The sequence below is a fragment of the Natronosalvus vescus genome (assembly GCF_023973145.1).
In the GTDB taxonomy this organism is placed as follows: Archaea; Halobacteriota; Halobacteria; order Halobacteriales; family Natrialbaceae; genus Natronosalvus; species Natronosalvus vescus.
In genome coordinates, this window is sequence record NZ_CP099546.1 from 3,241,559 (window position 1) to 3,297,631 (window position 56,073).

At 61.5% G+C, this 56,073-nt stretch carries 56 protein-coding genes, 1 tRNA gene and 1 pseudogene (2 of these 58 only partly in view); 28 read left to right on the top strand and 30 right to left on the bottom strand.

The genetic code is table 11. The features are described from left to right. A protein-coding gene (locus NGM68_RS15450; RefSeq protein ID WP_252699126.1) for a histidine kinase N-terminal 7TM domain-containing protein crosses the window boundary here: on the bottom strand, positions 1–1,108 show its 5' portion. The gene continues 950 nt to the left of window position 1, outside the view; the window shows 1,108 of its 2,058 coding nt (coding positions 1–1,108); the start codon lies at positions 1,106–1,108; the stop codon falls past the left edge of the window. A gap of 654 nt (positions 1,109–1,762) precedes the next feature. Continuing rightward, positions 1,763–3,073, bottom strand: a complete 1,311-nt coding sequence (locus tag NGM68_RS15455; protein WP_252699127.1) for an RNA-guided endonuclease InsQ/TnpB family protein — start codon at positions 3,071–3,073, stop codon at positions 1,763–1,765. Between the two features lie 172 nt (positions 3,074–3,245). Between NGM68_RS15455 and NGM68_RS15460 the strand changes: the two genes are divergently transcribed. The 5 genes and pseudogenes from NGM68_RS15460 to NGM68_RS15480 all read left to right on the top strand — a co-directional run bounded on the left by NGM68_RS15460 (position 3,246) and on the right by NGM68_RS15480 (position 6,965). Then, complete coding sequence (locus NGM68_RS15460) at positions 3,246–3,557, top strand: MTH1187 family thiamine-binding protein (protein WP_252699128.1); 312 nt, start codon at positions 3,246–3,248, stop codon at positions 3,555–3,557. A 102-nt stretch (positions 3,558–3,659) separates the two neighbouring features. Further along, entirely contained in the window at positions 3,660–4,595 is a 936-nt protein-coding gene (gene mch, locus NGM68_RS15465; protein WP_252699129.1) for a methenyltetrahydromethanopterin cyclohydrolase, read from the top strand. A gap of 4 nt (positions 4,596–4,599) precedes the next feature. Then, entirely contained in the window at positions 4,600–5,082 is a 483-nt protein-coding gene (locus NGM68_RS15470) for a double winged helix-containing putative transcriptional regulator (protein ID WP_252699130.1), read from the top strand. Positions 5,083–5,312: 230 nt separating this feature from the next. Then, the gene (locus NGM68_RS15475; protein WP_252699131.1) at positions 5,313–5,456 is read left to right on the top strand and encodes a DUF7557 family protein; all 144 of its coding nucleotides are present in this window, start codon (positions 5,313–5,315) and stop codon (positions 5,454–5,456) included. A gap of 262 nt (positions 5,457–5,718) precedes the next feature. After that, a pseudogene (locus NGM68_RS15480) lies at positions 5,719–6,965 on the top strand (RNA-guided endonuclease InsQ/TnpB family protein). A gap of 171 nt (positions 6,966–7,136) precedes the next feature. Here NGM68_RS15480 and NGM68_RS15485 read toward each other — a convergent pair. The 7 genes from NGM68_RS15485 to NGM68_RS15515 form a co-directional block, all read right to left on the bottom strand. Further along, on the bottom strand, positions 7,137–7,850 hold the full coding sequence (locus tag NGM68_RS15485; protein WP_252699132.1) for a hypothetical protein: 714 nt from the start codon (positions 7,848–7,850) through the stop codon (positions 7,137–7,139). 161 nt (positions 7,851–8,011) lie between these two features. Then, positions 8,012–9,763, bottom strand: a complete 1,752-nt coding sequence (locus NGM68_RS15490) for a cytochrome c oxidase subunit I (protein ID WP_252699133.1) — start codon at positions 9,761–9,763, stop codon at positions 8,012–8,014. After that, positions 9,763–10,308 (bottom strand): cupredoxin domain-containing protein, encoded by a 546-nt coding sequence (locus tag NGM68_RS15495; protein ID WP_252699134.1) that lies wholly within the window; start codon positions 10,306–10,308, stop codon positions 9,763–9,765. Before NGM68_RS15495 ends, NGM68_RS15490 begins: the two co-directional genes overlap by 1 nt. A 3-nt stretch (positions 10,309–10,311) precedes the next feature. Then, a complete protein-coding gene (locus tag NGM68_RS15500; RefSeq protein WP_252699135.1) occupies positions 10,312–10,458 on the bottom strand; it encodes a hypothetical protein in 147 nt (48 codons plus the stop codon). A 318-nt stretch (positions 10,459–10,776) separates the two neighbouring features. Further along, a complete protein-coding gene (locus tag NGM68_RS15505) occupies positions 10,777–13,293 on the bottom strand; it encodes a heavy metal translocating P-type ATPase (RefSeq protein ID WP_252699136.1) in 2,517 nt (838 codons plus the stop codon). 88 nt (positions 13,294–13,381) lie between these two features. Continuing rightward, positions 13,382–14,044, bottom strand: a complete 663-nt coding sequence (locus NGM68_RS15510) for a helix-turn-helix domain-containing protein (protein WP_252699137.1) — start codon at positions 14,042–14,044, stop codon at positions 13,382–13,384. A 60-nt stretch (positions 14,045–14,104) separates the two neighbouring features. Beyond that, positions 14,105–15,259, bottom strand: coding sequence for a TIGR04053 family radical SAM/SPASM domain-containing protein (locus NGM68_RS15515; RefSeq protein WP_252699138.1), 1,155 nt, complete (start codon positions 15,257–15,259; stop codon positions 14,105–14,107). 129 nt (positions 15,260–15,388) lie between these two features. On the opposite strand from NGM68_RS15515, the gene NGM68_RS15520 reads away from it, so the two are divergent. Together NGM68_RS15520 and NGM68_RS15525 are read left to right on the top strand one after the other, a co-directional pair. Then, complete coding sequence (locus NGM68_RS15520; RefSeq protein WP_252699139.1) at positions 15,389–15,805, top strand: Htur_1727 family rSAM-partnered candidate RiPP; 417 nt, start codon at positions 15,389–15,391, stop codon at positions 15,803–15,805. Beyond that, a complete protein-coding gene (locus NGM68_RS15525) occupies positions 15,802–17,010 on the top strand; it encodes a TIGR04347 family pseudo-SAM/SPASM protein (protein ID WP_252699140.1) in 1,209 nt (402 codons plus the stop codon). The genes NGM68_RS15520 and NGM68_RS15525 overlap by 4 nt, the downstream gene beginning before the upstream one ends. Before the next feature lie 142 nt (positions 17,011–17,152). Here the strand turns inward: NGM68_RS15525 and NGM68_RS15530 are convergent, their stop codons facing one another. Both NGM68_RS15530 and NGM68_RS15535 read right to left on the bottom strand, forming a co-directional pair. Then, positions 17,153–17,443 (bottom strand): hypothetical protein, encoded by a 291-nt coding sequence (locus tag NGM68_RS15530; protein ID WP_311136041.1) that lies wholly within the window; start codon positions 17,441–17,443, stop codon positions 17,153–17,155. Positions 17,444–17,512: 69 nt separating this feature from the next. Continuing rightward, positions 17,513–18,277: an enoyl-CoA hydratase/isomerase family protein gene (locus tag NGM68_RS15535; protein WP_252699141.1), complete on the bottom strand. Its 765-nt coding sequence runs from the start codon at positions 18,275–18,277 to the stop codon at positions 17,513–17,515. 328 nt (positions 18,278–18,605) lie between these two features. On the opposite strand from NGM68_RS15535, the gene NGM68_RS15540 reads away from it, so the two are divergent. Then, entirely contained in the window at positions 18,606–19,184 is a 579-nt protein-coding gene (locus NGM68_RS15540) for a hypothetical protein (protein WP_252699142.1), read from the top strand. 56 nt (positions 19,185–19,240) lie between these two features. Here the strand turns inward: NGM68_RS15540 and NGM68_RS15545 are convergent, their stop codons facing one another. From NGM68_RS15545 to NGM68_RS15555, 3 genes are all read right to left on the bottom strand, one after another. Continuing rightward, positions 19,241–20,053, bottom strand: coding sequence for an AAC(3) family N-acetyltransferase (locus NGM68_RS15545; RefSeq protein WP_252699143.1), 813 nt, complete (start codon positions 20,051–20,053; stop codon positions 19,241–19,243). Between the two features lie 98 nt (positions 20,054–20,151). Next, entirely contained in the window at positions 20,152–20,733 is a 582-nt protein-coding gene (locus NGM68_RS15550) for a flavin reductase family protein (RefSeq protein WP_252701437.1), read from the bottom strand. 74 nt (positions 20,734–20,807) lie between these two features. Continuing rightward, positions 20,808–21,329: a VOC family protein gene (locus tag NGM68_RS15555; RefSeq protein WP_252699144.1), complete on the bottom strand. Its 522-nt coding sequence runs from the start codon at positions 21,327–21,329 to the stop codon at positions 20,808–20,810. A gap of 81 nt (positions 21,330–21,410) precedes the next feature. Here NGM68_RS15555 and NGM68_RS15560 point away from each other — a divergent pair, with 81 nt between their 5' ends. Then, complete coding sequence (locus tag NGM68_RS15560) at positions 21,411–21,791, top strand: winged helix-turn-helix transcriptional regulator (RefSeq protein WP_252699145.1); 381 nt, start codon at positions 21,411–21,413, stop codon at positions 21,789–21,791. 36 nt (positions 21,792–21,827) lie between these two features. Here NGM68_RS15560 and NGM68_RS15565 read toward each other — a convergent pair whose 3' ends face one another. The 3 genes from NGM68_RS15565 to NGM68_RS15575 form a co-directional block, all read right to left on the bottom strand. Next, a complete protein-coding gene (locus NGM68_RS15565) occupies positions 21,828–22,973 on the bottom strand; it encodes a hypothetical protein (RefSeq protein ID WP_252699146.1) in 1,146 nt (381 codons plus the stop codon). A gap of 100 nt (positions 22,974–23,073) precedes the next feature. Continuing rightward, positions 23,074–23,520 (bottom strand): UPF0179 family protein, encoded by a 447-nt coding sequence (locus NGM68_RS15570; RefSeq protein ID WP_252699147.1) that lies wholly within the window; start codon positions 23,518–23,520, stop codon positions 23,074–23,076. Positions 23,521–23,638: 118 nt separating this feature from the next. Then, positions 23,639–25,582 carry a beta-CASP ribonuclease aCPSF1 gene (locus tag NGM68_RS15575; RefSeq protein WP_252699148.1) on the bottom strand — a complete coding sequence of 648 codons (1,944 nt, stop codon included), beginning with the start codon at positions 25,580–25,582 and terminating at the stop codon, positions 23,639–23,641. Positions 25,583–25,975: 393 nt separating this feature from the next. Between NGM68_RS15575 and NGM68_RS15580 the strand changes: the two genes are divergently transcribed. Further along, the gene (locus NGM68_RS15580; protein ID WP_252701438.1) at positions 25,976–26,458 is read left to right on the top strand and encodes a DUF7984 family protein; all 483 of its coding nucleotides are present in this window, start codon (positions 25,976–25,978) and stop codon (positions 26,456–26,458) included. Between the two features lie 356 nt (positions 26,459–26,814). After that, a complete protein-coding gene (locus NGM68_RS15585; protein ID WP_252699149.1) occupies positions 26,815–27,624 on the top strand; it encodes a class I SAM-dependent methyltransferase in 810 nt (269 codons plus the stop codon). 73 nt (positions 27,625–27,697) lie between these two features. Here NGM68_RS15585 and NGM68_RS15590 read toward each other — a convergent pair whose 3' ends face one another. Beyond that, positions 27,698–28,240 carry a hypothetical protein gene (locus NGM68_RS15590; protein WP_252699150.1) on the bottom strand — a complete coding sequence of 181 codons (543 nt, stop codon included), beginning with the start codon at positions 28,238–28,240 and terminating at the stop codon, positions 27,698–27,700. Between the two features lie 180 nt (positions 28,241–28,420). Here NGM68_RS15590 and nucS point away from each other — a divergent pair, with 180 nt between their 5' ends. Further along, on the top strand, positions 28,421–29,269 hold the full coding sequence (nucS, locus tag NGM68_RS15595) for an endonuclease NucS (protein ID WP_256469895.1): 849 nt from the start codon (positions 28,421–28,423) through the stop codon (positions 29,267–29,269). A 93-nt stretch (positions 29,270–29,362) separates the two neighbouring features. Here the strand turns inward: nucS and NGM68_RS15600 are convergent, their stop codons facing one another. Next, on the bottom strand, positions 29,363–29,560 hold the full coding sequence (locus NGM68_RS15600) for a DUF5800 family protein (protein ID WP_252699151.1): 198 nt from the start codon (positions 29,558–29,560) through the stop codon (positions 29,363–29,365). A gap of 214 nt (positions 29,561–29,774) precedes the next feature. Here NGM68_RS15600 and NGM68_RS15605 point away from each other — a divergent pair, with 214 nt between their 5' ends. The 5 genes from NGM68_RS15605 (at position 29,775) to NGM68_RS15625 (ending at position 35,309) form a co-directional block, all read left to right on the top strand. Beyond that, positions 29,775–30,629, top strand: a complete 855-nt coding sequence (locus NGM68_RS15605; RefSeq protein WP_252699152.1) for a polymer-forming cytoskeletal protein — start codon at positions 29,775–29,777, stop codon at positions 30,627–30,629. A 180-nt stretch (positions 30,630–30,809) separates the two neighbouring features. After that, positions 30,810–31,673: an electron transfer flavoprotein subunit beta/FixA family protein gene (locus tag NGM68_RS15610; protein ID WP_252699153.1), complete on the top strand. Its 864-nt coding sequence runs from the start codon at positions 30,810–30,812 to the stop codon at positions 31,671–31,673. A 2-nt stretch (positions 31,674–31,675) separates the two neighbouring features. Continuing rightward, on the top strand, positions 31,676–33,235 hold the full coding sequence (locus NGM68_RS15615) for an electron transfer flavoprotein subunit alpha/FixB family protein (protein WP_252699154.1): 1,560 nt from the start codon (positions 31,676–31,678) through the stop codon (positions 33,233–33,235). A 1-nt stretch (position 33,236) separates the two neighbouring features. Then, positions 33,237–34,937 (top strand): FAD-dependent oxidoreductase, encoded by a 1,701-nt coding sequence (locus NGM68_RS15620; protein ID WP_252699155.1) that lies wholly within the window; start codon positions 33,237–33,239, stop codon positions 34,935–34,937. Continuing rightward, positions 34,938–35,309 carry a DUF8055 family protein gene (locus tag NGM68_RS15625; protein ID WP_252699156.1) on the top strand — a complete coding sequence of 124 codons (372 nt, stop codon included), beginning with the start codon at positions 34,938–34,940 and terminating at the stop codon, positions 35,307–35,309. A 101-nt stretch (positions 35,310–35,410) separates the two neighbouring features. Here NGM68_RS15625 and NGM68_RS15630 read toward each other — a convergent pair whose 3' ends face one another. Both NGM68_RS15630 and NGM68_RS15635 read right to left on the bottom strand, forming a co-directional pair. Next, positions 35,411–37,087, bottom strand: coding sequence for a PKD domain-containing protein (locus NGM68_RS15630; protein ID WP_252699157.1), 1,677 nt, complete (start codon positions 37,085–37,087; stop codon positions 35,411–35,413). Positions 37,088–37,439: 352 nt separating this feature from the next. After that, positions 37,440–37,874 (bottom strand): hypothetical protein, encoded by a 435-nt coding sequence (locus tag NGM68_RS15635; RefSeq protein WP_252699158.1) that lies wholly within the window; start codon positions 37,872–37,874, stop codon positions 37,440–37,442. 245 nt (positions 37,875–38,119) lie between these two features. Between NGM68_RS15635 and NGM68_RS15640 the strand changes: the two genes are divergently transcribed. The 5 genes from NGM68_RS15640 to NGM68_RS15660 all read left to right on the top strand — a co-directional run bounded on the left by NGM68_RS15640 (position 38,120) and on the right by NGM68_RS15660 (position 45,733). Further along, positions 38,120–38,851, top strand: coding sequence for a GNAT family N-acetyltransferase (locus NGM68_RS15640; protein ID WP_252699159.1), 732 nt, complete (start codon positions 38,120–38,122; stop codon positions 38,849–38,851). Positions 38,852–39,082: 231 nt separating this feature from the next. Continuing rightward, a complete protein-coding gene (locus NGM68_RS15645; protein WP_252699160.1) occupies positions 39,083–40,261 on the top strand; it encodes a redox-regulated ATPase YchF in 1,179 nt (392 codons plus the stop codon). 380 nt (positions 40,262–40,641) lie between these two features. Continuing rightward, positions 40,642–41,247, top strand: coding sequence for a helix-turn-helix domain-containing protein (locus NGM68_RS15650; protein ID WP_252699161.1), 606 nt, complete (start codon positions 40,642–40,644; stop codon positions 41,245–41,247). Positions 41,248–41,462: 215 nt separating this feature from the next. Next, positions 41,463–42,992: a ribonuclease H-like domain-containing protein gene (locus tag NGM68_RS15655; RefSeq protein ID WP_252699162.1), complete on the top strand. Its 1,530-nt coding sequence runs from the start codon at positions 41,463–41,465 to the stop codon at positions 42,990–42,992. Continuing rightward, on the top strand, positions 42,989–45,733 hold the full coding sequence (locus NGM68_RS15660) for a DEAD/DEAH box helicase (RefSeq protein WP_252699163.1): 2,745 nt from the start codon (positions 42,989–42,991) through the stop codon (positions 45,731–45,733). Before NGM68_RS15655 ends, NGM68_RS15660 begins: the two co-directional genes overlap by 4 nt. A gap of 70 nt (positions 45,734–45,803) precedes the next feature. Here the strand turns inward: NGM68_RS15660 and NGM68_RS15665 are convergent. Together NGM68_RS15665 and NGM68_RS15670 are read right to left on the bottom strand one after the other, a co-directional pair. After that, positions 45,804–45,878, bottom strand: a tRNA-Glu gene (locus NGM68_RS15665). Positions 45,879–45,967: 89 nt separating this feature from the next. Further along, the gene (locus NGM68_RS15670; protein WP_252699164.1) at positions 45,968–47,182 is read right to left on the bottom strand and encodes a helix-turn-helix transcriptional regulator; all 1,215 of its coding nucleotides are present in this window, start codon (positions 47,180–47,182) and stop codon (positions 45,968–45,970) included. Between the two features lie 301 nt (positions 47,183–47,483). Between NGM68_RS15670 and NGM68_RS15675 the strand changes: the two genes are divergently transcribed. After that, a complete protein-coding gene (locus tag NGM68_RS15675) occupies positions 47,484–48,062 on the top strand; it encodes an MBL fold metallo-hydrolase (protein ID WP_252699165.1) in 579 nt (192 codons plus the stop codon). Positions 48,063–48,093: 31 nt separating this feature from the next. Here NGM68_RS15675 and NGM68_RS15680 read toward each other — a convergent pair whose 3' ends face one another. From NGM68_RS15680 to NGM68_RS15690, 4 genes are all read right to left on the bottom strand, one after another. Continuing rightward, a complete protein-coding gene (locus tag NGM68_RS15680) occupies positions 48,094–48,360 on the bottom strand; it encodes a DUF5827 family protein (RefSeq protein WP_252699166.1) in 267 nt (88 codons plus the stop codon). Between the two features lie 125 nt (positions 48,361–48,485). Continuing rightward, positions 48,486–49,088: a superoxide dismutase gene (gene sod, locus NGM68_RS15685; protein WP_252699167.1), complete on the bottom strand. Its 603-nt coding sequence runs from the start codon at positions 49,086–49,088 to the stop codon at positions 48,486–48,488. 111 nt (positions 49,089–49,199) lie between these two features. Further along, positions 49,200–49,307 (bottom strand): DUF7333 family protein, encoded by a 108-nt coding sequence (locus NGM68_RS18385; RefSeq protein ID WP_425493580.1) that lies wholly within the window; start codon positions 49,305–49,307, stop codon positions 49,200–49,202. Positions 49,308–49,576: 269 nt separating this feature from the next. After that, positions 49,577–50,353 (bottom strand): hypothetical protein, encoded by a 777-nt coding sequence (locus NGM68_RS15690; RefSeq protein WP_252699168.1) that lies wholly within the window; start codon positions 50,351–50,353, stop codon positions 49,577–49,579. Positions 50,354–50,591: 238 nt separating this feature from the next. On the opposite strand from NGM68_RS15690, the gene NGM68_RS15695 reads away from it, so the two are divergent. After that, positions 50,592–50,975: a PaaI family thioesterase gene (locus NGM68_RS15695; protein ID WP_252699169.1), complete on the top strand. Its 384-nt coding sequence runs from the start codon at positions 50,592–50,594 to the stop codon at positions 50,973–50,975. Positions 50,976–51,031: 56 nt separating this feature from the next. Here the strand turns inward: NGM68_RS15695 and NGM68_RS15700 are convergent, their stop codons facing one another. Then, positions 51,032–52,459, bottom strand: a complete 1,428-nt coding sequence (locus NGM68_RS15700; RefSeq protein ID WP_252699170.1) for a cytochrome P450 — start codon at positions 52,457–52,459, stop codon at positions 51,032–51,034. An 85-nt stretch (positions 52,460–52,544) separates the two neighbouring features. Between NGM68_RS15700 and NGM68_RS15705 the strand changes: the two genes are divergently transcribed. Beyond that, positions 52,545–53,225, top strand: coding sequence for a helix-turn-helix domain-containing protein (locus NGM68_RS15705; RefSeq protein ID WP_252699171.1), 681 nt, complete (start codon positions 52,545–52,547; stop codon positions 53,223–53,225). 171 nt (positions 53,226–53,396) lie between these two features. Here the strand turns inward: NGM68_RS15705 and NGM68_RS15710 are convergent, their stop codons facing one another. Beyond that, positions 53,397–53,855, bottom strand: coding sequence for a response regulator (locus tag NGM68_RS15710; RefSeq protein WP_252699172.1), 459 nt, complete (start codon positions 53,853–53,855; stop codon positions 53,397–53,399). Between the two features lie 117 nt (positions 53,856–53,972). Further along, the gene (locus tag NGM68_RS15715; protein ID WP_252699173.1) at positions 53,973–54,611 is read right to left on the bottom strand and encodes a helix-turn-helix domain-containing protein; all 639 of its coding nucleotides are present in this window, start codon (positions 54,609–54,611) and stop codon (positions 53,973–53,975) included. A gap of 83 nt (positions 54,612–54,694) precedes the next feature. On the opposite strand from NGM68_RS15715, the gene paaA reads away from it, so the two are divergent. The 3 genes in view from paaA to paaC are tightly spaced (at most 2 nt apart) and all read left to right on the top strand, a layout consistent with a single transcriptional unit that may run on beyond the window. Continuing rightward, positions 54,695–55,636 (top strand): 1,2-phenylacetyl-CoA epoxidase subunit PaaA, encoded by a 942-nt coding sequence (paaA, locus tag NGM68_RS15720; protein ID WP_252699174.1) that lies wholly within the window; start codon positions 54,695–54,697, stop codon positions 55,634–55,636. Between the two features lie 2 nt (positions 55,637–55,638). Beyond that, positions 55,639–55,977, top strand: a complete 339-nt coding sequence (paaB, locus tag NGM68_RS15725; RefSeq protein WP_252699175.1) for a 1,2-phenylacetyl-CoA epoxidase subunit PaaB — start codon at positions 55,639–55,641, stop codon at positions 55,975–55,977. Continuing rightward, positions 55,974–56,073, top strand: the 5' portion of a protein-coding gene (gene paaC / locus NGM68_RS15730) for a 1,2-phenylacetyl-CoA epoxidase subunit PaaC (RefSeq protein ID WP_252699176.1). 758 nt of this gene lie beyond the right edge of the window; only the first 100 of its 858 coding nucleotides appear in the window; its start codon is at positions 55,974–55,976; the stop codon falls past the right edge of the window. Before paaB ends, paaC begins: the two co-directional genes overlap by 4 nt.

Here is a 56,073-nt window from a genome sequence, read left to right on the forward strand (position 1 = left end):
TCCACTCGTCGTCGACGGTCGCAACGACGTTTCTGGACTTTTCGATCATGGACTGATAGCGTCGCTGGAGCGCTTCCTCGTCGGTCACGTCTTTGAACAGGAGCACCGTCGCTTCTCGTCCCCGGTGGCTCACGCCCAGCGTGGAGACCTCGAGTCGGATCCGGGTGGCGCCCTCGTCCGGGTTGACGGTTACTCGTTGTCGATCCGATCGGTCGGCATCTACGACGAGGGAGATGACGTCTGGATACCGATCGAACGCCGCAGAGAGGGGACGGCCGATGATGTCGTCGCTAAACAGCGAGCGGGCGGCGTTGTTCGCGTCGACGATATCGCGTTCGGCCGAGAGGACGACGATACCCTCGTTCAGGTTTTCGATCACCGCATCCCGTGCGATCGGTGTGAGTTCGAGCAATCGGTGGTTGAATATCGCCCAGGCGATGATGGGCGTCGTTACCAGGAAGGCAATCGGCGTCAGATCCAGAAAGACGGGCGCAAGCATGCCGATGTTTCCGAGCTGCCCGAGCGCGAGGGGAAACGACCCGGCGATCAGTAGCAGGATGGACTGTCTACGTACTGGGCCAACTCGTCGTCTGATCTGTTGGACGAGTAAACCGTAGGTCACCAGATTGAGCACCAGCGAATAGCCCAGGACGAACAGGAAGAACGACCCCGGCGTGAACGTCAACAGTGGAACGCCATCTGCGGTTTCGACCGTCGGGTCGAGATAGACGTACGTCGTCCCGTGGCCGCTCCAGACGAGGGCGACCATCGCCATCGGAACGGCTGCCAGCAGGGCGAGGCGACCGCCTCGAGCCCAGCGGTCTCGCCCAGTGTAGATGCAGACGAACGCCGGCCAGGCGACCATCATCGCCCCGGCCCCAATCCAGACGAACCGAAGCCAGAACAGCTTCGCCGTCAGTGTCGTCGCCGCCACCTGGACGGCGTAGGCCACAGCCCACCAGGACGCCGCGAGACTGATGCCGATAAACGACAGGACGAGGGGGTCGTTTCTGATTGTATGCTTGCGAAGCACGTAGACTGCGAGCCCGAACGACACGACAGTCGTTGCAGCGAGCAGACCAGTCCACACCGATACGTGCCATTCCATACTGTATTTTGGGTACTCTCGTTCGACCCAACCGCTTCTAACATATCTGGACGGTCATGGAATATGGGCGTTTTGGCTGCCACGTTCTGTTGTCGTTCAGACAGGAATGCCGTGTAGTAGTGACCATCGAACACGATACCCATCAAGAGCGCCGATTAGCTATGGTCTCCACTAACCGCCGTAATGTCTCGAACCTGTTATTTCCCCATACATTACCGACCCGGATCCACACCAACGCCCCACACTCGAGTGGACAGCATCCAGTCACGACGTCTCCGACCTCGAGTGCTTTCCACACCGACGCCTCCCTCGAGCACTGTGACGGGTACAGTTCAAACTACATACTGACCGACCTGAAATCGATTCGAGCCACCACGAAAGCCCCCATCCCTTTCGTTCCCACCTGTATCGACTGGCCGAACAGCCACTGCGGTGGGAATGAAAGGGGCTGGCACGGTCGACCGCTCGGGCGACGAAAGCACGCGAGCGAAGCAAGCGCGCAGCGAGCCCCCGAGTCGAGCGGGTCAAGGGCTTTCGTGGTGGTTGAACTGCGTTCCGAGTACTCGCAGTAGTATCTGAACACGCCCCACTCGACGGATGGGTGACATCCTCCTCGCCGTTTACGGCGAGGCTTCCCTACCGCAGTTGGGATATTTATGGTTTGCAGCTGCTCGCCTGTTCAGCGAACGTCCCCTGTCCACAGCTCGGGTCGCGTTCTCCACGACGGAACAGGTTGACCACTGGACGTGCCACACGCCCGCTACTCCTATCCTCGGAAGACCGGGGATTCAGAGTTACCTTCTCTGCTTGATCTAACCGACGACGAATGTTCTCCGCGCCATTCGAGTCGGCGTTCATCACGGTTCCACAGTTGTGGCAGACGTACAAGCCCCGCTCTACGCGATTCGCCTTCCGCTTTTGCCCACAACACGAACACGTCTTCGACGTTTCCCGCTCGCTCACTGTGACCACGGTGATGCCTTCGGCTTTCGCCTTGTACGTGAGCAGATTCGTGAAGCGGTCGAACGCCCACCCGTGCAAGCCTTCGTTGCCACGGTCGCCCCAATCGCGAGACTCACCAGTTTCGTCATCGTCACGGATGCCTTCGAGGTTGCCGACAGCAATCGTCCGAACACCTCGTTCGACGCACTCTGCTACAATGTGTTTAGTAACTGCGTGTAGGTAATGTGACCGCCGCTCAGAACGCTTCCGTCGAAGCCGAAGTGCTTTGTTCGACCGATAGGAGGTGCACTTCGCGATCTCCTTGGCGAAGTATCGTTCGTCGGTCTTGAGCGCGTTCCCCGGATACAGCTCGTGATCGCCTGTGGAATACGAGACGGCGGCGAAATTCGAAATGCCGAGGTCAATACCGACGGTTTCGTCACCGGGAGACTCGACTTCGATCTCGTGTTTGCACACGATGTGCAGTTCCCATTCGTCTTTTGAGCCGTTCCAGACAGCTCGTACGTGACGGACGTTCTCGACAACAACGTCGGGTCGGGTTTCGATTTTACAGAGGATGAAATCCGACCAGTGGTCTTTCAGATTTCGGCCTTTGGAGAGGCGAATCCTGTTGTTCTTCGCGTCGTGTTTGAAGCCGTCTTCTTTGAACGTGACCGTGGAACGCGGGTGTTCATCGCCGTTCTTTCTATACTTCGGTGGGTTTGCGCGGTCGTCCCCGTTTCGGCGCTTGGCGTACCAACCGTTGAACGCTTCAGCGAGTTCTTCTATGACTCGCTGACTCGACTGAGAATTGAGGTCGGCGTAGCGTTCGTGGTTCTTCAGGTATGCCTTGAGCGGGCCATCCTCGGGGATTGTCCCTGTCTCACTCCAGATACGATCGCACGTCCACCGGGCGATGTTCCAGAGTTTCGAGGCGGCAAACCCGAGCGAGTCCAAGTCACTCTTGACCTGTTGCTGGTTCCGTATGGACGCAACGTAGGTGCGAGTGACCTGAATCGCCATATATAGACTATGTAAGCAAACCTACTTAATGGTGTAGATTCGCGTGGAATATCCGGTTCGCTATTGACGGTGGTTAGTGTAGCTTTTGTCGGATTCACGCCCGGCGTGAACGCCGGGGATTCTCTCCTCGAAAAAGATAGCTATTTTTCACTGCTCGAGGTGACACTTATCTATGACGGTTATCGGATTTCTGAGCACGGCACCGGTCACCGAGGATAGCATGGCGCCAGCAGTGGCAAACGCAATTGAGGCCCTCGAGAGCCACGACGTCACCTACGAGACAGGCCCCATGGGGACGACGATCGAGGCCGATGAGATCGACGAACTGTTCGCCGCGGTACAGGCCGCCCACGAGGCCATCGACGGCGACCGCGTCAGCACGTTCCTCAAGATCGACGACAAGCGAACGAGCGACGACGACGCCGCCTCGAAAGTCGACGCGGTCGAGGAACACCTGGGTCGGTCGGCGAAATCCGACGAGTAGCGTTCGGAATCCAACCAGGATCCCACAGCCACCGTCCCGATCCGACGCCCACCGCAATCGTGACTAACAAACTGTTTGAATGCGGAGGGAGTAGCCACGCCCATGGAAAGTCTCAATCGGATGGCGATCGAGTTGGTCGACGAGGCCCTCGAGTTCGCCGAGGAGCTCAACGTCGGTGCCTACGAACTCGAGAACGAGGCGACGGTACTCGACTTCGGCCTCGAGTTCGACGGCGGGATCGAGGCCGGACTGCTCTGTACGGAGATCCAGACCGCGGGACTGGCGACGCCGAATCGCGACCTGGGAACGGTCGGCGACGCCTCCCTCCCCTACGTCGAGTTGTCGACCGACCAGCCGGCGCTCTCGTTGCTGTGCTCCCAGAAAGCCAGCTGGGAACTCGCGACGGCGGACTTCGAGGCACTCGGGAGCGGCCCTGCTCGAGCACTCGTCGCCGAGGAGACGGAGTTCCACAGCGTCGGCTACACGGACGCGTTCGATCTCACGGCACTGGCCCTCGAGACCAGCGAACAGCCCACCGAGGCCGCCGCCGAACAGGTGGCCGACCTCGCTGAGGTCGAACCCAGCGGCGTCTTCTTGCTCGCCTACCCCACCGCGAGCATCGTCGGCAGCGTCACGAACGCCGCCCGCGTCGCCGAACTGGCGACGTTCAATCTCGCCGAACTCGGCTACGATCCGCTGGACATCGTCTCGGCGACCGGACGCGCACCAGTTCCCCCAGTCCCCGGGGACGAGGAGACGGCCATCGGCCGAACGAACGACGCCATCGCCTACGGGGGATCGGCCCACCTCGTCGTCCGCGAGGACTTCGACGGCTTCGATCACATCGTCTCGAGTGCGGGCGAGGCACACGGCACCCCGTTCGTCGAGATCTTCGACGACCGCGACTGGTCGTTCGAGGAGACCGAAGCCGACCTCTTCGGCCCGGCGACGGTGACCGTCGACGTGATCGGTGGCCCGACGTACGTCCACGGGGAGACGAACGAATCGGTGCTCGTCGACTCCTTCGACCTCAGCTAGGCCGATGCGATTCAAACTCGTCCCCGAGGCACCCGACTCCCTGGCGTACGTCGAAACCGTCCAGCAGGCGGTGCCACTCGTCCCTGGCACCGAGGACGACTGCTGTGCACGGATCATGCGCCGCACCGACATCGAGCCGCGGGACGAAGCCCGCACCTGGCTGACGTTCCTGCGCGCGCTCGAGCTGGCCGAGGAAGGATCGTCCGGCTACCACCGCGTCCGAACCGAACCCGAGCCAGCGACGATGCGTGCGGCCTTCCAGGAGCGCGTCTACGGCGTCGACCGCATCCTCGCGCTGCTCGACGACGAACCGCAGACGGCCGACGAGGTGTTCGAGTCGTTCCGTGAGGACATCCCCGAGTACGAACGCAACAAACACCACACCCGGCTGCGGGAGGTCTGGGGCGAGCGAGTGCGTCGCATCCTCGAGTGGGCCGTGCGCTTCGACCTCGCCGAGCGAACGTCGGATGGATACGTACGGCGGTGATGCGTCGACGACTGACCCGTCCGACTTTCAACTAAACGGTAGCGCGGAGTCCCCTTCCTCAAGCGTGAGCGAAGCGAGCGGTAGGGAGGGGAGGAGCGCGTTCGTATAGTTGAAATGAACTGTGAATCTGATTCGGGTGAGTCAGGGACAAGATGCTGGATACATGTGGTGAGGTAGTTCGGTATGTGCCTGCGTTGTATTTATTGACGTGGCTGACCTACCATCGAATGATGACACGAACCATCGAACTCGATGACGAACTCGCCACACGGATGGAAGGGCATCTCGAGGAAGACGAGACGCTCGAAGAGTTCATCGAGGAGTTGGTCGCGATATACGAACAGGAGGGGCGATTCCTCCAGGAAGGGATCTGACGGCATCCACGACGGAAGTCTGCGACCACCCACCTGATCCTGTGAGTGGACTCTACGGGACGACCCATCGATGGTTACTCGAGCGGCCCGTTACCCGATTGAGCGACGGTGTAACCATGTACGTTTTACCAGTAAATAGGCGAGAATGCCCCTTCCTCAAGGAGCGAACGGAGCATCGCGGAGAGAGTGAGTAGGGAGGGGATGAATCGCCAGTCGAAATGTGAACAATTAACTAACAACGGTCCATAACCACCAGACAGCGATGGATTACAGTCACCGCTACGTTGCCTATCCAACACAACCCGTAGCGGAGCGACTGGAACATCACATCGATATTAATCGCCAAGTGTACAACTACACCCGATACGAATACGAGAACGTGGACGCCGACAACATCGGCTCCGCGTACAAACACCACTACAGACTCCCCGACTGGAAAACTGAGTTCCCCATCTTCTCCGAGGTCAACTCGAAGGCGCTACACCGAACCGTCACGCGGTTCTATCAGAACCTCTCAAACCTCTCCAAGAAGAAACAAAACGGGAACAACGTCGGGCGGCTCAAGTGGAAGTCCCCAAAGGAGTTTCAGAGTATGACGTACTCGCAGTCTGGCTTCGAACTCAAAAACACGAGTGGCCGCACTGCAACACTCTCACCCACCAAAATCGGTGACGTTCGTATTCGCTATCACCGCGAAATCCCTGACGAAGCTACAATCAAAGAAGTCACGGTGAAAAAGGAGACAACAGGCGAGTGGTTCGTCTCGTTTGCTCTCGAAACCGACGACGAAGACCTGCCCGAGAAACCCGACGTGGACTCGCTCGAGACGAGCAATAGTCTCGGCATCGACCTCGGCATCCTCAACTACATCCACACGTCTGATGGACTCAGCGTGAACCGGCTCGACCTTGACGAAGAGTACGAGCGACTCCGCAGAGAGCAACGAAACCTCTCTCGGAAAGAGGAAGGGTCGAACAACTGGGAGAAGCAACGAGTTGAGGTTGCAAAGGTGAAGCGTCGGATTCGTCGGAAAGTCCTTGACTTCCAGCAGAAGCTGACGACGTGGCTCGTCCGTGAGTATGATGCCGTGTTTGTCGAGGATTTAGACGTGAAACCGATGCTTGAGGAGTCGCACAACGCTCGGAACAAGCAGGATGCCGCGTGGCGGCAGTTCATCACTCTGCTCGAATACAAGGCAGAGTTGTATGGAGTCCACGTTGTGCAAGTTGAACCTCACGGGACGACGAAGGAATGTGCGTCGTGTGGCGTTGAAACCAAGAAACCGATTTGGTACGAGAGCATTCGTGTCCGTCGTGCGGGTTTGAGTGTGACCGTGACGCGAATGCGGCGTTGAACGTCTTGCAACGAGGCTTTTCTGAACTAGGGCTGGGATGGCCCGAATCTACGCCTGTGGAGACTGCGCTCCCTACGGACACCCGTGTGGTGTCTGCAAAGCGCGTCATCGAAACAGGAAGCCCCACCCTCAACGAAGCGAAGGCGTTAGCCTGAGCGAAGTAGGGTGGGGTAGTTCACTGCCACAGACGACCCTCGACCTCGGGAACGGTGCCACGATCGAGGAGTTTGGAGACGAGTTCGAGGAACACATTATTGCCCAGACACAGTTGACGGGGACATTCTCGCCCTGATCGCCGTATCGTTGACGACTCATCGGAGCGCAGTCTACGCCTCGTCGATCATCGCCAGCGAACGGGTGTACCGACGGATCGTGTCGCCGTCCTCATCGCGCAACTCGACGACGAACTGCTGTTGGCCGACGACCACCTCGAGGTCGTCGACGTGAATCGCGAACGCGAAGGGCGGGTCGGTAACCGTCTCGAGCGTGCGATCGCCGGAGGTAACTACGACGTGATCGATCGCGGTCGGGTCGGACAGCGAACACTCAACGAGGTCGTCGACGACGACGCAGTCGAGATCCGGATTAACGTCCGGCTGACGATCGTCGTCTTCGAGCAGCGTCCCGAAGTCGAGCAACATCGGCGAGATCGGCGCAGTACCCAGGATCAGGACGATCGTGATGAACACGGTCAGGTTGATCTTCGAGGCCTTTTTGGCGAACGTTCGGGTAACTGGATGCCTCGCCGTGCGCCGGAGCCTGATCGCGACCGGCAGGATGACGAAGTGCGTCAGCGGCCCCCACAGAATGAGGGCGAACCCGTAGGCCATCACGTAGTAGAGGAAGGTCCAGTCGGGCCGGTACGAGTATAATAGGCCAGCAGCTGACCAGCAGAAAAAGCCGAAAAATAGCAAGCCGAAGCTCTTGAGCACTCGCCAGATCGGCGTGTTGGCGTAGTAGATACTCAGGAGGTCGTTCCAGTAGCGCCTGCACGTCGCGCGAACCAGTGGGGCGAACGACGAGGAGTGGCGATCGGTCATGTGGTGAGTGGATCAGTGCGAATCACAGCGGGTGGGCGTGGGCGGTTCGCGTCTCGAGGCGAGACGGGGTGTGATAGCGATTGGTGGAAATCCTGAGCCACTCGAGCGGAGACGGTACCGCGTGCGTGTCTCGAATGTTCCACGAATCACTATACGTGACCTCAGGCACCGATCTGCCAGAGCTGGCTCAGCAGGTACCAGTTCAGGACGTACGTGATGACGAACGCCCCGAGGAAGATCAGACAGAGGACGAACGTTCCACGCATGTCGTAGGTGTGGACGGGGTTGCCTTCCTCCTCTACGTCCGCAGTCTCGACGTCGCCGCCGTCGGGGTACACGAGTCCATCGGGGGTGAGGTCGGCGTTGTCACCCGGCTCGAGTTTCTTCCCGAAGAGTACCGAACCGACGGCGATCACGAGGAAGAGGACGCCCCCGGCGATCGCGAGCAGGGCAAAGATCCCGAATACGTTGAACAGCGGCCCTGCTGCGGCGAGGCTGAAGTCGGTGCCGGGGATGTTCTCGACGACCTCGGACGTTCGCCGGGGAACGCCGTAGAGGATGCCGACGTACATCAACATCAGCGTCGCGATGCTCATCGCACCGGCATAGAAGTACGGCTGGATCGACGCCAGTTTAGGTGAGATGAACGCCCGCATGAACATGGTTCGGATGACGAAGTAGCTCAATCCCATGAACGCCACCGTCGTCCCGAGGACAACCGTCGCGTGGAAGTGACCGACCGTCGCGAGCGTGTTGTGCCAGGTCATGTTGAGCTGGAGTTGTCCCATCAACACGCCCGTGATCCCGCCGAGGAATCCGAACAGGATGATCGAGAAGATGGTCGACGAAAAGATGGGGTTCTTCCACGGTGCGCCCGTGAGCCAGCCGAACAGCCCGCCGCCGAGTCCGCGTTTTCGTCGACCAGCTTCGATGCCGGCCGGGATGGCGAAGGCGTGGATCAGGCTCGCGAACGTCGCGCCGTAGAACGCGTACGACGTGTTGAAGATCCGCCAGCCGGTCGAGACGGCCGGATCGGAGAGCAGGTGGTGGGCCGCTCCGAGGTTGATGAAGAACAGATAGAGGATGAACGCCGTCCGGGAGACCTTCTCGCTGACGATTTCGGCCCCGCCGACGACGTGGGTCAGGAAGTACCAGACGACGATCATTGCCACGAGGTTGATCTGTTGGGAGCCGTGACCGACGATCCAGTAGAGCTGCCGGTACAGCGCGGCGTCGATCGACCCGATGAGTTCGATCCGCCAGGCCAGCGCGTAGCTGAACGCCGCGAGCCCGCCGAGGATCGCCTCGACAGCGATGATTGCGGTGATGAATGCCCCGAACGTGACGAGCGGGAGCGTTTGACCAGGGTTCTCGCGCTTTTCGAACCAGAGCGCGGTGAAAAACGGCAATGCCGAAATCGTCGCGCCGAGCAGGAAGACGATCGCGCCCGTGTAGAAGAGCGGATCCGACGGGAGCGGCGCGTACGAGGTCAGCAGTGGTGCCTGATCGGGCGCGCTCGTCGTCCAGATGGCGTAATTAACCAGCAGCGCGCCGGCCACCATCGTTAGCCATCCCAACTGGGCCACCCGCTCGAGGGGTAGTTTCCGGCCCAGAACCATCGGGCCGCCGACGTAGAGGATGGCGATTTCCATGAAAATCATCCAGAAGATGAGCAGGTTCCAGGCGTGGAGGCTCAGGTGCGTGTAGAAGTCACCGGCGTCGAGCAACCCGACGACCTCCCACCGGGTCATCGCGACGGTGAGTGCGAAGATGCCACCGTACAGGAGCGCGACGATGGCCGTCAGCGCGAAGAGTTTGACGTACTTCTCGACGGACTGGTGGATCTGGAGCCCCGTCACCGAGCACTGCCGGAAGCCGTCGGATCCGTAATCGTTGTCGAACAATCCAAGCATCAGGCCGCCTCCGTGACGATGATCGTATCGTGCATCGAACGGTGGCCTTCGCCACAGAACTCGTTACAGATGATGTGGTAGGTACCGGGTTCGTCGAATGTCATCGGAACCACCCACTCGTAGCCGGGGAGGATCTGCAGGTTGATCTGCTTGCTCAGGGTTGCCTCCGGTCGGAGCGAGAAGCCGTGTTGGACGTCGTAGGAACTGAGGTGGAAGTCGTACTGAGTGTCCGCCTCGAGCACGACTGGCGCGCCGTCCCAGGCGAACCGGACGCCGGCCATGTAGACGCTCGTGTCGTCTGGAACGAGCCCTTGCTCTGTCTCCTCGGCAGCGTCCTTGTAGGCGGCCATCTTCTCCTGGAACTCCGCCTCGGTGACGCGGTAGGTTTCACCGATCGGGTTCTGGTCACCAGTGCGTGTCCAGATGCTCATCCACCCAAAGAGGACGAGCGACCAGATGACACCCAGGCCGAGCCAGATTGATTCGCGTCGGTTGACGGCCTGATCCCACCAGTTTCCTTCAGGGGGCTTGAGTGGCGAAGACATGGTTCACCCCAGTGGAACGCTAAAGATGTCGACGACTCCCCAGACGACGTAGACGAAAAGAAAGAACGCCAGCGCTACCGTCGCCAGGAGCCATACGCGGTTGTACAGTCGTTGCATGAACGGAACCTCATCGGGTGTGTGTGTGGTCATTCGTGGTTCCCTGCAGGGGATTTCGAATAACCACTCCATGGGGATTGTCACGCACATGTTCGCTGGATCGGACACCTGAGAGGGGACGACACTCGAGTGAGCACGAGACGCAAAAACGCACGCCAGTCACGACTCAGATACCGCTACCCAGGGTACGCACCTTCCTGGAGGGACGTCCGGAAAATCATCGATTCGAAAACAGGCATCAGGATCAGCAGCGGCCGTTGGCCGGATTTGCATTCGCCACCTCGAGTGACGCGAGCCAGTTGCGAAGTGTGTCTTCCAGCAAGCAGTGGTGAATCACACCCTCTCTCGCGTTCACACGTCGTCACTGAGCACCGATCGACTCGAGTTCGTCACGACGATGATGCTACTCAGAGCCATCGCGACGGCTGCAAAGAGAGGGTTGATCATCCCGGCTGCGGCGAGAGGGATCGCGATCGCGTTGTACAGCAGCGCCCAGCCGACGTTCTCTCTGATTCGACGCCGGGTTCCCTCGGCGAGGCCAAACACCCGGCCCACGTCCCGGAGATCTGAGCGCGTGACGACCGCGTCCGCGGCGTCGGTCGCTCGAGCGGTGCCGTTCCCCATCGCGATGCCGAGATCGGCGGCTGCGAGCGCTGGCGCGTCGTTCGTCCCGTCGCCGACCATCGCGGTACGCCGATCGCGAGTGAACCGTCGAATCGTCTCGACTTTGCCATGAGGTGGGACGCCGGCGAACACCTGGTCGACAGCAGGGTGGTCGGTAAACTGGCTCGTCGCCGCGGCGTTGTCGCCAGTGAGGACGACGATTTCGTGGTTATCGACGGCCCCGAGAACGTCGTCCCACTCGTCTCGAGCCCGGTCGCCGGCGACGATGACGGTACAGATGTGACCTTCGTGGCCGACGACGACCGGCAGCAGTCCCGCCGAACGTGCCTCGTCGATGGTTCTCTCGAGTGCGTCCGGAATCGGGCCGACGCAGCGCTCGAGTAGTTCCGGAGTGCCGACGGTCACGGGTTTACCATCAACCAGCGCGCTGATGCCGGCTCCGGGGTGACGTTCGAATTCGGTGACGAGCGGGCCGTCATCCGTCCCTGGTATCGCTTCAGTTGGTACCGCCTCCGCTAGTGACGCTTCCTCTGGTGTCGCTTCCCCAGGTTCCGCTCCCCTCTCGATCTCGGCACCAGCACCTTCGTCACCGTCGTCGAGCACTGTAACGCCGCCGTCGGCTCGAGCACTCGCGTTTCCGACCTCCGCGTACGCGCAAATTGCCTCGGCGACGGGATGTTCGGAGTAGCGTTCGACTGAGGCTGCAGCGTCGAGCCCGGTCTCGTCGCCGTGAACCTCGAGGACGGTCATCTCGCCGGACGTCAGCGTCCCGGTCTTGTCGAAGACGAGCGTCTCGATGCGCGGGGCCGATTCGAACACCGACGCGTTGGTGACGACGATGCCGCGCTCGAGGGCATCTCGAAGTCCGGAGGCGACGGCCAGCGGGGTGGCGAGTCCCATCGCACACGGACAGGAGACGACGAGGACGGTGAGACCGGTCAGGAGCGCCTCCGAAGGCGGGACGCCGGCGAGCAGTCGCCAGGCGGTGACGACGGTCGCGAGCGTGAGCACGAATGGGACGAAGATCGTCGCCAGTTTGTCCGCGAATCGCTGGACGCCCGGTGAGCTGCTCTGTATCTCCCACAACAGCGTGGCGATCCGATCGATCGTACTCGTCGCCTCCGGCCCGACCTCGACGACGAGCGCGCTGTCGGTGACGATTGCGCCGCCGATCGCCTCCTCGCCCGGCCCTTTCGTCACCGGAAGCGATTCCCCGGTGAGGATAGACTCGTCGACAGCCGCCGTCCCCTCCCGGATCGTCCCGTCGATCGGGATCCGTTCACCTGGTCGGACGACGACCGAATCGCCCGGCTCGAGTGCGTCGATCGACACTGTCTCGGTGCCGTCAGCCGTTCGGCGAGTGGCCTCGCTGCTCTGGCCGGCGGTGACGCTCGAGAGTAGCGACGTCGCGCGGCGTTTGATCGTCCGCTCGTAATAGGTTCCCAGACTAACGACCATGATCACGGCAACGGTGACGTCGTAGTAGAGGTGGGTACTCCCCATCGCGAGTGCGACCGTACTGTAGGCGTACGCCGAGAGGGCGGCGATCGACACCAGTAGATCCATGTTCGGACGGCCGACGCGGACGCTGACGTACGCGCCGCGAAGCACCGGATAGCCGGTGTAGACCAGAACGATGGTCGTGAGCACGCCGACGAACCCCATCGGGAGGTAGATGCCTACGGGGGTCGTCGCGTCGACGGTCAGAATCCCCGTCTCGATGCCGACGTAGCTGGGGTAGAGAAAGAAGAGGTACCAGGGCATGATGAGCATCGAGAGAAAGCCACCGACCAGCAATCGTGCCACGAGGTCGCTGTCTCGCTCCCGATCGGTTCCTTCTGTGTCGGGTTCGCGAGCCTCGTAACCGTAGCCGGAGACGAGTGCAGGAAGTTCGGCCCGCGTGACCTGCACGGGATCGTAGACCACGCGGATCGTATCCGTCGCGTAGCTCGCCTCGACGGTGAGAATCCCGTCGTTGCCCTCGCCCAAGAGGGAGACGAACCCTTCACAGGTTGAACAGTGCATCCCGTCGATGGACAGGAAGGCTTCTTCGGCACCATCCGGAACCTCCCGCGACGATGAGTGTTCACCCCGCTGGCGGACGGCTGCCGCGTCGACGTCCTCGAGATCACCCAGCGCGCTCGACACCTCGAGACACCCTTGACAGCAGAACGTGCCGTCGACGCCGTCCCTGGTGACCGGCGGGTCAGGGACTGGAAGGTCACAGAGCGAACACGCAGTCATTCTTGTCTCGAGGTTGGGCAGGTTTCGGGGTAGCCATACTGGCGAAGATGTTCACCTCGCCGTCGACGACGCTGGGAGCGGGGTATCATCACTCGAGCAACGAGGTCAACAGCTTCCGCTGTGCGGATGCGAGGTGTTCGGTGAACGTCGAGCGCGTGATCCCGAGTTCGTCCGCCACGGCTCCCGCGTTGGCCGTTCGTGGATACTCGAAGTAGCCCATCTCGTAGGCCGTCTCGAGGACGTCTCGCTGTCGGTCGGTGAGCTGGGCGACGTCGATCCGTTCGTAAGCCACACAGCCGTCGCCACCGGTGCGTCGCAATCCACGGATGTTGACCTCGCCGAACGCCTCGCGTAGCTCTCCGAGAAGCGTTTTGAGGGAGTCAGTATCGGAGATGTAACACGTCACGTGGAGCGCACCATCGACCGCTCGAACGTCGGAGACCGGCCAGCCGAACGCCTCGATGCGCTCACAGGCACACTTGATACCGGAATCCCGATCGAATCGGTAGACAGAGCCTTTGTCGTACGCGAAAATCCGTGTACTCTCGCCGATCGAATCGGGCGGAGACGTCGACCCCTTTTCGGCCGATTCCGTTCGGACGGTGAACTCTTCGACGACTCGTCCTGCATCATCCCGTCCGGACGACCGGGTGACGTCACCCACCGCCGAGTCGGTTGCTGCCGACGCGCTGGCGACCGGACACGCCCCCGGCGTCCCGATCTCGATGTCGGCTCTGATCGTCAGTCCCATTGGTCTCGCTCGAAAGGTGTAGACGGCGCAGTTGGACGCGATACAGTCTCGAGGCAATCGTTAATCAGCATTCGACACCTCCGACGGTGGTTCCGGTGCAGTGGCGGTCTCCTCCCAGGGAAGCGGGCCGTCGTACCCCGCCGGCACGTGTGGACAGAGCGGGTCGCTCGAGAGCGGATCACCGGTGTAGGCGTACGCTCGAGAGCGGCTTCCGCCACAGACGGTGCGGTACTCGCAGGCCCCGCACTTCCCAGTAAGTTGCTCACGATCGCGAAGCGACCGAAAGAGCGGCGCGTTTCGATAGATCGCTGTAACCGGCCGTTCGCGCACGTTACCTGCCGACTTCGGCAGGAATCCGGACGGATACACCTCTCCCGTGTGGCTGACGAACGCGAACCCGTCGCCCGCGACGATGCCGCTTCGTCGACGAAGGCCGGCAGCGTGATCGCCGTCTCGAGTCTCGCCCCTAGCGTCACGTTGCTGGTGCTCGAGACACACCCGCCGATACTGGGGTGCTTCAGTGGTTTTCACCCCGAACGGTTCGGTCTCGCTGACTCCCCCCAACCACGCCATGACGTCGTCTGCCTCGTCGGGCGACAGGGGCTCGAGAATCCGTCCTCGGCCGACTGGAACGAGGAAGAAAACGCTCCACATGACGACGCCGAGGTTACCGATCAACGACGCGATGGCGGGGAGTTCGTCGACCGTTTCTCGACAGACCGTGGTGTTTATCTGGACGGGTACCCCGGCGGCCTTGGCGTCCTCGATGGCCCGGATCGTCTCCTCGAAACTGCCTGATTCGCCACGGAACGCGTCGTGGTGTTCCGCGCTCGCCCCGTCGAGGCTGAGTGCCATCCGACGAAGGCCGGCGTCGGCCATCTCCTCGATCCGATCGAGGGTCACCGACTGCGTGCCGCTGGGGGTGATCGTCATTCGAAGCCCCAGCGAGGTACCGTACTCGATCAACTCGACGACGTCGTCGCGGACGAGCGGATCACCACCCGACAGGACGACGAGTTGACCGTCCCCGAAGTCGCTCGCGCTCTCGAGCAGGCGTTTTCCCTCCACCGTCGTCAGCTCTTCGGGGTGGCGGTGAGGCTGGGCGTCCGCCCGGCAGTGGTCGCAGGCGAGGCCGCAAGCCTGGGTTAGCTCCCAGATGAGGACGAACGGTCGCTGTGACGTGTCGAGCTGTCGAGCGCCGGGTGGTGCTGGCATGCGTATTCGCCTCCCCATCGAAACCCTGCATTGATAACCGTTCGCCTCGTTCTCGAATACCAGTAAGACGGCCGAATACGTTCGCCACGAGTGTTATCTCACCGGATTAAAGAGCCTCCCACGAGACCAATGGACGAACGCACACGCTGGTCGAAGGTAGCGGGTGACCGACGGGGAACGCCGATACCCCAGTGGGAAGTGTTTCAGCGAGAACAGCGGACGTCACCGTTGCAGCACGTCGGCAGCGTGACTGCCTACGATGCCGACAGGGCTGTCGACCACGCGACGAGTCTCTTCGGGGCGACCGCCGAAGATCTCTGGCTCTGTCCAGCCGACGCCATCGAACGGTACTCGACGCGGCCGCTGTCCGCTGTGGATGAAGAATTCAGTGACGACGGTCAGACTTTCAGTGACGAGGTTCGGACGGGCTGCACCTCGAGCGACAGTGACGCAGAGACGACCGAATCGACAGCTTCGGAGACCACAGAACCGACAGCTTTCGAGACGAGCGAAACGATGGATTCATCGGAGGATGAGGACGCGTGATCTCGATCAGCAAACTCCTCTGTGATCTCGACGCCGAGGGGGACGGCCTTCGATACGACGCCGCCGCCGCCTCGAGCAAACCCCAGATCACGACCGAAAAACAGCGTCGGCCGGTGGTCGTCTGGAACACGACCCGTCGCTGTAACCTCTACTGCGCTCACTGTTACGCGGCCGCCGAGACACGACCCGCGGCAGGCGAGTTCTCCACGGCGGAAGCACGACGCTTCCTCGAGCAACTCGCCGACTACGACGTCCCGGTGGTACTCTTTTCGGGCGGCGAACCACTGGTTCGCCAGGATCTGATCGAACTCGTGGCGTACGCCGCCGACCTGGGCCTCCGACCCGTGCTCTCGACCAACGGCACGCTGCTCACGCGCGAGCGAGCTGTGTCCCTGAAAGAGGCCGGATTGCAATACGCGGGCATCTCAGTCGACGGCCTGCCCGACCGCAACGACGAGTTCAGGGGTCAGGAGGGCGCGTTCGACGCCGCCGTCCGCGGCATCGAGGCCTGCCTGGACGTCGGGCTCAAGACCGGGCTCCGGTACACGATCACCGAAGCGAACGCACCTGACCTCGAGGGCGTCGTCGACCTGCTCGCCGACGTCGGCGTCGACCGGTTCTGTTTTTACCACCTCGATTACGGCGGCCGCGGGGCCGAGATCACCGACATCGACCTGTCCCCGCAAGCCAAACGCGAAGCCGTCGAACGACTTTGTGATCTCACGCTCGAGTACCACGATCGGGGCGAGGAGATCGAAACTTTGCTCGTTGGTAACTACGCCGACGCGGGCTTTCTCGTCGAGTACGCCGCCGATCGGTTCGGCCCCGAGAAAGCCGCCGCGGTCTATCGACACCTCGAGCGAAACGGCGGCGACCCGACCGGTGAGCGAATCGCCGACGTCGACTACGAGGGGAACGTTCACCTCACGCAGTTCTGGCAGGGGTACAGCCTCGGCAACGTACGGGATCGATCCTTCGGGGAGATCTGGGAGGACGAAACGAACCCACTGCTCGCGTCGCTCCGTAATCGGGAGGAACACCTCACCGGGCGGTGTGGCGACTGTCAGTATCAGTCGATCTGTCGTGGCGGTTCGCGACTGCGCGCGCTGGCGACCGAGGACGATCTGTTCGCGCCCGATCCGCAGTGTTATCTCGAGGATGACGAGGTTTTCGGAACCGCCCACCAGCCGGTCGGTGCTGATTAGTCGGTGCTGGTTAGTCGAGGCTGATTCGGCGGCCTCGAGATCGAGTTCGAGAACGGGGGTCGTCCTTGTGCTCGTGCTCGTGCTTAGACCAGTGACAACTCGAACCGAGTCAAAAAATAGCCGAATTCGTCCGTGTGCCCGGTTAGAGTCCGGTGTCTCGACCCATGTCCTGATCCGTGCCGTGCCCGCCTCCGAGATCGTCTCGAAGGTGGATCGCGTCGTCGTCGACTCGAGCGATCGCTGACTCCTGTAGCGGATAGGTGTCCTCGTCCGTGTCCTCCCAGCCGAGTTTCGCCTTGATCGTATCGGTCATGCCCGGATCGGCTTCGACGTGTGCGGTGCCGTGTTGCATCGCCGAGACGATCCCGATCGATTCGCCGTTCGCGTTCACGACCGTTTTCCCGATGTCGTCCTCGGTAAGTTGGTGCGCCATTGCACACGACCTGTCGACGAAGTTGGCAAAGGGTCTGGTGCCTGCACTGGCAGGCGCGGCTTTATATCGTCATTCGAACTCCGGCTGTCGTCCCTCGAGAAACGCCGCAACGCCCTCCTCGTGTGCATCAGAGGTGTACGCCTGCACCTGTAGCAGGTTCTCGTAGTCGAGTGCTTCCCCCCAGTGACGACCCAGGTTCTCGTGCATCGCCCGTTTCGTCAACGCGATCGTTTCGGTTGGGCGTCGACCCAGGCGGTCGACGGTTTCTCCGACGCGTTCCTCGAGGTCGTCCGCCGGGACGGCCTCGTTGATCAGATCGAGATTGGCGGCCTCCTCGGCGTCGAAGAACCGCCCCGTGAACGCGAGGTCTTTCGCCGTCCGGAGCCCGACGAGCTTCGGGAGGAGGAAGGTGCCGCCAGTGTCGGGAATCAATCCCACGCGAACGAACGCGCAGGAGAACGTCGCGTCCTCGGCGGCGTAGGCAAAATCCGAGAGGGCGGCGATGGCAAGACCTGCACCGACGGCATCGCCGTTGATCTGGGCGACGATCGGTACCGGGCACTCGAGCATCTCCTCGACGACTCGCCCGAACGTTTCAGTGATCCGGTCGAACGCGTCCTGTGGCGTCTCCCTGCGTTCGGCCATCGCCTGAATGTCACCGCCGGCACTGAACGCCGCCCCCTCGCCCGTGAGGACGACCGCGTGGTGCTCATCGAGTGACACGTCCGTAATAGCGTCAGCGAACGCTTCAGCAGTGTCCGTGCTAAACGCGTTCATCACCTCGGGTCGATCGAACGTGATCCGGACGACGCCGTCTCCATCATCGATTTGCATGGCTCAGCATCGGTTAACAGTCACATATATGCTCGGTTCCGTACTCGAAACCGTTCGAGTGACGAGACGGTGATGGGAACGAACTCGATGCAGTCCCCGACTTGCGAGATACCGATTCCGTCTACTGCGCTCTCAATAGCCGACTGTCCACTTGTGTTCACACTGGACGCATCGGTGAGTAATGCCGGAACTGCCCTCTATTTTCATACTGAATACTCGTTCACCACAGTCCGCGCAGACGGTGATTTCGTTCATTATGACTGTATAGGTAAGGGAGTAGCTAAACGGTTAGTCCAAAACATATTGGTGTGGTCTGGACTGTCATCACGTGGTTACCGTTGACATGATTCCGACCGCTGGAACCGCCGTACCGTACTCCCTCGAGTTCGACGTTCCCATCTGGAAAGAATCGCCACACGGTATGACCACATCGCCGATCGAACAGCGACGTATGACCAGCAGCATTCAATCGCGTTCCGCTCGAGCCTGGGTGCAACTCGGCGTTTCTTCACTCGGCCTGCTGGTGATCCTCGGCAGTCTCGTCGTGTTCGCGATCCTGTTCGGGTCGATGCCACGGAGCGAGAGCGGGTTCGCCGAAGGGTTGGCCATCGTGCTGTTCGGCCTGTACGTGCTGGTTGGGTTCGTCGTCCTCGCAGCCGGGTTGTTGATCCCACAGTCCGATGCCAGCGGGATTCAGTTCTCCTCACGGCAGCGAACGCTTCTGATATATGGTGCACTCGCACCGATCGTGAGCGTCATCAGCATTCCGAACGTCTCGATGTTCGCCCCGCCGATCTCACCCACGGTAACGACGGTACTCGTGATCTCTCTGGCCGTATTTCTCGTCAGCGGGCCACTCGCAACGCTGCTCGTATTGGGGTTGAAGCTTCGTGAGCGGTGGATTTGACCGCTGTGTGTGGACTGGTTCTCATCGGTCAGTCTCGGCTATATTTCGCGAGGACGTCACCGATTCGCCTCGAGCCAGTCGACCGCAAAATCGACGAGCGGGCGTTGCGGGAGGAGCGTCGCGTCGGCGGCCCCAACGGTTCCCGACCGTACGTCTGCGCCGTCTTCAGCCTCGAACGCCACACCAAGGTCGGGGAAGTCTTCGGTGTCCGTTTCGATGTCCGTGTAGCGGGCCACGACCCGTTCGCCGTCCTCGAGCACTGGAGCCACGTTCTCGGTCGCCGGTTGGTCGATCGCTGCCCGATACTCGGCGAGGTGTAGCGACGTGTTCGACTCATGGCCCACGCCGAGCAGGAGAACGGAGCCGTCGAGGTTGTACACTCGGGCGAGCGGGGAGTCCTCGCCGAGACCGTTGTCCAGGGGGTGGTCGTCGACGATCGTCGCTGCGTTCGCTCCCCAGGCCGCGAACGAGAGGGTCGGATGGGCGCTGCGCCTGACAGCTGGGTACGTGCGGAAGGCCTCGACGATGGCACCCATCCCGCGGGTCGGCGTCGTCTCGGGTCGATACGGGGGTCGCTGTGTTCGAATCGTTTCGATCCACGACTCGGGTACCGGCGGGTTCGACCATACCGACGGATCGCTGTACTGCGTGGAGTGCGTCGGCATGACGAGGGTTCCCTCCTCGGTGACGACGGTCATGAGTGCATCGACGACCGTCTGGGCGTCGACACAGACCCAGCCGAGCGCGCTCAACGAGGAGTGAACGAGCAGCGTGTCGCCCGCTTCGATGCCGAGGTTCTGAAAATCGTCGACGAGGGAGGTGACGGTCACTGGTTCGTCCACTGCCTCGATCGCCCGTTTTTCGCTCATAGTCGTGGCTCGAGCATCGGCACCTTCAGTGTTCCTGACGGTTGGTACCGGGTGGCGTGGTGTCGGCGTTCGAGAACCGCTGTGGGACGTGAAAGAGACTATGGCGGCCGCTCGAGCGAGAACCGATCGGTCGTCTTCGTGTACCAGCTCCCTGCCAGTCGACCGACTGCGTCGACCTTCTCGACGTCTATCTTCCTGTCGGTGGTCACGTCTTCGTTCATGTGGACGTACCGAACGTCCCCGAGGACGAGCGTCGATCCGCCGATGTCGATTAGTTCCCGACGGGTACACTCCAGAGCGACCCTTGCCTCAGCCACGCGAGGCGGAGTAACGACCGTCGAATCGGCGCGCTCGAGGCCAGCGTGGTCGAACTCGCTTTCGCCGGCGTGAAGCGTGGCGCTGGTTTCGTTCATCGCCGTCGCGAGGTCGTCGGTGACCAGGTTGACGACGAACTCGCCTGTCTCAGCGACGTTTCGCGGGGTATCCTTGAGCCCATCGGCGCCGTCGACGGGGGCGAACAGGACGACGGGTGGGTCGACCGAAGCGACGGTGAAGAAGCTGTACGGGGCGAGGTTGTCCACGCCATCGTGTCCCCGGGTGCTCACCCAGGCAATTGGGCGGGGGACGACGGCGCTCGAGAGCACACGGTAGAGGGAGCCCACGTGACCGTCGACGTCGATTTCGACGCTCGAGTTTTCGGAGTTGCTCGCTGCACCGTCAGTTTCGAACCTACCGGAGTCGGTCGGTTCGTCGCTCACTGCTGGTCACCAGGTTGGGTGCCGGTATTCGCTTCCCCAGCATCGCCTGCGGCCCGCGGATCGACGAACTCGCGCCCCGGTACCTCCTCGTCGACGGTGAACCCCGGCCCCATCGTCGCCAGTTCGAACACCAGTCCGTCGGGGTCGGTAAAGTAGATGCTCTTGAAGTACGTTCGATCGCGAACCGGGGAGACTCGAACGCCGTGATCCTTGAGGTGTTCACGCCACTCGAGCAGGGTGTCCTCGTCTTCGACGCCCATGGCGAAGTGGTGGCTGGCACCCGGTCCAGGGCTACCGCGACTGTTCGGGTACTCGAAGTAGGTGATCGTCGTTCCGGGTTCGCCCTCGGGCGTCGGCGAGAAGTAGTAGTGGAGCGTGCCCGGGTCGTCGTAGTTCTCGGTTCGTTTGACGGTGTGAAACCCCAGGACGTCCTCGTAGAAGGATCTGGTCTCCTCCATGTTCGTACAGATGTTCGTCACGTGGTGCAGTCCCGTCGTTGGCGGCGGTGAGTCGGGCATACGTGTAGTTACCTCGTGTTATCTGGTACGATACCGAACTGCTATAGGCTTTCGCGACGAAGGGGTTAGCAGATAACCACGATGTCATCGGATCAATCACTCGAGACCGACCAGCGCGCTGGCACAGTCACCACCGATCAGGACGCCGGCTCCCTCTGTCCGGTCGTCAGATCCATCGAACAGATCGGCTCCCAGTGGCGACTGGCCGTGCTCCACGAACTCCAGAAAGACGAACACCGGTTCAACGAGCTCAAGCGAGCGACGGGGGCGAACGCCCGAACGCTTTCGCGCGTCCTCGAGGATCTGGGTGACCTCGGGTTCGTCGACCGTCGCATCGAGGAGGACGCACCGATCGCGACCTACTACAGCCTGACGCCGAAAGGCCGTTCGCTCGAGCCGGTGTTCGACGAGATCGAGTGCTGGGCGGGGAGCTGGCTCGAGGAGTCCTCGGACGACGAATAGTCGCCGATCGTCGATTTACTGTGACACCGTTCCCGGTCAGTCCCGCAGATCGAACGCCACCGCCAGATCACCGTTCCAATAGGCGAACCGGTACCGTCCAGCAGGGAGGTCGGGACAGACCTCGAGGCGCGGATGGCCGGTGTCGAACTCATCGGTCGCCATCTCGAGCGTCCAGTCGAATCCGGTTCCAGGCTGGTGCATGTATCCCTCGTCGGTGTATCCCGGCCCGTAGCCGTTCTCGTCGTCGTAGACGCGAACGTCCTGCCAGCCGGCGTCGGTGTACACCTCGAACCCGAACTTCTGGGCGTTCCCGGTCGTCTGTTCTTCGTTGGTGCTGTTGACCATCCTGATCGTCACCGACTCGCCGCGGTCGACGGTGCGCCGATCGACGCGCATGGAAAACCGGTCGTCGTCACCCCAGGAGACATCCTCGACCGGCGACATGCGAGCGACGCCCTCGTCCGGGCACTCGAGGGCGGCGGGAACGACCTCGGGGTCGCCGTCCGGCTTGACGTATCCCTCGAGTTCATCGGGGTCGACGGAGATGTCGAGGGAGGCTTCGACCGTGTCCGTCTCGCCCCAGCCGTCGGTGATCGTCACCGCGGCCTGCGTGGGCCACTCGGCGTCGTCGGCGAACGTTACACGCGCCAACGCCGACGGGGACAGCTCCGCCTCGCCACACCCTTCCTCGGGGTCGCTGGTATCGACGACGGTCGCCGTGGCCGTCAGAACCTCGCCCTCGAGGGACACGTCGTCGATCTCCAGACGGTCGTGACAGATGTTCGGCCCAGTGGATTCGACGAACAACAGGAGCTGAGTCTCGAAGTCAGTTTCTCTGACGAACGGGCCGACGGTCTCCTCGAGTCGCTCCTCGGAGACGGCGTGGATCGGCGTCACGTGGGCCAGCCGGTCTTCCGAGTCGGCCAGCGCACAGGAGCCGATCGTGTCCGCGTCCCAGTCAGGGCGGTCGGTTCGGGTCGTGTACTGAATCGTGTCGACGGTCTCGATTGTGCCGTTCGGATCGTCCGTCCCGTCGTCATTGCCGTCATCGTCGTCATCGTCGCTGCTCCCACCGGGTGAGCCGCCGTCGTCACCCATCTCGCCATCGAGACACCCCGCCAGCGAGAGGCCACCGGCGAGCGCACCGTAGCGAAGCAGTCGTCGCCGAGTCGGCGTGTTCATACGCCTCAGTAAGGTGGTCGGTGATAAGTGTTTGTGGCTAGGCAAAAGAACGATTGCACCATCGGTCGGCGACGCCATCCCCCTCGAGCCAGTTGGTCAATTAATCGGTTGGATCGAGTTCGACCTGCTCGAGCGACCGATCGAGGTGACAGGTTTCGTGGGGCGGGTCGCCGAGAATCGACTGGATGCGGTACTCCCGATCGAATTCGATCCCGTCGGGTTCACAGTAGGCGTGACTCGGGCACTCGACGTACGGGCAGGGCCCGCTGAGGCTGGCTTTGCTACCACTGAACGCCCCCTTGGACGGTACGTTCGCCGTGACAGTTGTCGGTTCGACTTCCACGGCCCGAACCCCGTCGTCGTGCATTGCACACTCGAGAGTCTGGGCGTTTTCGCGAACATCGGTTACCATGTACGCTCGACCGGACTCGAGATTCAAACACTGGCTTCGGTAGGGGCAGCCGGCACAGCCGTCGGCTTCGCCTTCGTAGACGAACTCGGTGCCGGGGCTGGCGAGGCGCGTGCCGAGGAGGGTCACGGTTGGCATTCGTAGACGGTCGTTCGTGCCGGGGCTGGTTAAGCCTCACGTCGCTGACCTCACCACTGGAACGGCTGACTCGAGATCGAAAGACGGCAAAAAACGACCGGACAACGGACGAAACCGCTCAGAGGAACCGGAACGTCTCGAGGTTCTTCGGCGCGAACGTCCGCATGTTGAACTCGTGGTACAGCGCGGAAGAGAGATCCTGTGTCGAACGTTCGTCGCCGTGGACACAGAGTATCTTCTCCGGCCGTGGATTCATCGTCTTCACGAAGTTCATCAACCCGGCGCGATCGGCGTGACCGGAGAAACCGTCGACAGTCTCGACGTCCATATTGAGTTTGAGCGTCCCACGACCGCCGCCGTTACCGTTCGATCCCATCGCGCCGACTTCGCTGGTCGGAATCTCGTCCCAGCCGTTCTGGATCCGTCGACCGAGCGTCCCCTGTGCCTGGTAGCCGACGAAGACGAGCGTCGAATCCGGATCCGGGCCAATGTGGCTCAGCCAGGACATGATCGGCCCACCGGTGACCATCCCTGACGTCGAGAGGATGATGCAGGGGCCGCCGTCGGCGACGTCCTGTCGTTCCTCCTCACCACCGTCGATGTGGTTGAACTCCTCGGCGAGGAACGGGTTCTCGTCGTCGTGAAAGATCCGGTCGCGCAGGTCGTCACGGAGGTACTCGGGATAGGTCGTGTGGATCGCCGTCGCCTCCCAGATCATCCCGTCGAGGTGGACGGGCATCTTCGGGATGTCGCCATTGCGCATCGCCTTCTCGATGACGAGCATGATCTCTTGGGAGCGACCGACCGCGAACGCCGGAATCAACACCTTTCCGCCGCGTTCGGCTGTCTCTTTGATGACTTCCGTGAGTTTCTCCTCGGAGTCCTCCTGATCGGTCTGGTAGTCGTTTCGACCGCCGTAGGTGGACTCGAGAACCAGCGTCTCCACGCGTGGGAAGTCGTTGGTCGCGCCGTTGAACAGGCGCGTGTCCTTGTAGTGGATGTCACCGGAGAACGCCACGTTGTAGAGGCCGTCACCGATGTGGAAGTGCGAGACGGCCGATCCGAGAATGTGACCGGCGTTGTGGAACGTGAGTTTGACGTCCGGGGCGATGTCCGTGACGTCGCCGTACTCGAGCGGGATGCAGTGTTTGATCGCCTCCCGAACCATCTCGGACTCGTACGGCGGGGCGCGCCCTTCTTTGGCGGCAACATCGAGGTAATCCAGCGTGAGCAATCCCATCAGGTCTCGCGTCGGTTCGGTGCAGTAGATCGGGCCGTCGTAGCCGTACTTGAACAACAGTGGGATGAAGGCGGAGTGATCCAGATGGGCGTGCGTCAGGACGACCGCGTCGATCGTCTGTGCACCGGCTCCGAGCGCCTCCGGAACCTGAAGGTAGGGCACTTCGCCATCTGCGCCGGGTTTGTCACCGCAGTCGATGAGAATCCGTGTCTCCGGCGTGGAGAGAATAAACGCCGCCCGTCCGACCTCGCGACAACAGCCCAGGGTCGTAATACGCACCCAGCTGTCGTCGGACATCTCCTCGCGGTGGATCTGCCGGCCGACGCGTTCTAATATGTTCCGGCGGTCGTCCCGTTCCTGTTTGAGGAAGTTCCGGACGTTCGAGACCGTCGAGGACTCGATCGGCGGCGTCCGGACGACTTCCGGCGTCCAGCCGACGCTTTTCGTAATCTCGCGCAGCGTCGAGCCGTGTCGCCCGATAACCATCCCGGGTTTCTGTGCCTCGATAACGACCTCGCCCGTGTCGGCGTGGAAATCGAGATCGGTGACGCCGGCTTCCTCCGGGATGACGTTCTCGATCTCCGCTCGAGCCGTCTTCGGCGGCGAGAGGACGTCGGGGTCGGGGCGAACCGTAATTCGCTTGCGGAGTTTGCTCGCCAGCTTTCGGATGAGGTCACCCTGCTGGGCGAACTTTTTGGGGTCGCGCGTGTAGACGACCAGTTCTGGCCCTTCGTATTTCACCGAGGAGACCGAGATGTCACTCGGTAACTCGCTCGTGATCGTTGCTTTCAAATCGTCGAGTTGCTGCTCTACAGTACTCATAGTCGCCAAATACGGCTTGCGTGAACTCGTCGCCGGGAGTGCGCGTCGTCACGGCGAATGCACCAGGCCAGCAGCGATGGCCGAATCGGTGCCCGTCTTCGAGGGTGACAGGATGGCCGTCGAAATCGCCAGCGTGGCGATAGTAGCCGCCGTCGTCTCGCATAGATGGGGCACGATATCGGATCATCGTCTAAAGTGGCCGTGCTGTGACGAGCACGCTCCCAGGTCGGTTATCCTGGTTCGTGCGGGAAGATCCCAGGGAGAACCCGCTTACCCGAGCATATTCCTCGCCTGGTATAAAAGCCTTCGCAAAAAACGGGAATCGATCGGAAAACCGGTCGGAAAACACAGGAGGAATCGCGACAAACGCCCAGTATGGATCTGGACGCACCACTGAAGATGACGCCGTCCCGTGTGACCGCCGAACGAGACTGGGTTCGCGACCGTGCCGATACCGTCGTGCCGATCATCAACGCCGTCAGAGACGACCTCGGAGACATCTTCGAGACGGACGTCGATCCGGTGACCGACGAGCAGTATCGCGCCGAAGTCGACGAGCTCTTTCGGGACGGCGATCTCGCGGTGAACGTCGCCGCGATGGTCGCTATCCTTCGCGAACTCGACGTCGAAGGCGACTATCCTGGATTCGTCGTCGACGAACTCGTCGGTCGTGAACTGGCGGCTACGATCGCTGGCGTCCAACCGCTTCGTACACTTGGGGAGGCGACCTTCCACTACGCGGACGTCCACACTCACGGGCCCGCGGACGAAAACGCCGGCGTCGACGACTTAGAGGCCGCGCTTGCAGCCGGTTTTCAGGAACGCATCCCTGGCTGGGACTGGACAGAGCGGGCGAGCCCGTTCAGCGTCGAGTAGCTCGTTTCGAACGAGATCGCGCAAATGGCTCGTTTCCAAAGGGGGTCGAGTATCGGGACGAAGCAGGGATCGACTCGAGTGAACCTGTAAGAGTGACGAGTGGCCGGGCTCCAACGGCTTGAACACGGTGCAGGGTCGAGCAGAGGACACGAGTTGTGCACTCGGTTTCCCAGCGTCGAGTATGCCGACGAACGAGGCATTTCGACACGACGGACAGCCAATCCATCCGTCGGATAGAGATATGTTGTTTGCTGTCGTTTCACACACCACTACCTCACACTCGGCCACGATACGCACCGACCGATCCGACTCGAGGCATCGGCCGCGGCAACTGGCCGTGAGGAGGGGGTGATATCATGGAAGAAACAGCGTATGAAGGGATTACACAGTCACAACAGGAGACGTGGGCCACCGGCGATTTCAATCAGATCGCCCGGCAGAACGTGGTCATGGCGGAGGCGCTCTGTGAGACGGTCGATCCTCACCCCGGTCAGCGCGTGCTAGATGTCGCCTGTGGGAGCGGCACCGCAGCACTGGTCGCAGAGCGTCGGTACTGTGAGGTCACAGGTATTGACTACGTGCCTGGGCTGATCGACCGAGCGGAGCAGCGTGCTGCAGCAAACGGACAGATCATCGACTTCCGCGTCGGCGATGCCCAGGAGATGCCGTTCCCCGACGACAGTTTCGACGTCGTTCTCTCGGTCTACGGGGTGCAGTTTGCACCGGATCAGGAACGGGCGGCGAGCGAGATGCTTCGAGTGTGCAAACCGGGCGGGACGATTGGCCTGGCCGGGCCGATTCCAAGCGGGTGGAGTGGTGATTGGTTCGCAACACACGCCCAGTATGCCCCACCGCCACCGGGGGCACCCTCACCCCTCCGCTGGGGAACCGACGAAGGCCTCGACGAGTTGCTCGGTCACAGCGTTCGATCCCTCGAAAGCAAACGACGGACGGCACTCCAGTACTACCGGTCGACCGATCATGCCGTGGACGTATTCAGCACCTACTTCGGCCCAACGATCGGCGCACTCGAACGGGTCGATTCGGACACACAAGAACGACTTCTGAACGATCTCAGAAACGTATTCAGCCGCTATAATCGCGCAACCGACGGAACGGCAATCGTCGAGAACGAGTATCTCCAGACCGTCGCACGGTGTGAGTGAACGACTCGAGCGTCCAGGAATCTCCGATGGGGAATCCGTGTCGTTCCCGCTCAGACAGTCACTGTGGCGGCGCTCACGGCTGCTCTTGCTGTGGCGGGTTCTGGAACTCTTCGAACTGCAGGCCCGGAAGCAGCGCGCTCACGGCCTCGTCTGAGAGCGTTGCGACCAGTGCCTCGTCGCTGCCCTCGAGGAGCACCACGCCGACCTGGCTGATCGTTCCGTCGACGGTGAGTTCCTCGACGTCGTCGGCGTAGTCGTCGAGTTCGTCGATGGCCTCGCTGTTGAATGCAGCCTGCATCTCCATCAGTTCGGCCTGAGCCTCCTCCTGGCTGATCTCCTCTTCCTGAATCTCCTGGATCAGTTCCTGCTCGCGCGCGGCGAGTTCGGCCTGGGCCTCCTCGTCGGGTTCGACGACGGCAGTGAGGCCATCTGCCGGATCGATCGACGGCTCACGGTCTGGTTCCGTGTCGGTTTCGTTACCGTTCGGATCAGTGTCGTCTGGATCCGTTTCATCCGGGTCGTCCGACGACCGTAATTCCGTGCAACCGGCGAGTGAGGCAACTCCTGCGACACCGGCGGTCTGCACGAGCTGTCGTCGAGAGAGCGGTGACTCCATGTCGTTTCAACGTCGAGGTACCGCGACGGATAAGCCTTCGCGATTCGGAGTATTCGACAGCCTGCCAATTCGAAAGCCTCCGTATGCCGCATCTCGTGTGGTTTTTATCGCCTCGAGCCCCTTGTTCTGGCTGTGACCCCAGCGGGTTCAGACCCCGGCCCATCCATTGATGGCGCAGACGTGGAACGCTCGCGAGTCGCCACCCTCGAGTCACCCACCGTGTCCGAAGCCGTCGACGCGATCCGGGCCGGCCTCGAGGCCGGATCGCTGATCACGGTCTTCGGGCGCTGTCGAGTCGACTACGAGGGGCGTGCAGCAAGCCAGCTCGAGGCCGGCGAGCGCCACGTCATGTTGAAGCCCGACGGCACCGCGCTGGTACACACCGCGGCGGGTCAACAGCCGGTCAACTGGCAGCCACCCGGGTGTGAGCACGACGTCTACCGCTCGGACGGCGACAGCGACGCAAACGACGGCGACGCCCTGGACAGTGACACTCGCTCGGACAGCGACGACAGATCGGACGGTGACAGCGACGCCTCAAACAGTGACACCGACGCAGACGGCGACCTCGTCGTTCACAGCACGCGCTCGACCCCTGCAGAGGAACTCGTCGTCACGTTTGACAGTGTCCACCAGGTGTCGACGTTCGCCATGGCCGCTCCCGATTCGATCGCGGTCGTCGGCACCGAAGCCGACCTTCGTGATCGGATTCTCGAGGAACCGGCACTGCTCGAGCCGGGATTTCGACCGCTGGCGACCGAGCGGGAGACACCGGCCGGCGCGATCGACATCTACGGCGAAGATCGCACCGGTCGTACCGTCGTCGTCGAACTCAAGCGGCGACGCGTCGGCCCGGACGCCGTCGGTCAGCTCCGCCGGTATATCGACGCCCTATCGCGTGATCTCCACGCCGACGCCGAGATCCGGGGCGTTCTCGTCGCGCCGTCGGTTACCGACCGTGCCGAACGGCTCCTCGCCGAACACGGGCTCGAGTTCGTTGCCCTCGAGCCGACTGCAGACGACGGGTGAGAACCTGTCGGTTCGGAGATGGTACTCCTGCACACTCGCAGTGGACACCTGCCGAAGGCCCAATCAACACTTTCCGAAGGTGCAGTCGACACCCTACCGAACAATGTCGCCAATCCTGCGGGGTTCGCCCTGCAAGTCCGGCTGTTCGGCGACCATCTGTAACACCTCGTGATCGGTGACGTCGGGGTAGGCCTTCCCGACGGCTTCCTCGATCAGGTCGCGCTCGAGGCGAAATTCGGTTCCTTCGTAGACGACGTCGACGCCAGCCTCGTCGAACGCGAGAGTGGTCATATCGACACCGACGGCATGGCCGGTCAAAAAGGATACGAGTCGTCGGTCGAACGGAGCAACGGCTCGAGTACGACGAACTCGACTCACGCGTAATTACACATGAGCCACGATGGACTACATTGAGTCACGACATTGCCTGCACACACGGGAGCGTCCGCCAGGCGTCAGACGTTCGCGCGGGGTTTATTACCCGGGGGTGACTTTGCCACAGAGTGTGGCGTTCAGTAGCGATCCGCTCGATGAACTCGTCGTCCCGTCAGGCACCGAAGCCCAGGAACACGACCTCGTAACCGGCGGGGACGTGCTGGTCGGTGGCCGGTCGACAGTCGAGTTCGGTGTTCGCGGACGGAACGTCCTCGCGGGGGAAGGGGCCGTCTTTGGCGGCTCGATCGAAGCCGAAGGGGACTGTCGACTCGATATGTGGTGTGACGTGGCCGACAACGTCCTCGTCGGCGAGGACGCCTACCTCGGTGAACGCGTCCACATCGCCGGCCAACTCAAAGTGGCGGGCGACCTCGACATCGGCGACGACGTCGATATCGAAGAAGGGTTCGAGGCCAACGGCTGGATCGTCATCCGCAACCCGATGCCGACGATCATCTTCCTGTTCATGTACCTCAAACACTTGCTTGTGATCGGCGAGGAGGACGCCGCCCAGCAACTCATATCGGAGGTCGTCGACGATGACATCGAACCCGAGACCGAACCGCTCGTGATCCCCGCCAACGGAACGGTCAGCGACGACGCCTGGCGGGTGTCGACACCCGCCCGAATCGGCGACGAGTGCCGACTCCACGGGAACGTTCGCGCCGAATCGATCGTCGTCGGCGCTGACAGCAATATTTTTGGTAGCCTCAGGGCCCGCGACGAGATTTCGGTCGGCGAACGTACCCGCATTCACGGCGACGTGACCACGCGGGATGGCTCGGTACGGTTGGGGCCCGACGTCCGGATTCTCGGTGACGTCTCGTGTCGTGACCTCGAGATCGAACCGGGTGCCGAGGTCGACGGCTCGATTCGGGCTCGTGGCGAGATTTCGATGGTGACGACCGAGCGAGATATCGAGTAACTAAACTGACGGTCGAGCGCAACCTCGAGCACCACCTGCTCGAGCGGAACGACAGAGCGATATCGATCGGAAAAATTGCGACCGGGGACGGAATCCAACCCCACATCCTTAATAACTATTGTTGCGATATGCCGAGATGAGCATGTTACGAACAATCATAGCACAGCTAGGGAGGGTACGATGCGATCGATCGTCCTGACCAAAGGCGTCCCTGACTTCTCCGAAGGCGCGGTTTCGTTCGACGAGGACGGACACCTCGAGCGCGGGAAGACGCCGACCGTGATGAACCCGAACGACTACTATGCGCTGCAGGCGGCCCTGCAGACGCGGGTTCGCCACGGCGGCCACGTCAGCGGAATGAGCATGGGGCCACCCAGTTACAAGACCGTCCTCGAGGAGGCGATGGAGGCGGTCTACGCCGACGACAGCTATCTGCTCTCCGATCGCGCGCTGGCCGCGTCCGACACGTGGGCGACTGCGATTACACTCTCGGCGGCCATCGAGAAACACCAGGAAGAAGTCGCCGACGTCGACCTGGTCTTTGCGGGCTTCAAGACGGCGGACGGCGAGACCGGCCACACCGGCCCGCAGACGGCCTGGTGTCTCGACTGGCCGATCGTCACCCATGTGCTGGCACTCGACATCGACCCCGACGAGCGGACGCTACGAGCGAAACGCCTCGTCGAGGGTGACGTGGACGAGATCGAAACCGTCGAAGCGCCCCTTCCGTGCGTCGTCATCACCGATCCGGAGTTCGCGCCAACGTACCGGAAAGCCGCTCACCGACTCGAGCACAAACAGCTACGGGCGGAGACCCAGGAGCGGGCGGCCGACCACGACGAACACCTGACTACCTGGGATCACCAGGATCTCAATCTCGATCCCGACTACATCGGACTCGACGGTTCGCCGACCATCGTTTCGTCGGTCGATCCCATCCCGAAAGCGCCGTCAGAGCGGGAGGCGACGGTGGTCGATCCCGGTGACGCCGACGGCATGGAACAGGTCGTCGAGGAGATGCACCCGTTCGCAGGAGGTGACTGAGTATGCCACTGAATCCGTCCGATCACACCGTAGACGAACTCCGCAAGGAACTGGATTCGATCGACGACCCCGAGGAAGCCCAGTCGATTCTCGAGGCCGAAATCGCAGACAAGGGACGCAAAACAGCCCGCGAGGCGATCGAAGCGCGGGTCGACGAACTCGAGGGGGCAACCGCCGACGAGGAAACCGAAGGCGAGTACGAGGAGACGCGAGAGGACGTCGGCGAGGACGCCGAGGGTGAGGAGGTGAGCGAAGACGAGGAAGCTGGCGACGGCGACGGCGAAGCCGAGGAAGCGGTGGACGCTGCGGACGAAGCGGACGCTGAAGAAGACGACGGCCTCTCTCACCCGACTCGAGACAAAAAGCACGTCCGTGCGCTCCAGGGCGGCACCTACCGCGACATGTGGGTCTTCTGTGAGACGCAGCAGGGTGAACTACTCGACGTCTCGAAGGAGATGCTCGGGAAGGCCCGTGAGCTGATGGATCAGTACGCCGAGGACTACGAGGAAGAGGACGTCGTGGCATTCCTCATGGGCGACGACTGCGAGGAACTCGCCGAGGAGTGTATCGCCTACGGCGCCGACGTCGCCGTCTATCACGACGACGACCGACTCGAGCGCTTCCTGCACAAGCCGTTCACCGAGGTCTCGGCGCACATGTCCCGCGGCCAGGGGGGCACCGAGAGCACGGACTGGCGCGACTACGACGAACCGCGCTACGTGCTCTATCCGGCGACGAACAACGGCCGCGACCTCTCGGCGCTCTTACAGGGCGAGCTCGACTCGGGGCTCGCCTCGGACTGCTCCGATCTCTTCATCGAACCGGAGCTAATCTCGAACCCCGTCAAGACCGGCGAACCGGGGGTCAAGAAGACGTTCGAGCGCGTCCTGCACATGAAGCGGCCGGACTTCTCCGGCTTCGAGTACTCGACGATTCTCTGTCTGGACAATCCGGATCGAGACTTCCACCCACAGGGAGCCTCGGTGATCCCCGGAACGTTCGACGTTCCCAAGCCCGATCAGGACCGTGAGGGACTCGTCGTCGAACACGAGATGGAACTCGAGGACGAGTGGTTCGACGTCCAGATCACCGAACACGACACGCTCGAGGCCGGCGTCGACCTGACCGACCACGAGGTGGTCGTCTGTCTCGGTCGGGGCATCGGTGACGACCCAACGCTCGGTATGGAACTGGGTCTCGAGCTCACGGACGCGTTCGACGACGCCGAGATGGGGATCACCCGCGGCATTGTGACCTCGTCCTACCAGTTCGAGGGTCACGTCGAGCAGTACTCGAAGGAAGAGCGCCAGATCGGCGAGACGGGACAGGTCGTCGCGCCCGACCTCTACATCGCAGCTGGCGTCTCTGGCGCGGTACAGCACAAAGTCGGCATGGACGAATCGGATACTATCATCGCGATCAACACGGATCCGGACGCGACGATCAAGGACTTCAGCGACTACTACATCGAAGGCGACCTCTTCGAGGTACTCCCGGCGCTCACCGAGGCGGTGAAGTCGGGAGAACTTGCCGAAGTGGTCGCCGATGGAGGTGACGACTGAGATGACAGCACACACTGACGGCGGCGTCGATGACGGAGCGTACGAACACTACGAGGCGATCGTCGTCGGCTGTGGCCCCGGTGGTGCCGCCGCGGCGGCCCGCCTGGCCGAACACGGCGTCGAAACGCTGGTGCTCGAGCGGGGCGTCGAGGCCGGCTCGAAGAACGTCTCGGGCGGGCTCATCTACGCCGAGGAGTCGGCACCGTACACGATCGACGACCTCTTTCCGGACTTCCGTGAGGAGGCTGCAGAACGCCCGGTCACGGACTACGAGATCCACAACATCGCCGGGAACAAGGTCAAATCGTTCGATCTGACCGACCTTCACGAGCACGACACCGACTGGTGTGACGCCGTGTTGCGCCGGAACATGGATTCATGGCTCGAGCAGCGCGTCCACGAACTGACGAGCGAGGCCGGTGGCGGCGTCCTGACCGACGTCCGGGTCAACGGCTTGCTGCGCGAGAACGGCGAGATCGTCGGCGTCACCTGTGACGAACTCGATCCGATCACGGCCGACCTCATCGTCGCGGCCGACGGCGTCAACTCGGAACTGGCTCGCGACGCCGGATTGATGGACTGGGAGGAGCCCGACGAGTGGTTCCAGGGCGTCAAAGCCGTCGTCGAGATGGATCCCGAGGTGATCAACGACCGCTTCGATATCGACGAGGGTGAGGGCGTCGCCCACCTCTTCTCGGGCGACCTGTTCGAGGACGTTCGCGGCGGCGGTTTCCTCTACACCAACGAGGATACCCTCTCGATCGGGACGGTCTTCCACCTCGACAGCCTGGTAGCCGAACAGGCCGAACCGCACGAACTCCTCGACGCCCTCCTGACTCACCCGCTCATGGCCCAGTGGCTCGGCGACGACTACAAAGAACTCGAGTACGGGGCGAAACTCGTTCCGGACTCGAAGAAGGTCGCTCACCGCGAGCCCTATCGTGATCGGCTCGTCCTCGTGGGCGACGCTGGCGGACAGATGCAGGCCCAGGGGCCGATCATCAAGGGGATGAACCACGCGGTGACCGCGGGTGCGCTCGCGGCTGACGCCCACGCACTCACGCGAGGGAACGCGGATCCTGAAGCGGCGGGCCGCAGGTACACCACGATGCTCGAGCAGTCGGGCACGATGGGGAAACTTCGGCCGCGGCGGTACGAACTGACGAGCCCCGTCGGGGAACACGGCCTCGTGACCAAGGCGGTCGAGGGCGTGTTGAACTCCCCCGTCGGCTCCGTCGCGATCGGCAACCCGGTCGCGAAGCGACTGCTGCCGAAGGCGTACAACTCCCCGTTCCTCGTGGGCATGTTGCCCGACACGAAGACCGGCTATACGACCTTGCCGTCGATCATCGGGGATCGACAAGGCCGGACGATCCACTGGGAGAACGAGGTCGAACCGCCGAGCCTCGAGGATCGGATCGGCGACCTGACCTACGACACGGACGTCGGCAACCCACACATCCGTCTCCGTGACGAGTCCTACGAGGCAAGTGGCGCAGCGGTGTACGCCTGCCCGGTGAGCGCGGAGGACTTCGGCGGCGGCTGTTACCGCGCGGAGACGGTCTCGACGAATGGTTCCGAGGAGACCCTCGTCAGTCTCGACACCCAGCCCTGCGTCGAGTGTGGTACCTGTGCCATCGTCGCTGACACGGAGTGGGAACACCCCCGCGGCGGCAAAGGCGTCGAGTACCGCCAGGGATAGATGGGTCAGTACGGCTCACGGATCGCCGCCCTCGAGCGCCAGGCCGAACGCGATCACCAGACGCTCGCGGACGGGACGTGTGACGCCGACCCGGAACGCGCTCGCTCGTATCTGCGGGAGGGCGTCGGCCCGGCCGTCTGGATCTACGTCGAGGCCCGAACGGGTGGCCGACGACGGTACATCTCGCCGGCGGAGTTCGACGCCCTCGAGCGGGCGATGAATCGCTGGTTCGAGTGTTACGCGGCGTGTCACGGCGTCGACCTCGAAGCGGAGTACACCGTTCGGGAGGTAGCCGAGTTGTTGCTCGAGACGCGAAACATCCACGACGTGGGCGAGTTGTTGACTGGCGTGCCAGTGTCGGACGGCGAATGATGCGACTCGAGGGGTCGGCCTTATTACGAATCTGTTCTGTATGATCCTACAACAAGGAGAGCGTGCTTCGGACAAAGCACAGGTTCAGTGTGGGTCGGCCACTACTCCTGACGTTGCCTATCGTCGAGTCGTCGTTTCAGTAGATACCCAGCTCCGGAGAGGGCAGCGATCGCTCCACCAACACTAAACCCGGGTACGGTATCATCAGCTGTACTCGTCTTCATGGCTGCAGTATCTGTATCCGTCTTCGTCGCTGCAGTATCTGTATCTGCATCTGAATTGCTCATCTTGTCATCAGCAGCTTGCTGGGTGCTCTCTTCCTCGGTCGCCTGGTCAACATCCTCCTCGTCCGCATCCTGTTTGGCACATGCTTCATCGGCACGTTGCTCGGCATTGACGACAATTTGCGTGGTAGATTCGTACACGTCGCCGGCGTCATCTGTGACTGTTAGTCGTATATTGTGGCCACCAGCTCGTCCAAACGTATACGTGACGAGGTCGCCCGTCTCAGTGCTCTCGTCGCCAAACTCCCAGACATACTCGACGATCTCTCGATCCTCGATGGACGAATGGGTCGCATCGAACGCGACCTGTTCACCGACGAGAGGATGCTGCGGGGAGAACTCGATGTATGCGTGTGTGGTTGAAACATTTCCACCAAGATCAGCACGAATCGAGTCGATATCGTCGCCACGAAGGACACGCTCGTGGAACTCCGCCACATCGTCCCTCGCCGAACCTGGGGAGTGGCCCGTGTCCTCGTACATCCGGAAGACAGCAGCCGTGTTCACCTCTTCGTGAACTGCCTTACAGTATGGGAATCGATCCTCCTGCATATCGTCACCATAGACCGCTAACGCGGTTTCGTCGAAATCGCCAGTCCACGCGTCGGTGTACGGGATCGTGTCGTTTGTGTCGTGCTCTCCCAGATAGAGAAATTGAGGAACGTCACGGTACGAATCGAGGTCGAACGGCTTTCCTGTCAATTCCTCCAGGTTTGCAACGCCGATGTGAAACTCCAGGGAATGGCCCTTCGCTTCCTCGATCGGCAGGGTCACCATCCCGTTGAGCCCACCAGCAGTTGCTGAAACGACCTCGTCCGGGTGAAGCGTGACGAAGCGTTCGACGAAGTTACCCGACGCCGAAAACCCGTTGAGCATAATCCCGTCATCCGCAACCGGGTATTCGCGTTCAGCGAGGTACTTCCGCGCATGCGCCGCCATATTGAGAAGCTGTAAATCGACTCGCTCGAGCGAACCCGACGTGATTTGCATCGTTTCCCTATCCAGCGCGTGAATGTAGTGGGTTGCATCGACTGGGTCACTTCGTGGGCGTGGAAACACCGGCACTATCGCCGCTGCATTTAATTGTTCTCCAAGATCCTGCACCCAGCCGTTGATGTCGCGTTCCGCTCGCTCGGCGTGGACGTTCAACTCGTCATCGACTTCGCCCGTATTGTTCGGTTGGACGAGGAGTGGTCTCGGATCGTCATCGGCAAAGACGGTGGGGGCGTAGAGAAAGTACGGGTACTCGAATCCGGCCGCAGGATCAGCGTCGATGCGTGTCGGGGGAACGCCTTCAACCAACTCTCGGCTGTCGTCGATGTGGACGACTGCCGTTTCTCGAGCAAACCCGTGTCCTTCGGTGTCGATTAGGCTGACGGCTACTTCGGCTGATTCGGTAAGGAGCTGTGCGAGTTCGATTTCGTACTCCTCGTACGTTCCAGCCTCGATGGGGGAAGGTGGCAGCAATGTGTCATCGGCATCGATATTTCTCACGGCTACCCTGGCATCAATCTCGGTCGAGAGTTCGGATACGGTGATGGTCGATCCGTCCGAGTGCTGCTCATCGAGTCGTATCGATCCAGTCGGGTCAGTCGCCGCAGAGATGGGAATACTTCCAGTTGCAGTGAGCCCAACTGAAATGATAAAGAATTGTCTTCTTCTCATTGGCTATAGTGTCTATTCCCCTGTTATGAATCTACTGGGCGATGGTTCCACTCCACCTCTTTTTCCATTCACAAACGATGGTGATGTGTTTCACGAGGTCACGAGACGACCCCAACGACGACCGTCAATCGACGCGGAATATCGCGGATGAGGCCGGAATAGCCGGGCTCACCGTCGCGAATTACCTGGGGTCGACTCCCGACCCGTCACGGGTTCGTTCGAGCACGCGGTGGGCGTAAAACGCCACCGAAAAATCCTGTGGCGAGGGGATGGCACACGCGAGCAGGCCGATCACCACGGCGCTCACGACCGGGTGATCGACTGGCGCACCGAACGAGAGGGCGAGGGTGGGCAGTGCCAGCACGACGGGAACGAGTGCGGCGACCCGAAGGTGCCAGGCGGGTTCGTGTCCGGTCGGCCGAGGATGGACGGCTGCCCAGGGGCAACTCGCCAGCGCGGCGAGGACGCCGTCGTGTCGATCCGGGAAGTAGACGACCTCGTACTCGACGCCAGCACGTCGAAGCGCGAGGGCGTGTGTCCACTCGTGTGCGACCAGGCCAACGGGGACAGTGATCAGGAGGGCGAGCCCGGCAATCAGCAGATCCGTTCCTATCATCGTGCGTCCGCGTTCGTCTGTGGCTTCGACGAATGCGTTATCAATCCGTCGATCCAGCTAACTCACGCACTCGAGAATTGGGTTCTCGGGACAAACGAGTCAGGGTGGACTACTGTGGATATTATATGTTGTCGGCCATTCACGACGCTGCACGACCGATCACTCATCGTCGACAGCCAACTGCGTCGATTCTCGAGACACGTTCCTGAACAATGATTAAGTACCCTGGTGCGCTATGCCATGTCATGACGTTCACCGAGACGATCGACTTCGGGCACGAAGACCGCAAACGGATCTACGAGTACGTCGAACGCCACGGGGCGGTCGAACCGGACGACGTCCAGGAACGGCTCACCATCGATCCCGGTGGATTTCGCCATCACGTCGCCATCCTGAAGCGGGACGGTCGACTCGACGACCGAGACGGCTTACTTCGTGTAACTATCGACGCTGGCGCTGAAGAGGAGTACCACAGCGACGACCTCGAGTTCCACATCCGACCCGCCAGGCAGGAAGACCTCGCAGGGATCGTCGGGGCGATCCGACAGGTCGCCAGCGAGAGAACGTACATCGTGGCCGAGAGCGTCGCAGACGAGGTCGACCACCAGGACGCGCTGCTTCGGAGCAACGAAATCGAGTCCCGAATGTTCTTCGTCGCGACGGTCAACGACGAGGTCGTCGGGTGGGTACACCTCCACGCCCCCGAACTGGACAAACTCAGTCACACCGCGGAGTTGACCGTCGGCGTCATCGAGGAGTATCGCAGCCACGGCATCGGCTCGCACCTCCTCTCCCGTGGCCTCGAGTGGGCCGGGGCGAACGAGTACGAGAAGGTGTACAACAGCGTCCCCTCGACCAACGAGGACGCCGTCGAGTTCCTCGAAACCCACGGCTGGGAGGTCGAGGCCGTCCGCGAGGATCACTACAAACTCGACGGCGAGTACGTCGACGAAGTGATGATGGCCCTCGAACTGTAGGCTTTTCGTCGTTCGAAACTGACGTTTTCGCCCGTTTTCCGCGTCGTCCGTTTCCACCTGTTGGGCTCACATGCTCGAGACTCGAGATTCAGGATTCGCGACTCGAGCCCAGAGAACGTCTATACCGTCCAGTAACGGCACGCAGCGTCGCCACGGGAGCACTCATTGAGGGCAGCGATGACGACCGCGGGAACCGAAAGACAGTTTTCCCGATCCACATAATCGGAAGGCATGCTCTCGATTGCACTTGCCGGCAAGCCCAACGCCGGCAAGTCGACGTTCTACACCGCGGCGACGATGGCCGACGTCGACGTCGCGAACTACCCCTTCACCACCATCGACGCCAATCGCGGCGTCAGCTACGTTCGCACCGAATGCCCCTGCCTCGAGCGCGACGAGCGCTGCACCAGCGACGACTGCCGCGACGGCAAACGCTACGTCCCGATCGAACTGCTCGACGTGGCCGGCCTGGTTCCGGGGGCCCACGAGGGGAAAGGCCTCGGGAACCAGTTCCTCGACGAACTGACGAACGCCGACGTCATCGTCAACGTCATCGACGCCTCCGGCGGCACCAACGAGAAGGGTGAACCCGTCGACATCGGCAGCCACGACCCACTCGAGGATATCGACTTCGTCGAGGCGGAGATGGACATGTGGCTCGCCGGTATCGTCGACGGCAATTGGGAGAGCGTCGAACGGAAGTCGCGCTCGCCAGACTTCGACCTCGACGAGGTGCTCGGGGAGATGATGTCCGGATTCGGCGCGTCGCCGACCGACATCGCGACCATTCTTCGCGACCTCGACTATCCCGAGGACCCGATCCAGTGGACTGAAGATGATCGGGAAGCGCTCGCGACCGAGATTCGCCAGCGGACGAAACCGATCGTCGTCGCGGCGAACAAGATCGACGTCGCGCCCGAAGAGAACGTCGAACGGCTACTCGAGCTGGACAAACCCGTGATCCCGACGACAGCCGAAGGCGAGCGCGCGCTCCGGAATGCAGCCGAGGGTGGCCTGATCGACTACGATCCCGGCGACGAGACGCTCGAGATCACCGGCGACGTGAGCGACGCCCAGCGCGATGCGCTCGAGGGACTCGCGGAGACGATGGCGAACTGGAACGGGACGGGCGTGCAAGAGGCACTGAACTACGCGGTGTACGACCTGCTCGATCACCTCACAGCCTACCCCGTCCAGGACGCCTCGAAGTGGTCTGACGGCAGCGGGAACGTCCTGCCCGACGCCTTCTTGCTGCCGGATGGTTCGACGCCCGTCGACCTGGCCTACACCGTCCACTCCGACATCGGCGACGGTTACCTCCACGCGGTCGACGCCCGTTCCTCGCGGGAGGTCAGTGACAGCTACGAACTCGAGGAGGGGGACGTGATCAAGATCGTGAGCACTAACTGAAAAACCGTAACGTGTTACTCGTTTTCGAGCGCGTCGTAGATATCTCGATTCCCGGTTCGGTCTGCCGCTGTCACTCGCTGGACGAGTTCACGTCGAATGTCGTCCATCACTTCATCAAGGGGAGCAACCGGACTCTGAACCTTCCTCGGTCGCCATAGTTGTTGCAGTGTCCCGACTGTGATGAATCGGTCTGGTTAGACGAACCACCAGTCAGTTCGTCCAGCCCGTATCCGATACGGTCGTCGCCCCGTCCATCCGGCAGCACGTCACTCATTCGCACTTTCAGTAATTATAAATAGAATGTGTGTTAGTAACAAACACTGGCTGAGACTGGCATGAAAAAGCGGATCGACCTAACTCTGTGGCACGATGGGTGCTGGATGCTCGAGCTCACGCGCGACCGGCCCGACGTCGAACTCGTCGTGACCGACATCTGTCCGGATGGAACCGACATTCTCGCGACGGTCGTCATCAGTGCGGACGAACACGATTTACGGGGCGCAGGCGACAGTGCAATGGCGTATCCGACGGTCAGGGCCACCGACGTCCTCGAGTCTGGGAACGGCTATCTTCGGATTCACATCCGCTACGATGCCGAAGCGTCGATCTACGCGACGATCGTCGCCTCCTCGCTCACGCCCGTCGGAGAGATTCGAATCGCCGACGAGCGGGAACACTGGACGTTGCTCGCGGATGGATCGGCGATCAGTCGGTCTATCGCCGATCTCGAGGCGGTTGCCGACGTCGACGTCCGCCGCGTCGTCGACTACGAACCCGACACCACCGTGAGCCACGACGTCGTCGACGAGATCCGGGCGGATCTCTCGCCCAGGCAGACGACCTACCTCCTGTCGGCGCTCGAGGAAGGGTACTACGGGTGGCCCAGGGACATTTCGGCGAAAGAACTCGCCGAGAATCACGACGTCGCCGGGCCGACGGCGCTCGAGTCCCCGTTTCCCGATCGGACGGACGTACGCGGCCGGTAGATCCGGAACGCGATTCGTCGCTTCTCAGCGTCCGATTCCGAACTGCGTTCGCGTCTCTGGCTCTGGGCTCGTTCAGTCGCGTTGTAGTTATCACTTCTCCCTGAATAGGGTGTTTGCTCACACCGAATCGTGGCCACCCATTTCTGGCCACTAGTTTCAGTTTCACTCCGGTGAAGACATCCTTATTCACCGTCGGTGAGAATCACTATACGATAATGACGGTCGGTCACTCGGTGGCGTTGCTAGCCCTTCCGGAAGCGACGCTCGAGTGTGTCTCTCAACATGCGGTTCGAGACGCAGTCAGGTACTTCACACCGGATCTGGTCGCGGTTCCCGGGGCTCGCAATCCGATCGCGTACGCGACCGCTCGAGAGGCGGCACCGGATCTTCCCATCGTCCATCCACAACTCGGCACCGGTGGTACCCGTATCCACCACTATCGATCCAGCCCAGATGCAGGTGTTCACGAAGCATCCGACGAGCGCCCCCCGGCAGAAACGATGGATTTTCTCGCCGTACAGAGCCGCGATGTCCTCTCCGATCTTGCGAGACAACTCACAACGGGCGAACGACAGACGGGCAGCGACGCTGGGACGTTCCTGATCGTTCCTGAACTCGCCGTCGAGTGGGACACGACGACGCTCTCCACGACCCTTCCAAACGCCCAGGAACTGGTGACGATCAGCGCGATGCTCCCCGAACCAGTCACTGTCCTAGTCGGCGGCCAGCCAGCAACGTACGCCCACGAGTGGTCGCTTACACACGCTGACTCATCAGTACGGGTACCGATTGCCGGGCTCGGTGCAGCGGATCGAGACGGTTCGATGTTCGCACAGTGTACCTGTACGACCCATGGGAGCGTCGCTGCGGAAGCCGTCGATTCCGATCAGTTCGGACTCAAAGCGTTGTACGGCGTTGGCGAAGCGACTGCAGACCGGTTGCGAACGCACGGCTGTGAAACGACACGGGATATCCTCGATCTCGCAGTCAGTGATCTCGTCGAACTCCCAGGAATTGGGCGGACAACCGCTGAGAAAATCCATGCCCACGCCGACGTCATCGACTCGAGTGAGCCACTCGTGCTAACGAATAAGAGGCCGGTCAAAACCCGCGACGATCGCCCACCGCTCTGTCTCGATATCGAAACCGATGGGCTCTCGCCAACCATCATCTGGCAGATTGGCGTGTATGATCCGGCGACGGACAGTCACCAGACGTTCATCGAGAAAAACCATCCCGAGGATCCACAGCCAGTGCTCGAAGCGTTCGTCATCTGGCTACTCGCCAATCACCGTGACCGAACCATCCTGACCTGGAACGGGCACCGCTTCGATTACCGATACATTCGGCAGTTTCTCACCCAGCTCCTCCCCGAGTATCTCGACGCGTGGGACGACCTCTGGAAATACGACCTGTACAAGTGGGCGGTTCGTGATGGGAACGCCTTGCTCCCCGGTCGAACGAACAAACTCGATCACGTCGCTCGAGCCATCGGCTACGACGCTTCAGCAACTGGGTTGACGGGCGCACAGACGGCCGCCGCCTACCAGGCGTTCATGCGAAATCCAGCCGATCCAGAGACCGAACCCGACTGGGAGCGCCACAGAACCTACTGTGAAGACGATTGCCGGGCGCTCTGGTACGTCTACAAGGCTATTACAGAGGCGCCACGACGAGATATGACTGACAGTGGGGCTGGTGGCGCTGACGGGCAACAGGCCGGACTCACAGATTTCCACCCATGACCGATAAACACACGACCGACGCGAGTACTCGGAGCGACGTCGCAGGAACAGCCCTCATCGAAACGTTCCCTCGCACCACCCTCACTCCGGAATCGGAGTACATCGACCGCATCGAACTCCCCGCGAAACCGGCTGACACCGTCCCAGCGAGCGATGTGTTGGATTCCACACTCGCAGACCCGTATCCGTACGACCTGTTCAGCCACCAGGCCGACGCCCTGGAGGCACTCGAGGACGGCGAGAACGTCACGGTCACGACGTCGACGTCCAGCGGAAAGACGCATATTTACGGCCTGCAGATCGCCCGAAATCTCCTCGAGGCCGGAGTCCTCAACGCCGACGGGTCTCGTGCGAGTACCGGCAACACTGCATCGACCGTACTGTGTGTGTATCCGATGAAAGCACTGACGAAAGACCAGCACGAAGCGCTCGAGGACCTGTACGACCAACTCGGACTCGACGTTCGCGTCCGGATGTACGATGGCGACACGACGGGTGATCGCCGTGCAATCCGCGAGCAGGCGGACGTCATCCTCACCAACTTTGCCGGACTCAACGTCTATCTCGAACACCACGACAGGTGGAGCCGGTTTTACAGCGCACTCGATCTCGTCGCTATCGACGAATCGCACACCTACACCGGGGTCGAAGGGATGCACGTCGCGTGGATCCTACGTCGGATCCAGCGCGTAACCGACTACTGGGGTGGCAATCCACAGTACGTTCTCACCTCGGCAACGATCGGTAATCCACGGGAGCACTCCGAGGAACTGATCAACGCGCCCGTAACCGTCGTCGACGAGGATGGTTCACCCCACGGGCCGCGTGATATCGTCCTCTGGAACCCACCACCGCGAGAGACGACGCAGGATGACACGTCGGACGAGTTCCCGCTATCACCCGAACTCGAGGACGAGACGGACGAAGGGCAAGATGAGGTGTTGGCAGATCCTGACGAGGAGTTCATCACCGAACGCGTGTCCGCAAGTGTCGAGGCCCCGAAAATCTTCGATCACCTCACCGCATCTGACGTTCGGACGTTGCTGTTCTGTCCAAGCCGCAAACTCACCGAACTCAGTGTTCAACGAGCGACTGACCATCGGCGCTCCACTTCTCGAGCGTACGGTCGGTCGAGTCCCGCGGACTATGCGGCGTACAACGCGGGGCTCGGACGCCGTACACGCCACTCTCGAGAACAGCAGTTCAAAACCGGGGTACTCACCGGCCTGGCAACGACCTCCGCGCTCGAGCTCGGCATCGATATCGGAAGCCTCGATGCGACCGTGTTGATGGGGTATCCAGGCCAGCGACAGGCGTTCTGGCAACGTATCGGCCGTGCAGGGCGCGGAGCCAGCCGCAGCCTCGCCGTCATGGTCGGAGATCATCGCACCCTCGATCAGTACGTTCTGAACAATCCGGAGTACTTGCTCGAAACTGACGTCGAAGACGCCGTCGTCGATACCTCGAACAATGCCGTCTTCGCCACCCACGTGTTGTGTGCCGCTGACGAGATCGCGCTCGACGAGGCGGATATCGATACATTCGCCGACGAGGATCGGCTGCGGGCGGCCGTCAAAATGTGGCGTGAAGCCGGTTTCGTCGACGGCTACCTCGACGCTGCCGTCCACTACAGCGGCCCCGGGCGGCCACAGACCCGTGTCAACCTCTATGGAACCACCGGCACGGACTACCAGCTCAAACTGGCCGACGACGTGGACTGTGAGCGCTGGGGCATCCCCGACGACCTCGACCTGGAACCAGTCAACCGAAATCGTGCCTACCGCGATTATCACGAGGGCGCTGTCAGACTGCAACACGGCCAGCAGTTCGAAGTGGTCACTGTCGATGACAACCGACCCCAGCCCGTCATCGAACTCGAGCCGGTCGATTGTGGGTACTACACCCAATCTCGAAACAAGGTCAACGTACTGGACGCTACGTCCGAGCGATCCAGAGAGATCAACGGGTTCACCCTTCACTTCGGTCGCGGAACGGTGTTAGTCCATCACCACGCCTACGACGAGATGCACATCGGCAACAGCGAGCCAAAGCAACAGATGATTCCGACTGACACCCCGCCGATCCTGATGAATACCCAGCTGTGCTGGCTCGAGGTTCCCGGTGAAATTGAAGCGGCCCTCATCCGAAAATACAAAGACTACGGCATCGAGACCGGTGTGGATCCGGATCAGGCACAGGTTGTCCATCTCGGATACGTCGCCGGATTGCACGCCGCCGAACACGCGACGATCCAGACGGCACCACTCGAGCTCAGGGTCGATACGAACGATCTGGGCGGGTTAGCAACGCTGATTATGGACACACACTACGCCCATTCCGAATACGACGATATCGCCGACTCGATCGGTGAGTCCTTCGAAGCCGCCATGGCCGCCCTCGAGCAGCGATCCCAGGAGGTCGGTGGACAGACGGCTTCGGGCTGGTTTATTTACGACGGCGTCGACGGCGGACTTGGATTCGCCCGCGCTATTTACGACAACTTCGAAGCCCTCGCCGAACGCGCCCGGGAGCAGCTCACACAGTGTCAGTGCGGACAGCCCAACGGGTGTCCAGCCTGTACGTTCGACGAAAACTGCGGCAACGATAACAAACCGCTCCTCAGAGCTTCCGCCGTGGACGTCCTCGAGCACCTCCTCGGTGAGGCCGATCGTGACGACCTCGAGGCGTATCTGCCGGACAAATACGGTGGTGAGCGACGGCCGACGCTGTACTACTCGTGATTTCCCTGGCGTCGCGCGATTAACTACCGGACGCTAACGGTCTAAATCATATGATTGCGTAAGAATGAAATGCTCCGTCAGGGATTCGAACCCTGGTCATTGCCGTGAGAGGGCAATATGATTGGCCGGACTACACCAACGGAGCGGTGTCGTACACTCTATGGTTGCTGCGAGGACTGTTTAAGCGTTCCGTTTCGAACCTGGACTGCGTCCCCGTGGCACGGTTCGGCCTGCCTACTCTTCGTAGGGAGACTTCGCCGCTTCGGGTTCGAAGCCCTCGAGGCTGATGATGTTTTCACGCCCCACTCGAAGTTTGCTGATGGTACCGTCGGATTCCATCTCCGAGAGCAGCATGCTCACCTTGGATTTCGACCAGCCCGTCTCGTCGACGATGTTGACCTGTTTCATGCGGCCACCGTTGTCCCGTATCAGCGAGACCACGCGATCCTCGTCGCTCAGCAGTTCGTCGTCTGGAATTGGATCGGCTGTCGGGGTCGCTGCCGCGTCGGCCGTGGCCGATTGTTCGTCAACGGTATCCGACTCGTCAGCCCCAGACTGGTCGTATCGTCTCGCCGCCACGGCGATAGCGGTCAGTGTGATACCTACGAGGAGCACGGCTCCAAGAACCAGCCAGAGACTCGAGGCGTCCGTGAATCGCTCCATGACCGAACCGGCGGCTTCGTTGGAACTGGCAGCGTCTCGCTCGAGGACGACACGCGGTTGGCCGTCGAGGAACTGGAACGGACCTTGCCAGGTTATCGAGGAACTCCCTTCGAGCGAGGCGCCGTTGAATTCGCCGTCGGGTTGCATTTGGCTGAAGGTTAGCCCCGAGTCAGATTCGATGACGAGATCCTGGTCGGACGCGATGTTGAAAGCCCCATCGAAGACGTCACCGACGATAATTTCGTCGTCTTCGACCTGTGCGAAGTTCGTCCAGGTGAAGGACATTTCGACGACACCAATTCTGTTGAGGCGTTGTTCGACGGCCGCAGACCGGTTGAAGTTTGTGGCTTCCATCTCGCGGTCGGTTTCGGCGGTTCCGATGCTTACCAGGCTTTCAGCTTGGTCGATGAATCGCGTGTAGAGCTCAGTTTCCTCGGATTCGAAGTCTTCGAAGGCGTCCTCGAACGCTTCTTCTTCTTCCTCGCTATCATTACCGACAAAATCCCGTTCGTAGCGAAACGTCCACGTTGCAGACCCGTCTTCGTGAACGGTGATCGTAAAGGTCGTCGAGTCGAAATTGCCGGTCGACGTAGCGGAAATGCCGCTTCTATAGGACGCCGCTGTGGTCTGCTCGTCGGTAGTTTCGGTCGCAAATGGAGTGGAAGATCCGAACCGATCGCCGTCGGCGGCCCGAACGTCCGTGGCGAGCAGCGGGCTGCCCATACCAGCCACGAGGAGCATGAGGGCGACGACGAGGACACCTCCGACGAGAGCCGACCTATTCATTCGTGTGCTTCCTACGTGCTCTTCCTAAAAGACCTTGTGAATCCAGCTTTGGGTTGTAAACGGTGTCGTGTGGTCGGTCGTAGACACTCTAGACGAGCGCTGTCGGTGGTCGGTTGCCACTGTCGTGGTCTCGAGGTGTGCTATCCGCATCAGGGGAACGGATTGGCGGTATGACTCTCGAATGGGACGGGAGCCAAATCCCACTGATCTCGAGTGCCGAAACAACTGGTTACGGAACGACTTATGGACACTCACCAGTGTGTCGATACGCACAAACCTCCAAGAGCCGTACCGTCGAGCGATGATCCATAACCTCGCTGCGGGAGAGCAGGTCTTTACGAGCAATGCCTTTCTGGTAACGGGCGAGCGACCCGTGCTCGTCGATACTGGCGCGAATTTCGACGTCGTCTCCCGGATACGGGAGCGGACGGACTCACTCGAGGCCGTCGTCCTCACTCACACCCATCCCGACCACGTGGGGAATCTCGCTGCGGTCACGGAGGCGTTCGACGTCGACGTGTGGGGCTACGATCCAGACGTCGACGGCGTCGACCATCAGATCGCGGACGAATCGACAGTTCGACTCGGTGATCACGAGTACGTTGCCCTGCACACACCCGGGCACAAAGACGATCACCTCTGTCTGTACGCCGCCGAGCCGAACATCCTGTTTGCCGGTGATTTAATCTTCCAGAACGGTGGGTTCGGTCGAACCGACCTCCCGGAAGGGGATCGAGGAGCCCTGTTCGAGAGCATCGATCGCGTCCTCAAATTGGTCGACGAGAACCTCACGGCGCTGCACACCGGTCACGGCCCGAGCGTCACCACACAGCCGTACGACCACGTCGAACTGGCGAGTCGGATGGCTCGCCAGATGTAGCTGTGAGTGAGTATCTGGCGCGTCGCAATCACTACGGCTTGAGACCGTAGTATCCGGGTTCCTCGTCCGTTCGCGGCTCCGCGACGACGAGGTCGTTCGCGTTCGTCATGATCCAGGGGATCGCCCAGTCGAGTAAGATGTCCTCTGTCTCCCGATCGATTTCCGCGTCGGGGTCGAGTCCCTGGAGCAGTCGGGCAATCTCGTAGACGGTGTACATGTGATCGGACTCGAGGAGCTCGTCTGGTGTGTAGAAGTCACACGGTGGGAGCCGGTCGAATTCATCCTTCGGGACGGGCATGGCTTGACGTACGACGGCGCCTGGCTAAACGGTGTGGATTTCGTGCAGGTACAGCGGAGGTGCGCGCCAGCGCGACCGCTCGAGCCACGGCCGCCACAAAAATGTGAAGGTGAACGACTCGTCGCTTACTCGAAGTGGTCGAGACACTTCTGGTACTGCTCGTCGACGGAATCCCAGTTGATGACGTCGAAGAACCCATCGATGAAGCTGCCACGGTCTGGGCCGTAGTCGTAGTAGTAGGAGTGCTCCCAGACGTCACAGGCCAGAATGGGGTGGGATCCCCACAGCGCGCCTTGGTCGTGTTTGTCGACCTTGACGTTGCGCAGTTGCTTTGCAACCGGGTCGTACACGAGCAGCGCCCAGCCGCCGGCGGCACTCGCGGCGGCTTCGAACTCGCCTTTCCATCCTTCGTAGGAGCCGAAGTCCTCTTCGATGCGGTCGGCGAGATCGCCCTCGGGCTCGCCGCCACCGTTTGGTGACATGTTCTCCCAGAACAGCGTGTGGAGGTAGTGACCACAGCCGTTGTGGGTGACGTTGCCGAGCGCGCCGGCGGTGGAACCGAAGTCGCCGGACTCGCGGTTTTCCGCGAGCGTCTCTTCGGCCGCGTTCAGGCCGTTGACGTAGCCCTGATGGTGCGTGTCGTGGTGCCAGGTGACGACCTGTTCGGAGATCGATGGCTCGAGTGCGTCGTAATCGTATGGAAGTGGTGGAAGTTCGTGATCAGTCATTCGGAAACACCGATTGAGCAATCGCGGCCTAACCTGTTAAATATTGAGGAGTGAAACGCTACCATGGCGCATAATGTTGTCGCTGGAAGGTGGTTTTGCCGGGCAACCGACTCAGCGGGTCGCCAGGTACTCGCCGTGATTGATGCTGATGACGGGTAAGACGACGCCGAAGATGGTCGTGGAGGGCATTGCCATCGTCAGAACGGTGTCAGTCGTCATGCCATCGGCACCGTCACGAACGCCCCGACGGCGGCGACGATCAGCACGCACGCGGCGACCGTTTTCGGCAGATCAAACTCGAGTGCCAGAGCGAACGCGACGGGGAGAACGTGTCGAAGAGTATCGGATGTGTCGGGAAACGAAAAAGCGGGATCGTCGTTCGTGTTGTTTGACAGAAATCGGAGAGAAGTCGATTGCGAATTCGCGGCCGTCACCCGCGGGGACGGCCAGTAGCGCGACTGATCTTCGATTAGAACTGTCCGACAGTATCAGGCGTCGCCAGACGGTCGGACGACGTTCGCGAGCGACACCATCGTCCCGAGGAACCAGCCGACCGGGAACGAAAAGCCGATCCACATCGCCGCGTACGCGGCACCCTCGAGCTGGTAGTTGTCACGCAGGTACTGGTTGAGGTCGCCGACGACGAACACCGTGTCGAGCAGCCAGACGGCGAGGTCGTAGCTCGGATCGAGCACGTACGGCTCGAGCGACGGCGTAACGAGGGCGGCGACGACTGGCGGTAAGAACAGTGCGGTCATCGCGAACGGATACGCGAGGATCACCGAAAGCGCGCGTCCGCCGAACTTCGAGCACGTCGCGGCGAGGGCGGTCGAAACCACGGCGACCCCGCTCGCTGCGGCCACGGCGAGGACGGCGTCGACGGGGATATCGACCTGCTCCATGTAGGACATGACCCCCCAGACGATCGTGAGCAACCCCCAGCCGACCAGCGCGATACCGGTGACGCCGACGATACCAAGTCGGGTTTGCGTCGAGTCGAGTTTGGAGGCGTAAAAGCGGGTTGCGAGCCCGATGACGGTGAGCGGATAAACGATGAGCAGGCCGAGGGCTCCGAACAGGCTCCAGAGGTGGTAGCCGAGTTTCTGTGGGATCGTCTCCGGTTTCCACTTGCCCATGACGGAGTGGCCACGGCCGCGTTGACGGGGGAAGATGAGTTCCATCCACGCCCCGTGTAACCGCGCCAGATCGACTTTGATCGCGGCGACGAGCCCACCGCCGCCACGGTTGCGTGCGTGGGTAGACATACCCAATCCAAAATACTGTGTTACCGTAAGTTTTCCTCCTTGGAACTGTCCGCTCGAGGTGATGTTCGCGATTGTACTGGAATCAACGAGGCAACGGGGATCCGACTCGGGTCGCTCAAATTGCAGGCTCTCGCTGCTCGAGCGTTGACCGACTCCCGCGTATCTCACCATCGACGCTCGAGTCCACTTTGGTCGACTATCCACATCGTTTAAGCGTGTTCCCGGATCACCCTGACGTATGGACATCGAGTCATTCTTCGAGGAGATGCCGTTCGCCGACCTGCTGGGTGTCGAGGTCACCGAAGCCGCCGACGGCCACGCCGAGGGGCGTCTCGAGATGCGTGAGGATCTCTCCTGGAACGCCGACCGACTGATGGCTCACGGCGGCGTGACGTTCACGCTCGCGGACACCGTCGGTGGCGCGGCCCTCGTCTCCGAAGTCGAGCAGCCGGTACCGACGATCGATATGCGGATCGATTACCTCTCGGCTGGGACGGGCGACCTCTACGCGGAGGCGGACGTCGTCCGGTGTGGCGGCGACGTCGGCGTCGTTGACGTCGAGGTGTACAGTGAGGACGATACGTTGATCGCGGACGCTCGAGGCGTGTACAAGACGGGGTAAGGAAGCGTACTGTCGCCGAATAGACGACCTGCGTTCGACGGCAACGAACAGACGACCTACGTTCGTTCAGTCAAGCGCACGTGAACGTCATCGGCTGGCTGGAGGGTCGCCCCGGGAGAGAGCGCCAGGTCGGGGTCGCTCACCAGTTCGAGGTCGAACCGCTGCAAGAGGGTGGTGAGCACTACTTTGAGCTCGAGCATCGCAAAGCGCATCCCGATACAGTGGCGAGCACCGCCGCCGAACGGGAAGTACGCGTACTCCGGTCGGTCGTTCACGCACTCCTCGCGCCAGCGATCCGGACGGAACGCCTCCGGCTCGTCGTAAAACCGTTCGTCGCGGTGAATTCGGTACTGCGGCAGGGAGAGTACCGTCCCTTCGGGCACGTCGTAACCGCCGATGGTGACGTCGCGGGTCGGCTTGCGGAAGATTATGTACGCCGGTGGGTACAACCGCATCGTTTCCTGCAGTACGCGATCTGTGACCTCGAGTCGAGTGACGTCTTCGAACGTCGGCGTCGCGCCGCCGAGAACCGCCTGTTGTTCGGCCTCGAGTCGCCGTCGGACGTCGTCGTGCTGGGTGAGCAGGTAGAACGCGTAGGTGAGCACCAGCGAAGTCGTCTCGTGGCCGGCGAAGGTGAATGTGATCAGGTTGTCCTGGATCTCGCGTTCGGTGAGAGCGCCCCCGTTCGATTCGGCGTGATGGACGAGCACTGACAGGAGGTCGTCGCCGGGTTCCTCGGTTCCCGCGGCGTCCGCTCGCCGCTCCTCGATCAGCGTATCGACCCGGTCGCGGTACGCCTCGAGCGTTCGGTGATAGCGTCGATTACCCGGCGTCGGCACCCACTCGGGCAGGAACCCGGCGACACTTCGGGAGTTGCTCTGCTCGTTGATCAACTGGGCAGCTCGTGTGACAGCGTCGCTCTCACCGGGTTCGAGGTCGAGGTCGAACAGCGCGTTCGTGAGGATTCGGAGCGTGAGCCTCGAGAACGCCCGATTCAGCACAATCTCGTCGCCCGTTTCCCAGGAGTCGGCAGTTTGTTCGGCGTATCGAGCCATCGTGTCGGTATAGGAGCGAATGCGGTCGACGGTGAACGCGGGTTGCATGAGCTGACGTTGCGTCCGCCATTGCTCGCCCTGGGTGAACAGAATCCCCTCGGGGGCGAAGTCGAAGCCCTGGTCGGCGAACAGGTACCGCTCGAACGTTTCGGGCTCCTCCACGAGTACCCGCTGGACGTAATCGGGGTGAAACAGCGCGGTGACGGTGTTACCGAGGATCCGATAGCGGACGACGTCGCCGTAGCCGTGTAATTCGTCCAAAAACGCGAACGGTTCCCGGATGATGGAGTGGGTATTTCCGACGATCGGTAGCCCATCGGGCCCTGGCGGCACGCCACCGGATTGTCCACTCGAGTGCGGTGGATCGCTCGAGTTGTTCGTCGACTCCCCCGCTGGGCCGTCGACGTTGCTTTGGGGTCGGGAGGTCATACGAACGTGTACGTGCGGTATCACCTTCGAAATTTGGTCGAAGAGCCTAGACCACTTTTATGTGAGCCGGCCGTGTCAGAGGACGATGCGCTACCTCGACGTCTGGCTCGATCAACCCGACTGGATGTTGCATCCGATGCAGTTGTTCATCCGGCAGACGGACGTCGTGGCGTGCGAGGAACTGCTCGCCTGGACGATCCTCGACGAGCGGGATCTCGAGTACGAACTGTTCTACGTCGAGGCCGACCTCGAGCGCTATCGACCGGCACTCGACGCCGTCGACTCCGTCCGGTCGTACACGATTGCCCCTATCGACGACGGTGCCTTCCACCTCTACGTCTGCCAGGAGACCCGCTCGGAAGACGCGAGCTGGCGGGCGGCGTTCAGCGAGCGGAACCTGGTCGTCGTGCCACCAGTGCGGTTCGACGACCGGGCGAGGATGGGTTTGACGATCGTCGGTGAGGGAGTCGACTTACAGCAACTGCTCGAGGACATGCCACCCGAGATTGGCGTCCACGTCGAGGAAGTCGGCCGGTTCGATCGACGCGGTGGTGCCCTCGCTCACAGCCTCACCGATCGACAACTCGAGGTCGCGCTGGCGGCGTTCGAGTGTGGGTATTACGATGTGCCCCGACGGGCCTCGCTCGCGGACGTAGCCGAGGAACTCGAGGTCGCCGAAAGCAGCGCATCGGTGACGCTTCGACGAGCCGAACGGGCGCTTCTCGAACGGGTCTTTCGGCGATATAGTGGGCCGGAACGGCGGTGACACAGGTAGCCACGGAACGTCGCCTCCAGGCGCAGTGCTGAACGGCGTTCCATCGCAATGACCCACTGCTCCACGTATCGGAGAGCGCCACGTTGGAGCACAGACAGAGTTCCACGAGGGTAGCACTTTAGCCCAGTACTCGGGTTTCACCGTCTTCAGATCGAGAGAATATCACGTTCGCTTTGGGGCGAGGTGGGCGAGTTTGAGCCAGAATTCCTCGATTGCTCGAGCAAGCTGATCGAACTCGTCAGCCGTCTCCGGCTTTTGCAGGTAGGCGTTCGCAAAGCGCTCGTACGCCTGGTTTACATCCGACGTTTCGCCCGATTCCGTGAGCACAAGCACAGGGATGTGTCTGCAGCCGGGGCGATCTTTGAGTTCGGCGAGGAGTTCGGTTCCACTCGCGTCGGGCAAATCGAGGTTGAGAAGCACCAGATCCGGTTGCGGTGTCTCCGAATAGTTCCCTCGCTGATTGATAAAGTCGAAGGCCTCGCTACTGGTGTGAACCACCGTGATGTTGTTCGTAAGCGTTGTCGCTTCGAACGATCTAACGAGCCCAGCAATGCTATCCGGTTCCGGTTCGACGAGAAGAACGTCGTAGGTTCGGTCACTACGTTGTCTGTACGTATCCACACCAATCTTGTATCGAATATAGAACAATGTACCCAAACCAACTTTGCCCAATTATTTTGGTTCGGTCTCCAGTGAGGACCAGGTGATCGGAGCCAGAGAGTCCACCGTCTGTCTCACCTACCCAAAAATCTGCCCAAACATCGCAGCCTGACCCCGCCGCAGTCGTTCGAGGAACGCCGATTTTCCGATTCCCAACTCGTCTCCGACCTCGCTGGCGGTAACGGCTTTTGGTACCTGGAAGTACCCCATTTCGTAGGCGACCCGGAGGGCCGCTTCCTGTGCGGGCGTGAGATCCCATCGGCCAGCGACCGCTCGCTCGTCCTCGTCGCCGAGCGGATAAATTCGCTCGAGGGTCACGCCAACCGTTTCGCCGGCGGCCTCGAGGACACCCTCGAGGACGTTGTGGCCGACGACGGCCCCGGTGTAGCGTTCCTCGCCGCCGTCGTACTGGATCGAATCGACGAGGAAACCCGCGTCGATCAGCGCGTGGACGATACAGGGGTGACGGGACAGACACCGGTAGTTGATTCGGCCATCGGAGCGAGAGGCGTGCAGGTAGCGGAGCCGGTCGTCGTCGTCGAGCGTCTCGGTGAGACGGCCCTCTGCCGGCCCGCTACACCGCAAAAGCGTGTAACCGTCAGACCGACGCTGTGGCGGGCGGGCGTCGATACGTTGGCCGGTCACCCGCGTGGCGTCCGCCAGGGGACAGTGGTCGCCGGTGACGGCGAACTCGACGACGAGACACTCCTCGATCACGCACGAAAATACGGCAGCTTGATATATAAATGCCGCCTATGGGCGGGCTAACAGGTACGCCACTCGATCCCGAATAATTGATCATGGATCTCGAGACGGTCAAACAGCGGGCTGAGCCGCGGGCGTTCAGTCCGAAAGACGACCTCCCCGAGGAGTACCGGAAGGCGGCGACCCGGATGATCCAGTTCCACGCGAACTCGGAAATTATGGGCGCGTACCTGGAGCGGCCGTTCATCCGACAGGCACCGTCGCTCGACCGAAAGCTCGCGTTCTCCGCGAAGGTACAGGACGAAATCGGTCACGGACAACTCCTGTACCGGGCGGCCGAATCCCTGGGAATCAAAACCCGCGACGAGATGCTCGACGAACTGGCCAACGGCGAGGGGAAGTTCCTCAACTGCTTCCACTACCCGATGGAGAAGTGGACCGAGACGCCGATGATCGGCTTCTTCGTCGACGGCGCGGCGATGCGTCGCCAGGCCACGCTCAAGCGCTCGAGCTGGGAGCCCTACGCCCACGCCATGGACAAGGTCTGCTTCGAGGAGGGGTTCCACGTCAAACACGGCGAGGACATCCTGCGTGAACTCGCAACTGGGTCGCGGAAAGAACAGGAGATGGTTCAGGAGGCCTTCGACGTGTGGTGGCCACGCATCATCCAGTTCTTTGGCCCAACCGACGACAAGAGCACCCACCACGACTTCTCGAGCGAGGTCGGGCTCAAGATGATGAGCAATGACGAGCTTCGAAACGCCTTCCTGACGGCATACATCCCGAAGGCGAAGAAGTACGGACTCGAGATTCCGGACGAACCGCGGATCGAGAAGCGCGACGACGGCACCTACAAAGTCGTCGAGGACGACCTCGACTGGGACGAGTTCTTCACCGTCGCCAAAAACGACTACGACGGGAGCTACGAACAGATCGGGAAGCGCCACGACACCCAGGAGGCCGTCGAGTGGGTGCGCAGCGTCCTCGACGAGAACGAACAGGCGGCGATGGGAACCGCCCCACAGGCGGCTGATTGAACATGATCTGGGAAGTCTTTCGACAGGAGAAACCGGGTGGCTACCACACCCACTGTGGTAACGTACACGCGCCAGACGCCGAGATGGCGAAGCTGTTCGCCGAAATCCAGCACGGACGGCGGAAACCGACCAACAGTCTTTGGGTCGTCCCACAACCGGAGGTCGCAGAAGTCGACACCGAGGACACGAACTTCGGGGGGACGACCGACAAGTCCTACCGATGGGCGATGACCTACAATCGCGTCGACGAGTCCTTCGCCGAAGAGGTTGCCGAGTCCCAGCGCGAACAGGAAACCGCCGACCGTGAACGAGACCAGGTCACCGCGGGTGGGAACCAATGAGCGCTATCGACCATCTGTCGAGACCCGACGACCTCGAGACCGACGAGCGCGAAGCCGTCGAAGCCCTGCTCTACCGACTGGCGGACGACGAGTTCG

Excerpts from the sequence above, each read along its gene's own strand:
- NGM68_RS15650 (WP_252699161.1), top strand. The coding sequence starts at position 40,642 with ATGCTCGAGCTCACGCGCGACCGGCCCGACGTCGAACTCGTCGTGACC.
- NGM68_RS15695 (WP_252699169.1), top strand. The coding sequence starts at position 50,592 with ATGGACATCGAGTCATTCTTCGAGGAGATGCCGTTCGCCGACCTGCTG.
- NGM68_RS15615 (WP_252699154.1), top strand. The coding sequence starts at position 31,676 with ATGCCACTGAATCCGTCCGATCACACCGTAGACGAACTCCGCAAGGAA.
- NGM68_RS15515 (WP_252699138.1), bottom strand. The coding sequence starts at position 15,259 with ATGCCAGCACCACCCGGCGCTCGACAGCTCGACACGTCACAGCGACCG.
- NGM68_RS15680 (WP_252699166.1), bottom strand. The coding sequence starts at position 48,360 with ATGCCCGTCCCGAAGGATGAATTCGACCGGCTCCCACCGTGTGACTTC.
- NGM68_RS15570 (WP_252699147.1), bottom strand. The coding sequence starts at position 23,520 with ATGCCAACCGTGACCCTCCTCGGCACGCGCCTCGCCAGCCCCGGCACC.
- NGM68_RS15520 (WP_252699139.1), top strand. The coding sequence starts at position 15,389 with ATGGACGAACGCACACGCTGGTCGAAGGTAGCGGGTGACCGACGGGGA.
- NGM68_RS15635 (WP_252699158.1), bottom strand. The coding sequence starts at position 37,874 with ATGATAGGAACGGATCTGCTGATTGCCGGGCTCGCCCTCCTGATCACT.
- NGM68_RS15610 (WP_252699153.1), top strand. The coding sequence starts at position 30,810 with ATGCGATCGATCGTCCTGACCAAAGGCGTCCCTGACTTCTCCGAAGGC.
- NGM68_RS15600 (WP_252699151.1), bottom strand. The coding sequence starts at position 29,560 with ATGACCACTCTCGCGTTCGACGAGGCTGGCGTCGACGTCGTCTACGAA.
- NGM68_RS15510 (WP_252699137.1), bottom strand. The coding sequence starts at position 14,044 with ATGGGACTGACGATCAGAGCCGACATCGAGATCGGGACGCCGGGGGCG.
- NGM68_RS15500 (WP_252699135.1), bottom strand. The coding sequence starts at position 10,458 with ATGACCACACACACACCCGATGAGGTTCCGTTCATGCAACGACTGTAC.
- NGM68_RS15565 (WP_252699146.1), bottom strand. The coding sequence starts at position 22,973 with ATGAACACGCCGACTCGGCGACGACTGCTTCGCTACGGTGCGCTCGCC.
- NGM68_RS15555 (WP_252699144.1), bottom strand. The coding sequence starts at position 21,329 with ATGCCCGACTCACCGCCGCCAACGACGGGACTGCACCACGTGACGAAC.
- NGM68_RS15535 (WP_252699141.1), bottom strand. The coding sequence starts at position 18,277 with ATGCAAATCGATGATGGAGACGGCGTCGTCCGGATCACGTTCGATCGA.
- NGM68_RS15490 (WP_252699133.1), bottom strand. The coding sequence starts at position 9,763 with ATGCTTGGATTGTTCGACAACGATTACGGATCCGACGGCTTCCGGCAG.
- NGM68_RS15470 (WP_252699130.1), top strand. The coding sequence starts at position 4,600 with ATGCGATTCAAACTCGTCCCCGAGGCACCCGACTCCCTGGCGTACGTC.
- NGM68_RS15485 (WP_252699132.1), bottom strand. The coding sequence starts at position 7,850 with ATGACCGATCGCCACTCCTCGTCGTTCGCCCCACTGGTTCGCGCGACG.
- NGM68_RS15645 (WP_252699160.1), top strand. The coding sequence starts at position 39,083 with ATGCTCTCGATTGCACTTGCCGGCAAGCCCAACGCCGGCAAGTCGACG.
- NGM68_RS15545 (WP_252699143.1), bottom strand. The coding sequence starts at position 20,053 with ATGAGCGAAAAACGGGCGATCGAGGCAGTGGACGAACCAGTGACCGTC.
- NGM68_RS15585 (WP_252699149.1), top strand. The coding sequence starts at position 26,815 with ATGGAAGAAACAGCGTATGAAGGGATTACACAGTCACAACAGGAGACG.
- NGM68_RS18385 (WP_425493580.1), bottom strand. The coding sequence starts at position 49,307 with ATGACGACTGACACCGTTCTGACGATGGCAATGCCCTCCACGACCATC.
- NGM68_RS15590 (WP_252699150.1), bottom strand. The coding sequence starts at position 28,240 with ATGGAGTCACCGCTCTCTCGACGACAGCTCGTGCAGACCGCCGGTGTC.
- paaB (WP_252699175.1), top strand. The coding sequence starts at position 55,639 with ATGATCTGGGAAGTCTTTCGACAGGAGAAACCGGGTGGCTACCACACC.
- NGM68_RS15625 (WP_252699156.1), top strand. The coding sequence starts at position 34,938 with ATGGGTCAGTACGGCTCACGGATCGCCGCCCTCGAGCGCCAGGCCGAA.
- NGM68_RS15690 (WP_252699168.1), bottom strand. The coding sequence starts at position 50,353 with ATGTCTACCCACGCACGCAACCGTGGCGGCGGTGGGCTCGTCGCCGCG.
- NGM68_RS15640 (WP_252699159.1), top strand. The coding sequence starts at position 38,120 with ATGACGTTCACCGAGACGATCGACTTCGGGCACGAAGACCGCAAACGG.
- NGM68_RS15675 (WP_252699165.1), top strand. The coding sequence starts at position 47,484 with ATGATCCATAACCTCGCTGCGGGAGAGCAGGTCTTTACGAGCAATGCC.
- NGM68_RS15460 (WP_252699128.1), top strand. The coding sequence starts at position 3,246 with ATGACGGTTATCGGATTTCTGAGCACGGCACCGGTCACCGAGGATAGC.
- NGM68_RS15670 (WP_252699164.1), bottom strand. The coding sequence starts at position 47,182 with ATGAATAGGTCGGCTCTCGTCGGAGGTGTCCTCGTCGTCGCCCTCATG.
- NGM68_RS15575 (WP_252699148.1), bottom strand. The coding sequence starts at position 25,582 with ATGAGTACTGTAGAGCAGCAACTCGACGATTTGAAAGCAACGATCACG.
- NGM68_RS15455 (WP_252699127.1), bottom strand. The coding sequence starts at position 3,073 with ATGGCGATTCAGGTCACTCGCACCTACGTTGCGTCCATACGGAACCAG.
- NGM68_RS15475 (WP_252699131.1), top strand. The coding sequence starts at position 5,313 with ATGACACGAACCATCGAACTCGATGACGAACTCGCCACACGGATGGAA.
- paaA (WP_252699174.1), top strand. The coding sequence starts at position 54,695 with ATGGATCTCGAGACGGTCAAACAGCGGGCTGAGCCGCGGGCGTTCAGT.
- NGM68_RS15560 (WP_252699145.1), top strand. The coding sequence starts at position 21,411 with ATGTCATCGGATCAATCACTCGAGACCGACCAGCGCGCTGGCACAGTC.
- NGM68_RS15620 (WP_252699155.1), top strand. The coding sequence starts at position 33,237 with ATGACAGCACACACTGACGGCGGCGTCGATGACGGAGCGTACGAACAC.
- NGM68_RS15495 (WP_252699134.1), bottom strand. The coding sequence starts at position 10,308 with ATGTCTTCGCCACTCAAGCCCCCTGAAGGAAACTGGTGGGATCAGGCC.
- NGM68_RS15530 (WP_311136041.1), bottom strand. The coding sequence starts at position 17,443 with ATGGCGCACCAACTTACCGAGGACGACATCGGGAAAACGGTCGTGAAC.
- mch (WP_252699129.1), top strand. The coding sequence starts at position 3,660 with ATGGAAAGTCTCAATCGGATGGCGATCGAGTTGGTCGACGAGGCCCTC.
- NGM68_RS15700 (WP_252699170.1), bottom strand. The coding sequence starts at position 52,459 with ATGACCTCCCGACCCCAAAGCAACGTCGACGGCCCAGCGGGGGAGTCG.
- sod (WP_252699167.1), bottom strand. The coding sequence starts at position 49,088 with ATGACTGATCACGAACTTCCACCACTTCCATACGATTACGACGCACTC.
- NGM68_RS15705 (WP_252699171.1), top strand. The coding sequence starts at position 52,545 with ATGCGCTACCTCGACGTCTGGCTCGATCAACCCGACTGGATGTTGCAT.
- NGM68_RS15505 (WP_252699136.1), bottom strand. The coding sequence starts at position 13,293 with ATGACTGCGTGTTCGCTCTGTGACCTTCCAGTCCCTGACCCGCCGGTC.
- NGM68_RS15660 (WP_252699163.1), top strand. The coding sequence starts at position 42,989 with ATGACCGATAAACACACGACCGACGCGAGTACTCGGAGCGACGTCGCA.
- NGM68_RS15655 (WP_252699162.1), top strand. The coding sequence starts at position 41,463 with ATGACGGTCGGTCACTCGGTGGCGTTGCTAGCCCTTCCGGAAGCGACG.